Annotated in this window: 50 protein-coding genes (2 of these 50 running past the window's edge); 13 read left to right on the top strand and 37 right to left on the bottom strand. The window is 39.7% G+C overall.

What is annotated here, in order from left to right; genetic code table 11:
• The 4 genes from cysK to crr form a co-directional block, all read left to right on the top strand.
• Positions 1-498, top strand: the 3' portion of a protein-coding gene (cysK, locus tag DD649_RS19190) for a cysteine synthase A (RefSeq protein ID WP_294110663.1). 456 nt of this gene lie to the left of the window's left edge; the window shows 498 of its 954 coding nt (coding positions 457-954); its start codon lies beyond the left edge, outside the window; its stop codon occupies positions 496-498.
• A gap of 356 nt (positions 499-854) precedes the next feature.
• Positions 855-1,112 carry a phosphocarrier protein Hpr gene (gene ptsH / locus DD649_RS19185; protein WP_294110660.1) on the top strand — a complete coding sequence of 86 codons (258 nt, stop codon included), beginning with the start codon at positions 855-857 and terminating at the stop codon, positions 1,110-1,112.
• A 137-nt stretch (positions 1,113-1,249) separates the two neighbouring features.
• Positions 1,250-2,977 carry a phosphoenolpyruvate-protein phosphotransferase PtsI gene (ptsI, locus tag DD649_RS19180; protein WP_294110657.1) on the top strand — a complete coding sequence of 576 codons (1,728 nt, stop codon included), beginning with the start codon at positions 1,250-1,252 and terminating at the stop codon, positions 2,975-2,977.
• 302 nt (positions 2,978-3,279) lie between these two features.
• Complete coding sequence (gene crr, locus DD649_RS19175; RefSeq protein WP_294110655.1) at positions 3,280-3,789, top strand: PTS glucose transporter subunit IIA; 510 nt, start codon at positions 3,280-3,282, stop codon at positions 3,787-3,789.
• Between the two features lie 146 nt (positions 3,790-3,935).
• On the opposite strand, the gene cysM is transcribed toward crr, so the two are convergent.
• From cysM to DD649_RS19135, 8 genes are all read right to left on the bottom strand, one after another.
• Positions 3,936-4,820, bottom strand: coding sequence for a cysteine synthase CysM (gene cysM, locus DD649_RS19170; protein ID WP_294110653.1), 885 nt, complete (start codon positions 4,818-4,820; stop codon positions 3,936-3,938).
• A gap of 390 nt (positions 4,821-5,210) precedes the next feature.
• Positions 5,211-6,299, bottom strand: coding sequence for a sulfate/thiosulfate ABC transporter ATP-binding protein CysA (cysA, locus tag DD649_RS19165; protein ID WP_336431051.1), 1,089 nt, complete (start codon positions 6,297-6,299; stop codon positions 5,211-5,213).
• 2 nt (positions 6,300-6,301) lie between these two features.
• The gene (gene cysW, locus DD649_RS19160; RefSeq protein WP_294110649.1) at positions 6,302-7,162 is read right to left on the bottom strand and encodes a sulfate/thiosulfate ABC transporter permease CysW; all 861 of its coding nucleotides are present in this window, start codon (positions 7,160-7,162) and stop codon (positions 6,302-6,304) included.
• The gene (gene cysT / locus DD649_RS19155) at positions 7,162-7,992 is read right to left on the bottom strand and encodes a sulfate/thiosulfate ABC transporter permease CysT (RefSeq protein WP_294110646.1); all 831 of its coding nucleotides are present in this window, start codon (positions 7,990-7,992) and stop codon (positions 7,162-7,164) included. The genes cysW and cysT overlap by 1 nt, the downstream gene beginning before the upstream one ends.
• Positions 7,992-9,014: a sulfate ABC transporter substrate-binding protein gene (locus tag DD649_RS19150; RefSeq protein ID WP_294110644.1), complete on the bottom strand. Its 1,023-nt coding sequence runs from the start codon at positions 9,012-9,014 to the stop codon at positions 7,992-7,994. The genes cysT and DD649_RS19150 overlap by 1 nt, the downstream gene beginning before the upstream one ends.
• 358 nt (positions 9,015-9,372) lie before the next feature.
• Complete coding sequence (locus DD649_RS19145) at positions 9,373-10,269, bottom strand: Dyp-type peroxidase (RefSeq protein ID WP_294110642.1); 897 nt, start codon at positions 10,267-10,269, stop codon at positions 9,373-9,375.
• A gap of 215 nt (positions 10,270-10,484) precedes the next feature.
• Positions 10,485-11,123, bottom strand: coding sequence for an RpoE-regulated lipoprotein (locus DD649_RS19140; protein WP_294110640.1), 639 nt, complete (start codon positions 11,121-11,123; stop codon positions 10,485-10,487).
• A gap of 91 nt (positions 11,124-11,214) precedes the next feature.
• On the bottom strand, positions 11,215-11,646 hold the full coding sequence (locus DD649_RS19135; RefSeq protein ID WP_294110639.1) for a GNAT family acetyltransferase: 432 nt from the start codon (positions 11,644-11,646) through the stop codon (positions 11,215-11,217).
• Positions 11,647-11,782: 136 nt separating this feature from the next.
• Here DD649_RS19135 and hemF point away from each other — a divergent pair, with 136 nt between their 5' ends.
• Together hemF and DD649_RS19125 are read left to right on the top strand one after the other, a co-directional pair.
• Positions 11,783-12,700 (top strand): oxygen-dependent coproporphyrinogen oxidase, encoded by a 918-nt coding sequence (gene hemF / locus DD649_RS19130; protein WP_294110637.1) that lies wholly within the window; start codon positions 11,783-11,785, stop codon positions 12,698-12,700.
• Between the two features lie 159 nt (positions 12,701-12,859).
• Positions 12,860-13,993: a M4 family metallopeptidase gene (locus tag DD649_RS19125; RefSeq protein ID WP_294110635.1), complete on the top strand. Its 1,134-nt coding sequence runs from the start codon at positions 12,860-12,862 to the stop codon at positions 13,991-13,993.
• Positions 13,994-14,183: 190 nt separating this feature from the next.
• On the opposite strand, the gene rluF is transcribed toward DD649_RS19125, so the two are convergent.
• The 22 genes from rluF to trmJ all read right to left on the bottom strand — a co-directional run bounded on the left by rluF (position 14,184) and on the right by trmJ (position 41,568).
• Positions 14,184-15,044 (bottom strand): 23S rRNA pseudouridine(2604) synthase RluF, encoded by an 861-nt coding sequence (gene rluF / locus DD649_RS19120; protein ID WP_294110633.1) that lies wholly within the window; start codon positions 15,042-15,044, stop codon positions 14,184-14,186.
• 214 nt (positions 15,045-15,258) lie between these two features.
• Positions 15,259-16,737, bottom strand: coding sequence for a ribosome biogenesis GTPase Der (gene der, locus DD649_RS19115; protein ID WP_294110631.1), 1,479 nt, complete (start codon positions 16,735-16,737; stop codon positions 15,259-15,261).
• 140 nt (positions 16,738-16,877) lie between these two features.
• Positions 16,878-18,050, bottom strand: coding sequence for an outer membrane protein assembly factor BamB (bamB, locus tag DD649_RS19110; RefSeq protein ID WP_294110629.1), 1,173 nt, complete (start codon positions 18,048-18,050; stop codon positions 16,878-16,880).
• Positions 18,051-18,070: 20 nt separating this feature from the next.
• On the bottom strand, positions 18,071-18,694 hold the full coding sequence (locus DD649_RS19105; RefSeq protein WP_294110627.1) for a tetratricopeptide repeat protein: 624 nt from the start codon (positions 18,692-18,694) through the stop codon (positions 18,071-18,073).
• 10 nt (positions 18,695-18,704) lie between these two features.
• Entirely contained in the window at positions 18,705-19,982 is a 1,278-nt protein-coding gene (gene hisS, locus DD649_RS19100; RefSeq protein WP_294110625.1) for a histidine--tRNA ligase, read from the bottom strand.
• Between the two features lie 262 nt (positions 19,983-20,244).
• Positions 20,245-21,366 carry a flavodoxin-dependent (E)-4-hydroxy-3-methylbut-2-enyl-diphosphate synthase gene (ispG, locus tag DD649_RS19095; protein WP_294110623.1) on the bottom strand — a complete coding sequence of 374 codons (1,122 nt, stop codon included), beginning with the start codon at positions 21,364-21,366 and terminating at the stop codon, positions 20,245-20,247.
• Between the two features lie 160 nt (positions 21,367-21,526).
• Positions 21,527-22,495 carry a cytoskeleton protein RodZ gene (gene rodZ, locus DD649_RS19090; RefSeq protein ID WP_294110622.1) on the bottom strand — a complete coding sequence of 323 codons (969 nt, stop codon included), beginning with the start codon at positions 22,493-22,495 and terminating at the stop codon, positions 21,527-21,529.
• Between the two features lie 196 nt (positions 22,496-22,691).
• The gene (locus tag DD649_RS19085; protein ID WP_336431050.1) at positions 22,692-23,873 is read right to left on the bottom strand and encodes a bifunctional tRNA (adenosine(37)-C2)-methyltransferase TrmG/ribosomal RNA large subunit methyltransferase RlmN; all 1,182 of its coding nucleotides are present in this window, start codon (positions 23,871-23,873) and stop codon (positions 22,692-22,694) included.
• A 277-nt stretch (positions 23,874-24,150) separates the two neighbouring features.
• Positions 24,151-24,576, bottom strand: a complete 426-nt coding sequence (gene ndk, locus DD649_RS19080; protein WP_294110618.1) for a nucleoside-diphosphate kinase — start codon at positions 24,574-24,576, stop codon at positions 24,151-24,153.
• A 237-nt stretch (positions 24,577-24,813) separates the two neighbouring features.
• Positions 24,814-27,135 (bottom strand): peptidoglycan glycosyltransferase PbpC, encoded by a 2,322-nt coding sequence (pbpC, locus tag DD649_RS19075; RefSeq protein WP_294110616.1) that lies wholly within the window; start codon positions 27,133-27,135, stop codon positions 24,814-24,816.
• A gap of 67 nt (positions 27,136-27,202) precedes the next feature.
• Positions 27,203-32,242, bottom strand: coding sequence for an MG2 domain-containing protein (locus tag DD649_RS19070; protein WP_294110613.1), 5,040 nt, complete (start codon positions 32,240-32,242; stop codon positions 27,203-27,205).
• Positions 32,243-32,471: 229 nt separating this feature from the next.
• Positions 32,472-32,924 carry an enhanced serine sensitivity protein SseB C-terminal domain-containing protein gene (locus DD649_RS19065; RefSeq protein WP_294110611.1) on the bottom strand — a complete coding sequence of 151 codons (453 nt, stop codon included), beginning with the start codon at positions 32,922-32,924 and terminating at the stop codon, positions 32,472-32,474.
• 131 nt (positions 32,925-33,055) lie between these two features.
• On the bottom strand, positions 33,056-34,351 hold the full coding sequence (gene pepB / locus DD649_RS19060; protein WP_294110609.1) for an aminopeptidase PepB: 1,296 nt from the start codon (positions 34,349-34,351) through the stop codon (positions 33,056-33,058).
• 173 nt (positions 34,352-34,524) lie between these two features.
• Complete coding sequence (gene iscX, locus DD649_RS19055; RefSeq protein WP_336431049.1) at positions 34,525-34,725, bottom strand: Fe-S cluster assembly protein IscX; 201 nt, start codon at positions 34,723-34,725, stop codon at positions 34,525-34,527.
• A 225-nt stretch (positions 34,726-34,950) separates the two neighbouring features.
• Positions 34,951-35,286: an ISC system 2Fe-2S type ferredoxin gene (gene fdx, locus DD649_RS19050; protein WP_294110606.1), complete on the bottom strand. Its 336-nt coding sequence runs from the start codon at positions 35,284-35,286 to the stop codon at positions 34,951-34,953.
• A gap of 2 nt (positions 35,287-35,288) precedes the next feature.
• The gene (hscA, locus tag DD649_RS19045) at positions 35,289-37,139 is read right to left on the bottom strand and encodes a Fe-S protein assembly chaperone HscA (protein ID WP_294110605.1); all 1,851 of its coding nucleotides are present in this window, start codon (positions 37,137-37,139) and stop codon (positions 35,289-35,291) included.
• A gap of 12 nt (positions 37,140-37,151) precedes the next feature.
• Entirely contained in the window at positions 37,152-37,673 is a 522-nt protein-coding gene (gene hscB / locus DD649_RS19040; protein ID WP_294110604.1) for a co-chaperone HscB, read from the bottom strand.
• Positions 37,674-37,835: 162 nt separating this feature from the next.
• Positions 37,836-38,159 carry an iron-sulfur cluster assembly protein IscA gene (iscA, locus tag DD649_RS19035; RefSeq protein WP_294110603.1) on the bottom strand — a complete coding sequence of 108 codons (324 nt, stop codon included), beginning with the start codon at positions 38,157-38,159 and terminating at the stop codon, positions 37,836-37,838.
• A gap of 211 nt (positions 38,160-38,370) precedes the next feature.
• Complete coding sequence (gene iscU / locus DD649_RS19030) at positions 38,371-38,757, bottom strand: Fe-S cluster assembly scaffold IscU (protein WP_294110601.1); 387 nt, start codon at positions 38,755-38,757, stop codon at positions 38,371-38,373.
• Between the two features lie 23 nt (positions 38,758-38,780).
• The gene (locus DD649_RS19025; RefSeq protein ID WP_294110599.1) at positions 38,781-39,995 is read right to left on the bottom strand and encodes an IscS subfamily cysteine desulfurase; all 1,215 of its coding nucleotides are present in this window, start codon (positions 39,993-39,995) and stop codon (positions 38,781-38,783) included.
• A 236-nt stretch (positions 39,996-40,231) separates the two neighbouring features.
• Entirely contained in the window at positions 40,232-40,729 is a 498-nt protein-coding gene (gene iscR, locus DD649_RS19020; protein WP_294110596.1) for a Fe-S cluster assembly transcriptional regulator IscR, read from the bottom strand.
• Positions 40,730-40,836: 107 nt separating this feature from the next.
• The gene (trmJ, locus tag DD649_RS19015; RefSeq protein ID WP_336431048.1) at positions 40,837-41,568 is read right to left on the bottom strand and encodes a tRNA (cytosine(32)/uridine(32)-2'-O)-methyltransferase TrmJ; all 732 of its coding nucleotides are present in this window, start codon (positions 41,566-41,568) and stop codon (positions 40,837-40,839) included.
• 126 nt (positions 41,569-41,694) lie between these two features.
• Between trmJ and suhB the strand changes: the two genes are divergently transcribed.
• From suhB to DD649_RS18985, 6 genes are all read left to right on the top strand, one after another.
• Positions 41,695-42,498 carry an inositol-1-monophosphatase gene (gene suhB / locus DD649_RS19010; RefSeq protein ID WP_294110591.1) on the top strand — a complete coding sequence of 268 codons (804 nt, stop codon included), beginning with the start codon at positions 41,695-41,697 and terminating at the stop codon, positions 42,496-42,498.
• Positions 42,499-43,071: 573 nt separating this feature from the next.
• Positions 43,072-43,659 carry a fimbrial protein gene (locus tag DD649_RS19005; protein WP_294110589.1) on the top strand — a complete coding sequence of 196 codons (588 nt, stop codon included), beginning with the start codon at positions 43,072-43,074 and terminating at the stop codon, positions 43,657-43,659.
• A 49-nt stretch (positions 43,660-43,708) separates the two neighbouring features.
• Positions 43,709-44,401: a molecular chaperone gene (locus DD649_RS19000; RefSeq protein WP_294110588.1), complete on the top strand. Its 693-nt coding sequence runs from the start codon at positions 43,709-43,711 to the stop codon at positions 44,399-44,401.
• Positions 44,402-44,415: 14 nt separating this feature from the next.
• Positions 44,416-46,926, top strand: a complete 2,511-nt coding sequence (locus tag DD649_RS18995) for a fimbria/pilus outer membrane usher protein (RefSeq protein WP_294110586.1) — start codon at positions 44,416-44,418, stop codon at positions 46,924-46,926.
• An 11-nt stretch (positions 46,927-46,937) separates the two neighbouring features.
• Positions 46,938-48,014 carry a fimbrial protein gene (locus DD649_RS18990; RefSeq protein WP_294110584.1) on the top strand — a complete coding sequence of 359 codons (1,077 nt, stop codon included), beginning with the start codon at positions 46,938-46,940 and terminating at the stop codon, positions 48,012-48,014.
• A 12-nt stretch (positions 48,015-48,026) separates the two neighbouring features.
• The gene (locus DD649_RS18985; RefSeq protein ID WP_294110582.1) at positions 48,027-48,767 is read left to right on the top strand and encodes a molecular chaperone; all 741 of its coding nucleotides are present in this window, start codon (positions 48,027-48,029) and stop codon (positions 48,765-48,767) included.
• Positions 48,768-48,776: 9 nt separating this feature from the next.
• On the opposite strand, the gene DD649_RS18980 is transcribed toward DD649_RS18985, so the two are convergent.
• Complete coding sequence (locus DD649_RS18980; protein WP_294110581.1) at positions 48,777-49,928, bottom strand: 3-phenylpropionate MFS transporter; 1,152 nt, start codon at positions 49,926-49,928, stop codon at positions 48,777-48,779.
• A 78-nt stretch (positions 49,929-50,006) separates the two neighbouring features.
• On the bottom strand, positions 50,007-51,260 hold the full coding sequence (gene glyA / locus DD649_RS18975; protein WP_294110580.1) for a serine hydroxymethyltransferase: 1,254 nt from the start codon (positions 51,258-51,260) through the stop codon (positions 50,007-50,009).
• A 349-nt stretch (positions 51,261-51,609) separates the two neighbouring features.
• Here glyA and hmpA point away from each other — a divergent pair, with 349 nt between their 5' ends.
• The gene (gene hmpA, locus DD649_RS18970; RefSeq protein ID WP_336431047.1) at positions 51,610-52,809 is read left to right on the top strand and encodes an NO-inducible flavohemoprotein; all 1,200 of its coding nucleotides are present in this window, start codon (positions 51,610-51,612) and stop codon (positions 52,807-52,809) included.
• A 175-nt stretch (positions 52,810-52,984) separates the two neighbouring features.
• On the opposite strand, the gene glnB is transcribed toward hmpA, so the two are convergent.
• The 5 genes in view from glnB to DD649_RS18945 are tightly spaced (at most 53 nt apart) and all read right to left on the bottom strand, a layout consistent with a single transcriptional unit that may run on beyond the window.
• Positions 52,985-53,323: a nitrogen regulatory protein P-II gene (glnB, locus tag DD649_RS18965; protein WP_294110578.1), complete on the bottom strand. Its 339-nt coding sequence runs from the start codon at positions 53,321-53,323 to the stop codon at positions 52,985-52,987.
• A gap of 11 nt (positions 53,324-53,334) precedes the next feature.
• Positions 53,335-54,957 carry an NAD+ synthase gene (locus tag DD649_RS18960; protein ID WP_294110577.1) on the bottom strand — a complete coding sequence of 541 codons (1,623 nt, stop codon included), beginning with the start codon at positions 54,955-54,957 and terminating at the stop codon, positions 53,335-53,337.
• 53 nt (positions 54,958-55,010) lie between these two features.
• Positions 55,011-56,351 (bottom strand): two-component system response regulator GlrR, encoded by a 1,341-nt coding sequence (gene glrR, locus DD649_RS18955; RefSeq protein ID WP_294110576.1) that lies wholly within the window; start codon positions 56,349-56,351, stop codon positions 55,011-55,013.
• On the bottom strand, positions 56,338-57,210 hold the full coding sequence (gene qseG, locus DD649_RS18950; protein WP_294110575.1) for a two-component system QseEF-associated lipoprotein QseG: 873 nt from the start codon (positions 57,208-57,210) through the stop codon (positions 56,338-56,340). The genes glrR and qseG overlap by 14 nt, the downstream gene beginning before the upstream one ends.
• A gap of 2 nt (positions 57,211-57,212) precedes the next feature.
• On the bottom strand, positions 57,213-57,671 hold the 3' portion of the coding sequence (locus DD649_RS18945) for a HAMP domain-containing sensor histidine kinase (protein WP_294110573.1). 981 nt of this gene lie beyond the right edge of the window; only the last 459 of its 1,440 coding nucleotides appear in the window; the start codon falls outside the window, past its right edge; it ends in the stop codon at positions 57,213-57,215.

Below are 57,671 nucleotides of genomic sequence, written 5' to 3'. Positions count from 1 at the left end.
CACGAAAAAACAACGGGCCCAGAAATTTGGGAAGATACAGACGGCAATGTGGATGTGGTGATAGCGGGCGTAGGTACTGGTGGTACAGTCACGGGTATTGCTCGATATCTGAAAAAAACTAAAGGTAAGAATGTCACTATCGTTGCTGTTGAACCTGAGACCTCACCAGTCATAAGCCAAGCGCTTGCTGGAGAAGAAATTAAACCCGGCCCACATAAGATTCAAGGAATTGGAGCGGGCTTTATTCCTGGCAACTTAGACCTGACACTACTTGATAAGGTCTTTAAGATTACAGATGACGAAGCAATAGAAACCGCGCGTGAATTAATGAAAAAAGAAGGTATTTTAGCGGGGATCTCTTCGGGTGCTGCGGTTGCCGCTGCCGTTAAACTTTCCGCAGAGCCCGAGTTCAAAGACAAAAACATTGTCGTTATTTTGCCTTCATCAGGTGAGCGTTATTTATCAACTGTCTTGTTCGCAGATATTTCAGCAGAATAGTATTGAATTCGTTAATTATTCGTTAAAAAAGCACCTAATTGGTGCTTTTTTTGTGGCAGAGATCAAAGTTTAGCACGGATTGAGATGATTTATAATTCTGGGTTTAGTATTACATATACCAATTATTTTGCACCGCGAAATTAATCAATTTTTAAGCTATTGTATATCAGGTTTAAGACAGATATTTTGTTAGCCGTTACCAATTGATTTTCCGGTAAAAGATAGAAAAAAGGTCAATATCGAATAAAATAGGAAACCTTTTTGCGAGTTAATAATCTAACTTATACGCAAACCCAGCATATTTCATCTACAATAGCTGGGTAATTATAAAAAACTAAAGCTATTGAGGAAATAATATGTTCCAGCAAGAAGTCACTATTACAGCACCAAATGGTCTACATACCCGTCCAGCAGCGCAATTTGTGAAAGAAGCCAAAGCATTCACTTCTGATATTTCTTTGATTTCTAATGGCAAATCAGCTAGCGCGAAAAGTTTGTTTAAATTACAAACTCTAGGTTTGACTCAAGGCACTGTTGTGACGATTTCAGCCGAAGGCGAAGATGAAAAAGAAGCAGTAGAATTCTTAGTTAAACTGATGGGTGAATTGGAATAATCTTGCACGCAAGAGCGTCAGTTTTACAGATTTAAATCTCTTCCCTGAATGTAATCATTCGGGGATATCTGTTTAATCACTTATCATTACTGTTGTCTCTGCAACATCAGAACTTCTACCAGTAGTAAGGTAATATTATGATTTCAGGAATTTTAGTATCCCCAGGTTTTGCTTTTGGTCAGGCTTTGATCCTCAAAGAAGATCCTATTCTTGTTAGCACAAAAAAAATTGCTGATGATCAGATAGAAAAAGAAATTCAACGCTTTATTGAAGGAAGAAACAAATCAGCCGAACAACTCAGCCTCATTAAAGAGAAAGCCGAAAAAAATCTTGGTGCGGAAAAAGCTGAGATTTTTGAAGGTCATATTATGTTGTTAGAAGATGAAGAGCTTGAGCAAGAAATTGTGACTCTCATCAAAGGCGACAAAAAAACAGCTGATGCTGCTGCATACTCAGTAATAGAAGATCAAGCCCAAGCGCTCGAAGCGCTTGAAGATGAATATCTTAAAGAACGCGCAGCTGACGTGCGTGACATTGGTAAGCGTCTGCTAAAAAATATTTTAAATATGCCTATTGTTGATTTAAGTGCAATCGACAAAGAAGTTATTTTAGTCGCAGCGGATTTAACCCCTTCTGAAACAGCTCAACTAAATTTAGATAAAGTATTAGGCTTTATCACTGATTTAGGTGGTCGTACATCACATACCTCTATCATGGCTCGCTCACTTGAGCTCCCTGCAATTGTGGGTACCTCTGATGCCACAAGTAAAATCAAGAATGGCGATTACGTCATTTTAGATGGTGTAAATAATGAAATTTACCTTAATCCATCTGAAGCCGATATCGACAAACTTAAAGCTTTCAAAGAAGAATACCTGCAAGAAAAAGAAGAGTTAGTTAAATTAAAAGACTTGCCGGCAATTACGCTTGATGGTCACCAAGTTGAAGTTTGCGCCAATATCGGTACTGTCCGTGATATCGCAGGTGCTGAACGTAATGGTGCAGAAGGTGTTGGTCTATATCGCACCGAATTTTTATTTATGGATAGAGACTCTCTACCAACAGAAGAAGAACAATTCCAAGCCTACAAAGCCGTCGCTGAAGGGATGGGTAGCCAAGCAGTTATTGTTCGTACCATGGACATTGGTGGAGACAAAGATCTACCTTATATGAATTTACCAAAAGAAGAGAACCCATTTCTCGGCTGGCGTGCAATTCGTATTTGTCTTGATCGCAAAGAAATTCTACACGCCCAATTACGTGCTATTTTAAGAGCATCTAAATTTGGTAAACTGCGTATCATGTTCCCAATGGTCATTTCTGTTGAAGAAGTCCGTGAACTAAAAGCAGAGCTTGAGTTACTTAAAACTCAGCTACGTGAAGAAAATAAAGCATTTGATGAATCAATCGAGGTTGGTGTGATGGTCGAAACGCCAGCTGCTGCCGTTATTGCCCATCACTTGGCAAAAGAAGTTGATTTCTTTAGTATTGGAACAAACGATCTGACTCAATATACCTTGGCAGTTGACCGTGGTAATGAGTTAATTTCTCATCTGTACAACCCAATGTCTCCAGCCGTCCTCAACTTGATTAAACAAGTTATCGACGCTTCTCACGCTGAAGGCAAATGGACGGGTATGTGCGGTGAATTAGCCGGTGACGAACGTGCAACCTTGCTGCTACTTGGCATGGGACTTGATGAGTTTAGTATGAGTGCAATTTCAATTCCGCGTATCAAGAAATTAATTCGTAATGCAAATTTCTCTGATACTAAAGCATTAGCTGAACAAGCCCTTGCTCAGCCAACGGCAGATGAATTGATGAAACTTGTTGATACCTTTATCCAAGAAAAAACGTTATGCTAGGAGCTGTTAACTTTTAAAAGTTAATTTTGTTCGGTGTAAAGGCGTTTTAATTAAGATGAGAAGTGGGCTACTTAGGCGATTACAACTCAATTTATGCAAAACGCTTTTTAATCGAACCCGAAGGGCAATTTTTGTTAGTCATCTTGTATTAGCTATTGCGTAAATTGCAGCCAATTTTCATCTTCGCTGATTAATCAAGCGCTATACCTGATAACCGACAACAAAAAATAAGCATCATAGTTCAACAGCCCCGAGGAACAGCGCATTAGTTCGGTCCCATATAAACGATTAGGAGAAGGTCCATGGGTCTGTTTGACAAACTGAAATCACTAGTTTCGGAAGACAAAAGTAGCAGTGGCAGTATTGAGATTGTTGCACCTATTTCAGGTGAAATCGTCAATATTGAAGATGTTCCAGACGTTGTGTTCGCAGAAAAAATCGTCGGTGATGGTATTGCTATTAAACCTGCTGGCAATAAAATTGTTGCACCTGTTGATGGTACCATCGGTAAAATTTTTGAAACCAACCATGCATTTTCCATTGAATCGGATGATGGCATAGAACTCTTTGTTCACTTCGGTATTGATACCGTTGAACTCAAAGGCGAAGGCTTTAAGCGTATCGCTGAAGAAGGACAAACAGTGAAGAAAGGCGATTTGGTAATCGAGTTTGATTTAGCGCTGTTAGAAGAAAAAGCCAAATCAGTTCTTACACCAGTTGTGATTTCTAACATGGATGAAATCAAAGAATTGACTAAACTTAGCGGTTCAGTAACCGTAGGTGAAACCGTTATCATGCGCATTAAAAAATAGTGAATTATCATTCACGTTTTTTTTGATTCCGGTGTTAAAAAACCATCAGATGCAAAATATTACATCTGATGGTTTAGATTTATTCGTTTTTAAATCATAATTATATCTTCTACGCACTTATCTTTAAGCCCGCCGCGCATGATTAATTAGCTATCAAAAACGCCTGTTGATAAATAACGATCGCCTCTATCACAAATGATAGCAACAATAATTGCACCAGGATTCGCCTTAGCGACTCGTAGAGCCCCTGCAACTGCACCACCTGAGCTAACGCCACAGAAAATACCCTCTAGCCTTGCTAGCGCTCTCATCGTGTCCTCAGCATCTTGCTGATTAATATCCAATACGCTATCGACCAGTTCACTGTCAAAAATACCCGGTAGATACCCCGGTGACCAACGTCGAATTCCCGGAATTTGACTTTTTTCTGCTGGCTGTAACCCAACAATATGCACATGATCAGATTGAGATTTTAAATAGCGGCTAACACCCGTAATAGTGCCCGTTGTTCCCATACTTGAAACAAAATGAGTAAGACGACCTTTTGTTTGCTGCCAAATTTCAGGTCCTGTGGTGTTAAAATGCGCTAATGGATTATCAGGGTTATTAAATTGATCTAATACTTTCCCCTCTCCCCTTTGCTCCATTTCTTTCGCCAAATCACGTGCCCCTTCCATCCCCACCGTCGTATTTACTAACAATAGCTCTGCACCATATGCTTTCATCGATGCTTGGCGCTCTTTACTCATGTTCTCAGGCATCAACAACTTTAACTTGTACCCTTTGACTGCGGCTATCATTGCCAATGCAATACCCGTATTACCGCTTGTCGCTTCAATCAATGTATCACCTGGTTTAATTTCACCACGTTTTTCTGCTTCATTGATCATTGAAAATGCAGCTCTATCCTTCACTGAGCCAGCAGGGTTATTCCCTTCTAATTTCACCCAGATTTCAGCATCAATTCCTTGCGTCAAACGCTGAAGTTTCACTAATGGTGTATTGCCAATAAACTGTTCCAGAGTTGACACTTCATTTTCCTTATACTAATTTATTATAATTAATAACAAATACTACCCCAACATCAATAACAGAACACCTGAAATAAATTCATTTTTATTATTTAACAAATAGAGTTGATTATTGTTATTACTATTGTTGATATAGCGAATTGATATAATATATTACAATAATAATATCATATTACCAATCTTATTCTTTTGCGGAATAAAACTAATAAATCAATGAATATCAATTAATTAAATGAACCGTCAACCATAATGACTTTATAAAAATTCATTGGTTTATATACGGGTAAATGATAGGGATATAATCAGGAAGGTACTCAGGAATATAACACCAATAATGCTCAATTTATTGGTGTTATATATATTGAAACTATAGATAATAATAGTTTATATTCATGCGCTTTGAGCTAATTGGGGAAATAATAATTCTGTTTTACCTTGGTAAATTTTTGCTTGCTGGCTACCGAGGAAATACTGCTCCCCTCTAAGTGGAATAGTATTTGAGTTTTGCCAAATAACTGAAATAGGATCTTTACTCCAACCTAGCGGCTGAACCGTCAATTGCCAAAAGTGCCCTCTTGGGCCAGATTCTGTCACTCTTACCGGTAAACGATGCTGTTCATCAACTTCAGTTTTCAATGAAATATCCCAAGGCCTTAAAAAGACATCTACATCACCTTGATGCGCACTGGAATGGTTTAGTGGGAATTCATAACTATCAATATGCAATTGCGACCCAATAATACGACCATGCAACTGATTCACTTCCCCCATAAACTCTAGTACAAAACGCGTTTCAGGGTGCTGCCAAATATCATTTGGAGTGCCGACTTGTTCAATCGCACCTTGACTCATCACCACAATTCTATCTGCTACTTCCATGGCTTCTTCTTGGTCATGAGTAACAAAGACACTGGTAAATTTAAGTTCTTCATGTAATTGTCTTAACCATCGACGCAACTCAACTCTAACCTGTGCATCTAAAGCGCCAAAAGGTTCATCTAATAATAGAATTTGCGGCTCGACTGCAAGGGCTCTCGCCAGTGCAACACGCTGTTTTTGACCACCGGAAAGCTGTGCTGGATAGCGTGATGCTAAATGTGCCAATTGCACCATATCTAGTAGCTGCATCACTTTTTGTTTAATTGCTTGTGCAGATGGGCGCTCTTTTCTTGGCAGTACGGTTAAACCAAAAGCGACATTATCAAATACGGTCATATGACGAAAAAGAGCGTAATGTTGAAAAACAAAACCAACACGGCGATCTTTGGCATGAATACGGCTTACATCATGTCCATGAAAACGTAAAGTACCTTGGCTTTGTTGCTCTAATCCCGCAATAATCCTCAGTAGAGTTGTTTTCCCTGAACCTGATGGACCTAACAATGCCACCATTTCACCCGATGCAATATCCAAAGAAATATTATTTAAAACTTCGGTTTTAGCAAAAGATTTGCCAATTTTTTCAATTTCAATACTCATAATTAATGGACTCCTGACTCGGATTGCTGTCGGCTCAGATGCCATTGCAATGCGCTTTTGACTATCAAGGTAAGCATTGCCATCAATGCCAAGATTGCTGCCGCGGTGAAAGCACCAACGGTATTATAATCTTGATGCAATAATTCAACTTGTAACGGCAGAGTATAAGTTTCACCTCGAATAGAACCTGAAACTACTGAAACTGCACCAAACTCACCGATAGCTCTTGCGTTAGTGAGTACCACACCGTATAGCAATGCCCAACGAATGTTAGGTAATGTCACGCGCCAGAACATTTTCCAACCCGATGCACCAAGCAAAACTGCGGCTTCATCTTCTTGGCTTCCTTGGCTCAACATTAAAGGAACCAACTCTCTAACTACAAATGGACAAGTCACAAAAATTGTTACTAATGCCATACCCGGCCAAGAGAACATTAATTGAATATCGAATTCTTCTAACCAGCTGCCAAACCAACTGTTAGAGCCATAAAACAACAAATATAAGAGCCCAGCGACAACCGGTGATACGGCAAAAGGAATATCGACTAAGGTCAGTAATAATTGCCTACCCGGGAAATGAAAGCGCGTCACCAGCCATGCCATCATAGTACCGAAAATCAAATTTACGGGCACTGTGATTAATGCAATGAGCACGGTTAAGCCGATAGCATGTAGCATATCCGCATTGCCTAAATTCATTAAAACCGCATCTAAACCTTTTTGAAATGCAGTAATAAAAATCCAAACAATAGGGATCACTAAAAGTAAAATAGAAAAAAAGATGCCTATCGCAATTAAACTCCATTTACCCCAATTAATAGGTAATTTATCGGCTGTCGATATCGGTGTGATTTGAGCCATTATTTACCCCCTAACCTTTTACCAAAGCGACTTTGTACCATATTGACACTAAATAGAAGGAGTAATGAAACCGCTAAAATCACCGATGCAACAGCACTAGCTGCGGGGTAATCAAATTGCTGTAATTGACTAAAAATCATGAGCGAAACCACTTCGGTTTGCCATGCAATATTGCCCGCAATAAAGATAATTGCACCAAACTCGCCGAGACTTCGGGTAAATGAGAGTACCGTTCCAGCCAGTAACGCAGGAGAAACTTCGGGTAGCACAACACGCCGAAAAGTCTGCCAACGACTGGCGCCCAACGTCTGTGCGGCTTCTTCATATTCAGGCCCAAGTTCTTCTAATACAGGCTGCACTGTCCGAACAACGAAAGGGATACTGGTAAATGCCATCGCGACGGCAATACCTAACCAAGTATTCACCACTTTAATATCAAACTGATGAAGGTATTGACCATACCAACCTGACGTTGCAAATAATGTTGCCAAAGTCAGTCCTGCAACTGCGGTAGGCAAAGCAAAAGGCAAATCGACCAAACCATCGAGAAATAACCGACCAGGAAAGCGATAACGCGTTAGTATCCACGCCAGCAACATGCCAAAAACAGCATTAAATAGACTTGCAACCAGTGCCGCCAGCAAAGTAACTTTATAGGCCGCGACAACTTGCGGATAACTAATCACCGCCCAATATTGTTGCCATGTCATTTCTGATAGCTGAATAACTAAAGCACTCAGTGGCAGTAGTAAAATCAAACAGGTATAAAGTAAACTGCTGCCGAGTGTTAAGCCAAATCCAGGCAGAAAACGCTTTCCTGACTTACTCATTAACGCCGTCCTTGAGCCATTAGTTCATCGAACTCCCCGCCCGTTGAAAAATGTACGTCCATTACTTTTGGCCAACTTCCAAATTGCGACTCGACCGTAAATAACTTAGTTTCAGGAAATTTAGCTTTATTCGCAGCCATTACCGTTTTATCGTTAACTCGATAATTAAAACGGGTAATTGTTTGTTGTGCTTGTGGGCTATAAAGATAATTCAGATAAGCTTTAGCGGCATCTTCCGAACCATTTTTTTGCACATTTTTATCGACCCAAGCAACCGGGAATTCAGCCAAAATATCGACAGGTGGAACAATCACCTCATAATCAGACTCACCGTACTGAGTTCGAATATTATTCACTTCTGATTCGAAACTAATCAATACATCCCCAAGTCCTCGTTCAATAAAGGAGGTAGTTGCACCACGACCGCCAGTATCAAAGACTTCAACGTTTTTCAAAAATTGTTTAACTTGTTCGCGTGTTTTTTTGACGTCACCTGCATTCTCTTGGTTAAATGCTCCCCATGCAGCTAAATAGGTATAACGCCCATTACCGGATGTTTTTGGATTAGGGAAGATAAGTTTGACATCTTCGCGCGCAAGATCATCCCAAGTTTTAATCCCTTTTGGGTTTCCTTTACGTACTAAAAAAGCCATTGTGGAATAGTATGGTGAGCTATTATTCGGTAAACGAGCCTGCCAATCTGCCGAGATCAAATTTCCTTTATCATGCAATATTTGGACATCAGTCACTTGATTGTAAGTCACCACATCAGCTTTCAAGCCTTGTAAAATAGCTAAAGCTTGCTTTGATGAACCCGCATGAGATTGTTTAATAGTCAGCTTGTCATTGGGATGCGCTTCATTCCATTGTTTTTCGAAATCAGGATTTAGCGCGACAAATAATTCACGAGAAATATCATAAGAGCTGTTCAGCAATTCGGCTGCAATAAGTTGTGAGCTACCAAAGAGCGCAAATGTCGCTAAGCTCGCTAAGGCTGTTTTCTTGATAATCGTTTTTTTCATTAGATACCTACTCGTGACTAAACCAAAACTACAGGATGAAGAATACTGTATATGCTTTAGTTATAACTGTGTAGTTATCAATCACCATTTAATATATCAAATTAGAATATCAAAGAAATTATTGAAATAAGCAGTAACATCTCTTTTTAGTTTAATAGGTTAGCAATATGAATACTGCTCATTTGAATGAGTTATAAATAAGATCCTTTCATTTAGCTTTCTATTTTTATCGAAAATATGTTTAAGAAATTACTTCAAATAATTTGAGCTGTAACGAAGTAACAATAAATTCACCCAAGAAGCATGCTCAAATATGCGACTTGGATGAATAAAAGCTACAATTTGAAATATAACGAGTTTAGAGGGAGGTCAGCGCCTCTATCGACGGCGCATAATAATAGCTACCGGATACAGCTTTCGTCATTCTTAACAGATCATCGTATTTGCCGTCTTGTTCCCCAAACATACTGAGTAATTGTTTTTCAATATTATGTAGCGTTGCACAATAGGCAATAAAAAAGAGACCATGCTTACCACTTGCAGTACCGTATGGCAGGCTGTGGCGCATAATTGACAACTCTTCACCGTCTTCTTCAATCACCACACGAGAAACGTGAGAAGTCACATTACGCACATCTTCATCTAACTCGACGCTATCATGTTTTGTACGACCAATCATTTTTTCTTGTTCGTGCTCTGAAAAACGATCCCATTTCTTCAAGTCATGTTCATAGCGTTGTACTAATACATAGCTTCCGCCTTTATCATTGCCGTTATCAATTAATGTCACTTCAGCAATTTCTTCTCCTTGCGGATTTTCAGTGCCATCAATAAAGCCACTTAAGTCGCGGTCATCCACCCAACGGAAACCATGAATTTCTTCCACAACTTGAATTGATTTTCCGAATGCTTTTAATGCGGCTTGGGCCAATGAAAAATTAATATCATGGCGTAATGACTGAATATGGATAAATAAATCTCTTTGGGTCGCTGGTGCTAACCCTTTGCCTAGCGCTCTAAATGGTTTTAATTCAGGGGCACTTTGTGCCTGCCCAAGTTGCTTCCAAACTTCTGAGCCAAACGCAATGACGGCACCAAGGCGGTCATCTGGGTACTTTGATTGTAACTTCGTCAGTTCATCAACGAAATGCTTACAGGCTAATTTCACATCGTCCAGAGAGCCTTCAACCATTGCTTCAATAAATATACCGAAACGACTATGTTCTTTCAAAATACCACTTTGGGAATGCGACATGCTATAAACCTCATAAAATGAATATGTTATCTAACGCTATATAACCTATATTATCCTATTAATTGCTATTTTCACCTTGTTTTAGCGCAAGACTTGATAGAAATTTAACCTCTATTATAGGGCTGAATATTTAGGAAGGGAAAATGATGAGGAATATTAAAAAGATAATACCGTAAACGTTTGATTCGCTTACGGCATTTTGCAAAAGAAGATAATTACTTGGTCCAAATAATTTGTGAAACTTGCCAATCTTTAAGGTCACTATCTGAAGGCATTAAATTTTCAGGTCCATGCCACTTGCCACTAAATCGATAAACCACTTTTTTGCTTTGCTTTGCGGTACATTCAACCGTAGGTATATCATTCATTCTGGCGCCAAGTACGCAAGCTCCAAAAGCTTTATCATAGATATCGCTAAATGAAGTACCCACTTTAGTATCCCATTCAGTCACTACATCAGGGTCGCTAATAATAATGCGTGAAACATACCCATTCTCTGGCCCGATGACTTCAATTTTAATTTTTTCATCATCAATACCTTGGAAAATAGTCACCACATCGCCATTTTCCATTTGCATCCCACTTCTCATTGTATAGCGGTCATCAAGTTGCTCTTTAACAATATCCATTTTCATTGGCGTCATACTCGTCACTTGACCGACACCTGAATCTGACACGACCAATGGACTACTAAACCAAGTCAATGGTGACGTAAACCAAGTCGATGGCGAAAAAGCACTTGTACCTGCACAACCTGACAATAATACAGTGCCCACGAGTAGGGTTACCTTTAACATTTTTGCCATAATACTGACATTTTCCATTGTATTTTGGGACATTGTACTTTGAGACATAGCATCCTCTTAAATCGGTTGTGTAATCCATACTGTGACAACCTATTTAAAGAAACATTCAAGAAAATATCTCTATATAAGGTCAATACACTTAAAAATCGGTGTCATGAGATAACTTTTTAGAATAAATCAGACGCACAGGCTGCTCTTCTTCATACAACATTTTTTCAAACATACAGGTTGCCTCATCAAATTCTTCATTCAGCAATAATTCAATTTTTGCACAGCCTCGTGCGATTAATTTTTTTTCGAGACGGCTTACCAACGCGTTTGCGATCCCACGACCACGGTACTCGGGATGAACCGCTAAATAAACAGCCGTTCCGCGAATACCATCATAGCCCCCCATAATGGTACCAACCACTTCACCTGTCACTTCAGCAACCAAAAAAAGATCTGCGCCACATTGTAATTTACGCTCAATATCAAGTTCAGGATCCCCTGTAGATTCATTCAAATCACAGCGTTCCCACAACGTAATGACTTCTTCATAATCACTTTGGCGGAAAATACGTATTTCCATAATAATTATCCAATTAAACTGAGCTTTCTGTCATTATCACTGCTTTTTAAACACAATCAATATTCAATATGCCTTTTTTAGTTCAAAAGGGTATACTTTACCCATTATTTTTTGCTGATGGTTCTATTAAAAAACAATGAATTACCCTGATATTGCTCGTGTAAAATCCTTTTTGCAAAGCTTGCAAGAGACGATTTGCCAAAAACTCACTGAACTCGATGGTAAAGAAACTTTTCTAGAACAAACATGGGAACGCTCTGAAGGTGGTGGTGGACGTAGCCGTGTCTTGACGAATGGTGCAATTTTTGAGCAAGCCGGTGTAAATTTTTCGCATATCAAAGGTGAAAAACTCCCCGCCTCCGCTTCCGCTCATCGCCCTGAACTTGCAGGTCGTAGTTATCAAGCAATGGGCGTTTCTTTAGTCATTCACCCCCTAAATCCTTATATTCCAACCACTCACGCCAATGTGCGTTTTTTTATTGCCGAAAAAGAAGGTTGTGAGCCTGTATGGTGGTTTGGTGGTGGATTTGATTTAACGCCTTATTATGGTTTCAACGAAGATGTCATTCATTGGCATACCGTTGCCAGAGACCTCTGTACACCCTATGGCGCTGATATTTATTCTAAATATAAAAAATGGTGCGACGAGTATTTTTATCTAAAACATCGTAATGAGCCACGCGGTGTTGGTGGCCTATTCTTTGACGATTTAAATCAGGACGACTTTGAGACTTGTTTCAATTTCACCCGTGATGTTGGAAATGGTTTTTTACAAGCCTACGCACCTATTGTTGAAAAACGTCGAACCCATTCATGGGGTGATAGAGAACGGCAATTTCAATTATATCGCCGTGGCCGCTACGTAGAATTTAACTTAGTGTGGGATAGAGGAACTTTATTTGGTTTACAAAGTGGAGGCCGTACTGAATCTATTTTGATGTCCATGCCACCATTAGTCCGCTGGGAATATGATTATCATCCTGAAGCCGACAGCCCAGAAGCCAAGTTGTATACAGACTTTTTAGTTTTGGGAAAAGAGTGGCTAGACAAATAACTAATGGCACAAGTTTATGTAATAAAACAGTAACGAGTCGAGATTATAACTCTAATATAAATTAGCAGTAATTACTTAAAAACCTTAATTATCAACTAGTTACATTTATCTCATTAGCAGTTTATGATTCCATTTCACCCACATGAAATGGAGTCAATTATGAGTAAAATTCTTGGACGTTCACTGTTATCACCTTGTTTAGTTTCTAATTTCTATAAAGAAACTCAGTGCATACATTTAAAAAATACACTTAACCATATTAATGAAATTATGAGTCGCACTTATTCAGAAGAAGATGCGGCATACCAGAGAAGTTTATTTTCCTGCGCTAGTGGTAACACTAAAAGCTATAATCGAATCATTAGAGATGCTAAAAAACGCAGGGAAGATAGATATCACAACCATTCTGATCTACCTATTTGCAGCCGTGATAAAATGCCAACAGATCAGCACATGCCTCATCAAGATTTCTCCATTGTTATGCAAGAAGAAGATACCGTTGCACCTAGCATGGCTGCGCACCATGTTTTTCATTCCATCGGGATCATTCGTTCATTTTTTGAAGAGAAATTAAACATAGATAAAATGTTTGGATGTGATACTGATATTAATGCGGTCATTCATTATGGTTCAAATTACGCCAATGCATTTTGGAATTCTCAAGCTATTTTCTTTGGGGATGGTGATGGTAAAACTTTTGGCCCTTTCTACAATGATATTGATATAGTAGCCCACGAACTTTCCCATGGTTATATTAGTTCTCAAGCAGATTTCGATTATGTATTTCAATCTGGTGCACTGAATGAATCGGTAGCGGATGTTATTGCCATCATGGTAAAACAGTTTGTTAATAACGAAAGTGCAAACGAGTCTAATTGGCTATTAGGCGAAAATCTTTTCCTTGATAAAGTCAGAGCCCCCGCATTACGCTCATTAAAGGAACCCGGTACAGCTTACCACATAGATAATCTCAATTATGACCCGCAAGTCGGTCACATGGATGATTATATGGAACTCTCTATTTTTGTTGATAACGGTGGTGTCCATATCAATTCAGGGATACCCAATAAAGCATTCTATCTATTAGCATGCGAGCTCGGTGGAAATTCATGGGATGTAGCAGGGAAGATTTGGATTGCGGCAGTTTCTGACCCTCTAGTTACTCGAACCTCAACATTTAAACAGTTTGCTAATGCCACAATTAGAGCGGCTAAAAACCTGTTTGGTGTAGATATCGCAGTAAAAACGCGTCAAAGTTGGCTTGATGTTGGGTTACAACTAGAGAATATCTAAGTTCTAACGTATTAGTTTTAAATAATAAATAGCCTCAATTAATCATCTATTTTTCTTTGTCGGCCGTAAATTTGGCTGACTTTTAAATTAAAATAGATTTAGATATTAAAAGGCCTACATCTAAGAAATTCAATTTCTATTTCTTTTCTTCAGCCTTTCAGTAAACAACTCTTCTTAATCTATTTCCAGATTAACGCTTTTTCTTTTTACGCCCTGGTTGGGTAAATTTTTTCTGCGATGATGTATCTGGTTTAGCTTTAGGTTTAGCTGCTTGGGTATTGAGTTTAGCCTGAACTTTTGGCTTAGCTTGTTTTTTTGGCTTTACATCAGACTCTGATTTTTCAATTAAATTAAATAATTCAACCAATTCGTCATCTGTCAAATCTCGCCACTCACCCACTGGAATACCCGTCAATTTCACATTCATGATGCGAACACGTTCAAGTTTCGTCACTTCAAAACCAAAATGTTCGCACATCCGACGAATTTGACGATTAAGACCTTGAACTAAAGTGATCCGGAAAACAAACGGAGCTTCTTTTTTAACTTTACATTTCTTGGTCATCGTACCGAGGATAGGTACACCAGCGCCCATGCCAGTAATAAAATCATCAGTAACCGGTTTATTCACGGTCACAATATATTCTTTCTCGTGAGAGTTACCAGCACGTAAGATTTTATTCACTAAATCCCCATGGTTTGTTAGAAAAATCAAACCTTGGGAATCTTTATCTAATCGGCCTATTGGAAAAATACGAGTACTATGATTCACATAATCGGTAATGTTATCTTTTTCACCACTTTCGGTAGTGCTCACAATGCCCACTGGCTTATTCAGCACAATTAGCACTAAATCATCTTCATCACGCGGCTCAATCAGTTGTCCGTTAACTTTAACCACATCACCACTAAAAACTTGTGAGCCAATGGCTGCGCGTTTACCATTAATAAAAACATTACCTTGCTCAATATAACGGTCAGCATCACGTCTAGAGCAAATACCACTCTCACTAATATATTTATTAAGACGAGTAGAAGCATTAATTTCCATTGTTACCCTCAATTATTAGCACCATATATAAATTTTATCTTTATCTATTTTAAATGGGTTGGTGCTCGATTTTTGAATGACTGACTATACTTTCAGAACTGCAAGAAAAACATAACTCATTAAATATAGTAAAAAGCCGTAACAGCATGAATTTGTTACGGCTTTTTAGTAGCTTGCTGAAAGTAATTAATTACCTTCGCATTCGCTTTTAAAACTAGCGTTTTTTCATATGCTGCATCAGGCGCTTACGCTTACGTAGCTGAGTTGCCGTTAGTTTATTTTTCTTGTTTGCATATGGGTTTTCGCCTTCTTTAAATTGAATGCGAATCGGTGTACCCATCACTTTTAAAGACCGACGGAAATAATTCATCAAATAACGCTTGTAACTATCAGGTAGATCAGTGACTTGGTTACCATGAATAACGACGATTGGTGGGTTATGTCCCCCCGCATGCGCATATTTTAATTTCACACGACGACCACGAACAAGCGGCGGCTGATGTTCATCTTCTGCCATGCTCATAATGCGTGTCAACAATGCGGTTCCAACTCGACGTGTCGCTGACTCATAAGCTTCTTGCACTGATTCAAACAGATTACCCACACCACTACCATGCAATGCAGAGATAAAATGGATACGTGCAAAGTCAACAAAACCAAGACGTAACTCAAGCATATCTTTGACATGGTCACGATCTTCAGGCTTCATACCATCCCATTTATTGACCGCAATCACTAAAGAACGGCCGGCATTAAGAATGAAGCCTAATAAAGACAAATCTTGGTCTGAGATACCTTCTCGTGCATCAATAACCAGTAAAACAACGTTTGCATCTTCAATAGCTTGCAGCGTTTTAATTACTGAGAATTTTTCAACTGTTTCAGTCACTTTACCGCGTTTACGCACACCCGCAGTATCAATCAATATATATTCGCGCTCGTCGCGTTGCATCGGAATATAGATACTATCGCGAGTCGTGCCTGGCATATCAAAGACAACAACACGATCTTCGCCTAAAATACGGTTTGTGAGGGTAGATTTGCCCACATTAGGACGCCCAACAATTGCCAATTTTATCGGTAATGTTGTTGGGTCGAAATCATCTTCTTCCTCTTCTGCAAGCTCATTTTCAGCTTCCAACGCAGCCCAGTAGGCGGCATTTTCTTCTTCATCGGTGAGCTCAACATCTTCATCTTCAGTTTCGATGAAAGGTTTTAATGAGTGCTCAATCAATTGAGTCACACCGCGGCCATGGGAAGCGGCTATTGGATGAATTTCACCAAGACCCAGCGAATAAAAATCACCGATAACTGTGTTTGCATCGATACCATCAGTTTTATTTGCAACGAGATAAGTTTTTTTCTTGCGGCTACGTAAATGCTTTGCAATACCTTCATCAGCAGGCATTAACCCTGCTCTCGCATCGACCATGAATAGGACGACATCGGCTTCTTCAATCGCTTGTAACGATTGCGCGGCCATATGCGTTTCTACGCCCTCTTCTGTACCATCGATACCCCCTGTGTCGATAATAATAAATTCATGCCCTTCTACTTCGGCACGACCATATTTACGATCACGAGTCAGACCGGGAAAGTCCGCTACAAGTGCATCACGGGTACGGGTTAATCGGTTAAATAACGTGGATTTTCCTACGTTTGGACGCCCAACCAGCGCTACGACGGGTATCATTCTTAGATGCCTCACAACTTTAATTAACTAAAAGAATTCTGACGCATATGTACAAGCACACTCAGAAAACAAAAAAACGAAACGGTTCCTTGATTCAGGAACCGTTAATTTTATCGATAAATTGACAACTTGTCAGGAAATTAACGCGTTAACAGATAAACCGTTCCGTTTCTTGCCTGAACCATTAATTTATCACTAGCAACAACTGGGCGACTATGAATACCAGAGCTGTTTAGCTTGTTTTGCGCGACAAAACCGCCAGTAGCCATATCCAACCAGTGCAGGTAACCTTCTTTGTCACCCACCACTAAATAACCATTAAACATTTCAGGCGCTGATAAACCACGGTTGAGCAAATCTTCTTGTGTCCACAGAGTCACACCATCACTCTTACGTACGGATAATACGCGATCGTTCTGGTCAACAAGATAAAGATTCTCGCCCGAAAGCACCATGTTATTCACTGAGCCTAATTCGCGTTTCCACAGAATTTGACCTGAACGCATATCCAAAGCCGCTAATGTTCCGTTATATGCGATTGCATAAACTTTACCGTCATCAATAATTGGGCTCATATCAACGTCATCCAAGCGGCCAATCTCGGTAGAGCTTGTTACTTGAGAAATACGTTGTTGCCAAATCAGCTGACCTTGTGAAAGTAATACAGCACTAACTCGACCATTATCACCACCAACAATGGCGGCACCGAAGGCGACACCAGGCGCTGATTCACCGCGTAAAGACAATGAAGGCGTATCCATGTTCACTGTCCATTTAATTTCACCGCTGTTTTCATCTAACGCTTGCAGTTGTCCATTACTGGTGTGGATCATCACGAGATCATTGCTCACCACAGGTCTAGATAATGCTTCACCTGCGACTGGAACATCCCAAACAACCTGACCGTCTTCTTTATTCAAAGCAATGACGGTACCGCGTTCAGTTCCAATGAAAATTTTATCATTAGAGATAGTCAAGCCACCGGATAACAGCGCAGATAAATTCGCAGAAAGGAAACCTGTACGCTTAGAGAGGTCAACAGACCAAATTTCTTTACCACTATCAAGCTCTAGTGCTTTAACTAGACCTTTACGATCGGCGGCATAGACAGCAGTACCATCCCATACTGGTGACAGCTCTGAATAAAATTGTTCAGTACCATTACCCACTGATTTATCCCAAACGATAGATGGGGTAAATTGATTTTCAACCTGAGGTAGCGGAGCCATGATAATAGAATCAGTTTCGCTAGAACAACCGGCAAGTAAAGCTGAAGCGACTAGGCCAATCAAGAGAGTTTTGCGCAACTGCATGTTTGTCGTTTCCTTTCTTCTTATGAATTAGATACGTTGTTCAATTTCAGAGTTAAAATGCCTCTGAGAGATTGAGAACCATCACTTTCTAACCCCTGAGTGTACGCCGCTTTCGCGCCTGCTTTATCACCCTTTTGGAGCAAAACATCACCACGGACATCCTGTGCAGCAGCCTGCCATGACTTACCTTTAATATTTTCAATCGACGTCATCGCTTGGTCTAGATTACCAAGAGCCAATTGGACTCTGGCTAAACGAAAACTAATTAAATCTTGCATATCGACGGTTTTAGCTTTCGCTAAAGCATAAGTTAATGCTTTTTGTGCATTAGCCAAATCGCCTTTATCCACTGAAATCTGAGCAAGTTCAAGCCCCATCATTGCGCTATAAACATCATCTGTTTCCGCCGCAAATTTTTGTGCGGCTTCAATCCCTTGAACAGTTCCTGAATGCAACTGAGTGCTAACAGCTTCATATTTTTGAGCACTTTCTTGCAAAACGTTAGTTTTATGAGATTGCCAGTAATTCCAACCAAATACGCCACCCACACCGATGACAAGGCCAACCACTAATGCAACACCATTATTAGCAAAAAAACGCTTAATCGCATCGACTTGATCATTTTCGTTTGTATAGACTTCCACTTGTCTCTCCTTAACCTAACAGCTCAGCTAAACGCGATGCCATTAATTGCTGTAAAATGGTTTCTTGGTTGCCCGTGCGCAAATCTTTGATTGTCACTTGGCTATTTTGAATTTCGTCTTCACCCAAAATAAGTGCGATTTTAGCACCTTGCTTATCGGCTCTTGCAAGCTGTTTTTTAAAGTTGCCGCCGCCATGATTGGTCATCAAACGCAGTGTTGGCAACTCATCACGTACTTTTTCAGCCACTAACAATGCAGCTTGTTGGCTATTTTCACCAAATGAAGCCAAATAAACATCAGCCACTGACATATCTGCGATAAATTCTGGGTTAACTTCTTGAACCAGTAGAACCATACGTTCCATGCCCATAGCAAAGCCAACAGCAGGTGTTCCACGACCACCAAGTTGCTCGACCAGACCATCATAACGACCACCTGCGCAAACCGTCCCCTGAGAGCCAAGTGCAGTTGTCACCCACTCAAACACGGTACGATTATAATAATCTAGGCCACGAACCAAACGTTGATTCACCCGATATTGAATTCCAGCGCTATCTAACAGCTTACATAAGCCGTCAAAATGTTCACGTGATTCCGCATCGAGGTAGTCAAATAGCTCCGGTGCATCATTTAATAGTGTTTGCACATCACGATTTTTTGAATCCAAGACACGCAAGGGATTAGTATACATACGACGTTTACAGTCTTCATCGAGCGTTTCTTTATGCTGCTCAAGGAATGCAACTAATGCATCACGGTAGTTAGCACGTGCTTCAAGTGAACCAATTGAGTTCAGTTCAAGCGTTACGTGATCGTTAATCCCTAATGCTTTCCACCAGCGTGCAGTCATTAAAATAACTTCTGCGTCTATATCAGGACCGGCTAAACCAAAAACTTCTGCACCTAATTGGTGGAATTGGCGATAGCGGCCTTTTTGAGGGCGTTCATAACGGAACATTGGCCCCAAGTACCATAAACGCTGTTCCTGATTGTACAGCAAACCATGCTCAATACCTGCGCGTACACAACCGGCAGTATTTTCAGGCCGCAAAGTCAGACTTTCGTCATTACGATCATTGAAAGTATACATTTCCTTTTCAACGACATCCGTAACTTCACCAATCGCTCTACGAAATAGCGGGGTCTGCTCTACAATCGGGGTACGAATTTCACTAAAACCATAACCCTGTAAAATATTTTTCAATGTTGCTTCGATTTTTTGCCATACTCGGGTATCAGCTGGCAAGTAATCATTCATGCCACGAATGGCCTGGATATTTTTTCCCACTTTATTTCTCTATTTTCAGAATTACATAAGTTCGATTATAAGAGCGAAGTATCTTCAGGTTCAATCAACAAACTGTATTTAGTCCCTGCAATCGGGATTATTCTGTTGATTTACACCATTAGCACTTAAAATTTCAAAAATCGGCCAATCAAAAACGCCGTTACACTCAAAAAATAACTCAAGTTGAATGCGAATAACTACACTACAACTTGAAGCATGACGAGTATATAAAAACTGGCTCATTCGAGCCAGTTGTCCAATACTATTTTTCGAGCAAATTAACTTCTATACGATTACTTTCATCAAGCATCGCCGCTTTAGCGCGAATTTTGGCCTCAAGCTGATCGATAATATTATTGTTATCAAAACGCTCTCTTTGACGAACACCGTCTTCATAGAAACCGCTTTTCGTTTTTGCACCGGCAACACCCAGCGTTGAGACTTCAGCTTCACCTGGGCCATTCACCACACAACCAATAATAGAAACATCCATTGGCGTAATAATATCTTCTAAACGCTGCTCTAATTCATTCACCGTGCCAATTACATCGAATTCTTGACGCGAGCAAGTTGGGCAGGCAATAAAATTAATACCACGGGAGCGAATACGCAACGATTTCAGTATATCAAAGCCCACTTTAACTTCTTCAACAGGATCTGCGGCTAATGAAATACGTAAAGTATCACCGATACCTTCTGACAATAACATACCAAGACCAATAGCTGATTTTACAGAACCGGCACGTGCGCCACCTGCTTCAGTAATTCCTAGATGCAAAGGCTGATCGATTTTAGTTGCTAGCAAGCGATAAGACCCGACAGCCAAGAAAACATCAGAAGCTTTAACACTAATCTTGAATTGGTCAAAATTCAGTCTATCTAAAATATCAACATGGCGCATTGCTGATTCAACCAACGCTTCAGGGGTCGGTTCACCATATTTTTCTTGAATATCTTTTTCTAATGAGCCGCCATTTACACCAATACGGATTGGAATATTATAATGACGAGCGCAGTCAACAACCTGGCGAATACGTTCTTCGCTACCGATATTTCCGGGGTTAATGCGTAAACAATCAACACCATACTCCGCAACTTTTAAGGCAATACGATAGTCAAAATGAATATCAGCCACTAATGGTACGTTAACACGTTGCTTAATGAGTTTGAATGATTCTGCGGCATCCATCGTCGGAACAGAAACACGTACGATATCAACGCCAACACGCTCTAACGCTTGAATCTGACGAACAGTCGCATCAACATCTGTTGTGCGCGTATTCGTCATTGATTGAACGGCGATAGGTGCGCCATCGCCAATAGGCACATTGCCTACATAAATACGGGTGGATTTGCGTCTTTTTATCGGTGATTCAGTATGCATTTTTTGTTAATTCTCCAAACGTCCATGTGCTCTTTAATACTTTAGTATAATGTATGGTTTTTACTTCTTACGCATTCCACTATACACAAGAAAGCAAACTATAAACTATCACAAAAGAGGTTTTAGGATATAGTCTGCTTCTTTGCATTATTCTTACCAATTAAGCTTCTGGTAGTTTTAATCTAGCTGGACGGTTGGCTTTAATAAATCGGCTAAGATCAACGGTATTACCTTGAAACTGAATAGTCACATTCGCTGGCGCGCCAATATTTAAGCGAAAAGGCTGTGTACCATTTAACTCTAATTTATCACCGCTATTTTTAGTTCCGCTGAAAACGATTTTATTATTCGCATCACGGATCTCTAACCAGCAGGCTCCGCTGAAATTCAATGCCAATGCGCTCGTGCTAACAGGCGCAGCATCGACAGTTTCAGCAGATTGAATTCGATTAACAGCAGGCGTTGATTGCTGTGTATTTGGCAATGGGATAGTTCTAACTGGCTGCACTTCGGTATCTTGAATACTCAAAGGTTGATCTTGAGTTAATGTAGCGGCGGCGCCATCAACAGTATCATTATTAACGACCGGATTAGTAACAGGATTAGCCACTGGCGTATCTACAGATGGACTTGATAACTCAACCGGATTTGTGTCGCTACTTTGTTGAGATAAAATCAAATCACTTTGATTTGCCATTGTAACCAGCTCATCTTTTTGAGCGTTATGATCTTGCCACCACCAAAAACCAACCATTGCTATCAAAACAATAACAATCAACCAAGTCAGTTTCATTAACCAACCTTCGCGTTTTTTGCGTTTTTTACCCAAAGAGTAACTTTGCATTGGGGAAACATTTGAAACTTGGATAGGCTCATCTGTTTTTAATAAAACCTGTATTTCACTTTCGGGAATACTCACCATACGAGCATATAATCGAATATAGCCACGTAAAAAAGTAGGTTCTACACCGGTTGGATGAATATCTTGTTCTATCTCTTTTACTGTACTGATCTTCAGGCAAAGCCTCTCCGCAACAGTTTCTTGAGATAAGCCCTTACGCTCACGCGCTTGTGATAATAATTGTCCTACAGTGACATTAGTTTGTTCGCTATTATTTTCGATAGTCATTTGCTGATAGCACTATTTCCAAGTTGAAAAAATATAAAGCAAACTTTACAGCGCTTTATTCGTCTTAGTTCATCATAGCTATGAAGCAACAATTAAATTTATTGCTCCAACTATTGTAGGTGAATAAGGGTATTTTGCCTAACCATAAAATACCCCGAATCATAACCTAACTCACTGATTAGATATTATCTATAAGTCAGACTGCTTTTACCTCAATAGGTTCCCCGACTAAGCGTTTTTTCAATGTCCGCTTCGTTCTATCGATAACATCGCCAGCCAATTGTCCGCAAGCAGCATCAATATCATCACCACGAGTTTTGCGTACTATTGTTGTAAATCCATATTCCATCAATACTTTAGAAAACCGGTCGATACGACTATTCGAGCTGCGCCCGTAAGGTGCGCCAGGGAACGGGTTCCAAGGAATCAAATTAATTTTACTTGGCGTGTTTTTTAAGCACTCAGCTAACTGATGGGCTTGTTCAACGCTATCATTGACATGATCTAACATGACATACTCAATGGTTACACGGCCTGAGTTTGCATTCGATTTAGTCAGATACTGATTAACACTCGCTAACAAAGTTTCGATATTGTATTTTTTATTAATAGGCACAATATCGTCACGGATATCATCTGTAGGCGCATGTAACGATATCGCTAATGCCACATCAATCATATCACCGAGTTTATCGAGAGCAGGAACAACACCTGATGTCGATATTGTCACTCGGCGTTTAGATAAACCAAACCCAAAATCATCAAGCATAATTTCCATGGCAGGCACTACATTATTCAGATTAAGTAATGGTTCACCCATTCCCATCATTACAACGTTAGTAATTGGACGACGACCACTGGATTTTAATGAGCCAATTATTTTAGCCGCACGCCATACTTGGCCAATAATTTCAGAAACACGTAAATTACGATTGAATCCTTGCTGAGCCGTTGAGCAGAATTTGCATTCAAGAGCACAACCCACTTGTGATGATACACATAGGGTTGCTCGGTCATCCTCAGGGATATAAACCGTTTCAACTTGTTGATCGCCAACGGCGATTGCCCATTTGATGGTGCCATCAGATGAGCGTTGTTCTTCAGAAACTTCGGGCGCACGAATCTCAGCAATGGCCTGTAGCTTAGTACGAAGCACTTTGTTGATATCGGTCATTTGCTCAAAATCATCATAGCAGTAGTGATAAATCCATTTCATCACTTGATCAGCTCTAAAGGGTTTTTCACCTAATTGAACAAAAAATTCACGCATTTCTTTGCGATTTAAATCAAGTAGATTAATTTTTTGATTGTTTTTTTCTGGCGTGACAGAAATAGCAGAAGAAGTGGCACATTGTGCGCTGGTAGTCGTATTGGACATGGTGTATTGCCTCGTTATTACACTTTCGGCGACGCTAATAATAGCACAGCATATATAAATAAATAGAACGTATTTTATAACAAAAATTATAGGAGCATTTGGCAGTAATAGAGCCTTCAATTTAACGAAAAACACTAATAGCACGCTAAATAATTCGAGTTGCTATAAAAAACAAACTGCCCTATTAACCTATAAATAGATTAACAGGGCGAGCATTGTACAAACTTTATAATCATAATGCTAATGCATTACAATTATTACACGCTAAATTTATGTATTAACGTGGGCAAATTTCATCTTCAGCGAAGAAATAGGCGATTTCACGTGCTGCTGACTCTTCAGAATCAGAACCGTGTGTTGCATTTTCAGTGAAGCTATCAGCATAATCTGCACGTAAAGTGCCGGCTAAAGCGTTATCTGGGTTTGTTGCGCCCATCAGATCACGGTGACGTTGAATTGCATTTTCACCTTCTAAAACTTGCAGCATGATTGGACCTGAAGTCATGAACTCAACTAAACCGTCAAAGAAAGGACGACCTTTGTGTTCTGCGTAAAAACCTTCCGCTTGTTCACGCGTCAAATGCATCATTTTAGCAGCAATAATAGAAAAGCCAGCGCTTTCAAAACGATGATAGATTGCACCAATCACATTTTTCTTCACTGCATTTGGTTTGATAATTGAAAATGTACGTTGAACCGTCATAAATAACCTCTTAGCGTTTTATTTGACTTTAATTTTTTATTCTTTTTATATCAAGAGTATAAAAATATGAGTCTGTTTTAGTTTTAATATTATTTCTATTCCTGATCCAAGGAAGCAGAAAATAAGGCGTTGATTATAGGGGTTACAGTTACAATTTCCTACAGTCATATCAACATTTTGTTAAACTTTTCGTAGCAAAAAATACTATTTTTTTGACTAAGTCACACTTTTTGTCTACTACTTAACTCTAAAGTTTAATGCTGTCACCTGTCCGCTCAAATCTAATACTGAAATCTGATAGTTTCCGACCTTATCCAACGTCAGTAAAATACTGCCATTATGTTCAGTTTCATTGACTTGCTCGCCATTTAAAAACCACCATTTATTCCCCTGACCACCTTGAGTCACTAGGCGCAAGTCTAAACTGGTTTTGCCCGGTAATCGCTGTAACACCTCACCATCTCGAATACCCGAAATATGCAATGGCGGCATTTCAAGTTTAAGTGGAGGGCAAGCTAAATCTGGTTTTGGTAAACGGTTTTCTCGTTTCTCGCTTGCTGGAAGCCATGATTCAACAGTAATTGGCCACAGATGGACCTCTTTTTCTGTCGCATTTGGGCAATCAGCCGCAACTTGTAAACCTTTGTCGTTCAACCAAATTTTTTGTCTTAATCCCAATAATGATTCTTGGTCTTTTGCCATTAGCGTTGGCGGAATTGTATTATCTAAAATCCAACTCAAACGGCGCTGGCGACAATTATTATCATCTTGAAGTAACGCGGTTCCACCCGGCCAGCAAATAACCGCTTGGCTCACACTAGCAGGTTTAGTATCTTTCGGTAACGGCTCGTGGGACTGATATATTCTCGCCAACAACATATTATTGACTTGATTCATAATTGGAATTGCTGTGGCAAAACCAAACTGCCCTGCCACTGGCGTCGCATCAGGACGTCCAACCCAAACACCAATGGTATAGCGAGGATTAACGCCAATAGCCCAAGCATCGCGATAACCATAACTGGTACCGGTTTTCCACGCCAAATTTAATTGTCCCGATAAATTCATATCCGGTACTGGTCGCGCTTCTCCCCCCATAATGCGACGAATAATCCAAGCCGCTCCCGGTGAAATTAATGTTCTATCACGCAATGTATCTGTCGGTTTAAAACGAAGAGGAGAAACCTTACCTTGGCGAGCAAATGCACTATAGGCAGCGACCAAATCATCCATTCTCGTTGCAGTACCGCCTAAGATTAATGATAGATTGGGCTCGCTCCCCATAGGAAAACGTAACTCAGTACCAACATTACGTAACTGCGCCGTAAATCGTTTACTCCCATAAACATCCAGTAATTGCACAACAGGTAAGTTTAGCGAACGCACTAAGGCATCGCTCACACTAACGGGACCATTAAAACCACTATCAAAATTACCAGGACGATAGTCGTTAAAACGCCGAGGAACATCTTGTAATAATGATTCCGCATGAATAAGCCCATCATCCATTGCTAATGCATATAAAAATGGTTTCAATGTTGAACCGGGTGAGCGCCAAGCACTTATCATATCAACATGACCAAAACGGCTGTCATCTTGAAAATCTATCGAACCAATATACGCTTTCACGCTCATATCAGTATGATCAACAACTAATATGCCGAGGGAGGTTTGTTTAGGTAGCTGATTTTTCCAATTTAACGCCATCTCTTCCAATTGGCTTTGTAAACTCGTATCAATGGTTGTTTCAATGACAGGCTCCTGAGTATCTTTTACAACTCGACGAGCCAACAAAGGCGCTGAATGTGGATTTTTGCGTGGAGCTAGCCAAATTTGCTCTTGTTTGATGTCTGCAACTTTTTCAGCACTCCAAACTTGATACTCGACAAGCCTATCTAAGACTTTATCACGTGCAATTTGAGCCCGTTGAGGGTAACGATCTGGCCTTAAACGACTAGGGGCTTGAGGTAAAACAGCAAATAATGCCGCTTCACTGGAGGTCAATTTAGCGGGAGATTTATTCAAATAAACCCAACTTGCTGCGCCAATTCCTTCAATCGTTCCACCATAAGGCGCCCGATTGAGATACATTTCAAGAATTTCATCTTTTGAATAATGGTATTCAAGTTGCGCAGTACGCCACAACTGTTTCAATTTGCCCAAAAGCGTGCGGTCATGCGGGTCAATTAACCGAGCCACTTGCATAGAGATAGTACTACCGCCAGAGACAATTCGTCCTGAACTGATAAACTGCCCAGTTGCTCTCACCAGTGAAAAGGGATTCACACCCGGATGACGATAAAAATGACGATCTTCATAAGTCAGTAGCGCTTCAATAAATTCAGGTGATACTTCATCCAGTTTAACCGGAAAGCGCCAAATACCGTCTTTATCGGCAAAGCGCCAAAGAGGCGTCCCATCAGCCGCGACAACGGTTCGTGCCATTTCAACTTGTTTAATTGGCAATGGCCAAATTTTATCTGCTGCCAAAAATAATAAAGGCAACAAAATCACCAGAAACACGAGAGTCAATCCAGTGCGACGTAACCATTTTTTCATTGATGAATGTACCGCTAGTTAAGAAGAAAGCCCTTATATCATACAATATAAGGGCTTAAGGTGAAGATTAACGCACTATTTCTAATTTACCATCTGAATAGCCTGTTGCACGCCATTCAGGTACATACATGGATTCCACTTGCGGTACTGGAATGCTATATACACCCGGCGTTACCGCACGCGCCAAATAAACCAAGGTCGTTGGTTTATACTGTTGAACTTCAACAGCGGCCACAAAGCGGTCATCACGATATTCCATATGACGAATTTGCGATTGTTGCATATCATCAATCATCTCTTGTAAGTTTGGTGCTGACTCACTGAGATTCGCACTGCTATTCGCTAAGTTTTGGTTTTCTAACTCTAAACCAGCAGGCAACAAATCAACAACTAGTGCATCGGGTACGGTTTGAGATGCAGTAACATCCAATTTAACCACCACCATTTCACCACTTCTTAGTCTATCAAGTGAAACGCGATTACCTTTCATATCATAGTAACTACGTTGAACACCAAGTACATTTGAACTCGGTTTTGGTGAGCTCTGTGGATAACCAACCACATTCAAGCGAGTATAAAGTGTATTAGTGCCGCTATTTTCAATACTGTAACCATTTTGTATCTGCTCTTTGGTCAAGAACTCACTCACGGGTTTATCAGAAACCATCGGAGGTTCTTGTCCATTGATCAGCGCTTTCCATGGTGTTTCAGTTTCATTGACATAGTAACGACCCGCTAAGTACAGCGCATTATTTTCTTGAGTTGAGAAATAACGCTGTGAGGTCAAATTATTCGCCAACGATTGTAATTTTTGGTCACGCGATTTAGGCATCAGGTTGTATTCATTTAGTAATGCAATGACCAATGCATCATCACGAACCACAGAACCATAATCGCCCACATAACTATAACCACTACGTTGTTTTTTCAGACCATCAATAATCGCACTTTCACCGCGCGCTTTATCGCCCATCAAATTCAACGCCACACCTAATTGAACTAATGGTAATCCACTGGTGGCATTACTATTTTGTCCATAAATCTGACGAAGTGCACCAAGCGGTGCTTTTTGTTGAGTTGCTAGCACTAAACCTGCATAGGCTTGAGTTGCAAAACGGGCACCAGCTTGGTTATCGGTATAAGGGTAATTAATTTGATTTGCATCTTGCAAATAGCTCAACAAACGCGTATTCGCATTATTCAACGCATCCTGTGGTACGGTGAAACCACGTTGATTGGCTTTATTTAAAAAGTCAGCAGCATAAGCGGTTAACCAATATTCCTCTGAACCATTTCTGTCCCATAAGGAAAAACCGCCATCCCCACGTTGCATACTTAACAAATGAGGAATACCAATTTCAATCGCTTTATGACGATCTGCATCAGTTTGAGAATTAATACCTAATTTCTTCAGTTCTGCTTGTGTAGAGAATAAAGACGGATATAACCCACTAATGGTTTGCTCAAGGCAACCATACGGATAAGCAAATAATTCTCTGATATAACGAGAGATTTGTATCGGAGGACGACTACTTAGTAGCACTTGCCCTTCAAGCGTATCCGGTTGCAAACCTAAGATTTCGTTGGCTGGCAACGACCATGCAGTACCGGGTTCAATCGTCGTAGCAAAAGAGATGGTTTCCGCAGGTTGAGCAGGACGAACCCCAACTTTCCAGCTATTACTGTAGTCTTTGCTCGCTTCACCTTTAATCTTCACACCATTAACGGTCATGGTCACTTCACCTTCACCAAAGCCATAATCAGCTTTTACTGGCAATGTTAACGTGGTGCGTTTACCTTTTTGCAATTCAACTTCACGGCTAGTCACACCATCAAGTTTCACCATTCCTGTTGCTTTAAAGGTCACTGATACATTCTGAGTGTTCTCAGTCATATTAGTGAGATCAAGAGAGAAATAGGACTTATCACCACCCGCCATAAAGCGTGGCATTGACATTTGTGTCACTAGTGGCGCTGCTACTGTTACTTTGCTATCGGCATGACCAAAATCTTTTCCATTCCATGCTTGGGCCATTAAACGCAATTCACCATTAAAATCAGGAATAGCGAGAGTAATTTCACCTTCGCCATTTTTATCTAATGTGACAGGCTGCGCTTGCTCTGCAATGATTTGTACTTCAGTCAGCGGCTTCATTCCCCCACGTTCCATTGCGGCATCTTCACCATCACCACCAAAACGTAAGTTAGCCACTTTACCTTGGCCTTCAATCAGATGACCATAAACATCATATTGGTCAACGCTATAACGCTTACGACCAAAGAAAGCATCGTACGGATCTGGCGTTTTAAAATCAGTAATATTCAAGACGCCAGTATCCACCGCAGAAAGTATCACATTCACTTTCTCAGGCAGTGGTTTTCCATCTTGCGCAGTCGCTTTAATTTTTACCGTGAGATCTTGATTCGGACGCATTTTATTTGGCGAGGTTAATGCCAAGGCAATTTTACGATTTTCATCGGCTATCGGAAGATGTAATACGCCAACCGCACGTTTTACGGTCGCTTCTTTTGAATCATCCCCTGGACGCACAACAACGGTAGAAATATAGAGATCATGACGCGCCCACTCTTTATTCACAGGCACTTCAATATCTAAGCCATTTTCAGGCACGTCGATTTCTTGCCACCACAGCGGACCATCGCTAGATTCGAGTAAAATATAACCTTTACCCGCTTTTGGTGATTCAATGCGAACTTTCGCTTTTTCGCCCGGTAAATAGGCCGGTTTATTCAAGCTTAATTTGACCTGATCAGGACGAACAGAACCACTACCGCCAGTGTTATCTTGCCATGAATAACCCGCCCAGAACTGAATGCTACTGACTAATTGATTTTCAGGATTCAACACTTCTAAACGAAATGTGCCCCAATCCACAGGGAAAGCAATCTTGGCGGTACCATCTTTAGCAATCGTAATATTTTCATTTGCCATCACTAAATCTTTTTGATCATAATTTGATGACCAACCACCACTTTCAGACCAACTCCAGTAATAATCACGGCGCTCGTACACTAAACGTGCTGTTAAATTTTCAGCCGCGAGTTTATTACCCGCTGCATCGGCCATGACTAATTCAAACTCTGCTAATGAATTCTCATCAACATTATGACGTTTTACATAACGGTCAGTACGGTAATCATAAATTTCTTTTTTAGCGAATAATGGACGAATACCGACTAGCTTATCCGCAGGCCAAATCGCTTGTTCAGCGCGACGGGTCACTGGTCGCCCACCCGCTTCTAATAAGCTTGCTTGTAAGATTGCAGAAATAGGTGAACGCGTAGATTCCCAATTACTTTTTGGCAGTGAGATAACGGTTTCACCGCTATCATTTAACGTTAGGTCAAACTCATCCAGTTTACGGGGTAAACCTTCTTCATTCATGGCACCAAATTCAAAGCCGGGTAATTTAGCAACGGCTTCACGGTTTGCTTTGAGCAAAACTTGCCCTTGCAGCTCGTTATTTGCCGCAGGTGCACCATAGAGATAACGACCTTGAATATCAAAATCAACTGATTCAGTATTCAAAATTGGGGTATCACTCGTCGTAATATCAAGTGCCATACGCTCTGGCATAAAATCTTCAACATTAAATTTGTAATAACGCAAAGGAGAGCCATCACCTAAATCAAAGCGGAGTGACCAACCCCCCGTCTCTGCATTTTTAGGGATTTCAAATTGATATTGATACAAGCCATCTTGTTTCTCTTGCGGCTGCCAAACAAAACTGCGAACAACTTGCCCATCCGTTTTTAATACATCAACTTTAACGGGTTGTGATTTAACAGGATTACCATCGCCATCACGCAGCAAGCCATTGACTAATAATAACTCCCCCGGACGATAAAGATCACGCGGTCCAAAGGTGAAAAATTGCTTTGCAAAACCAGCAGGGCCTGAAATATCAAACTCAGATAAATCAAGTGCAGGCTGTGTTAAGTCAATCATACTGGTTTGCCCTTCATGGGTTGCCAGTAATAACTTTCCACCTGCTAATTTTTCTAATTGTGCATGACCATCACCATCAGTCGTGCCTTTCGTTACTAACTGTCCTTTATCATCAAGAATGCGTAGCTCAACACCTTTAATGGCGGAACCTTTTGCAAGGGATTGCGTGAAGACATCAACACGGTCTTGATAACTATGTAATGAAACGCCGATATCACTGAGAGTAAAAACAGTCGCAGGGAACTGATAACTATAGCTACCCGCTTTTTGCATGATGGCTAGATACACGCCATCTTGCTGTAATTCTTTGATATCTTTAAGCGGTAATAAAACAGTTTGGCGGGTATTTTTATCTGGATTAAGGTCAAAACGTCCAGTATAGGCAAGCTCAACTTTATCGAGAAATTCATCTGAATACCAATATTCGTAATTACTGCGATATTGCCAAGTTGCTAAAAATTGTGGCAATTGTTTTTCATCAACACGGAAAAAGTTAACGTCGACTTTATCAACATTAAGTGCAATGACAGGCAATCCTTGTGCAACTTTACTTGGTAATAAAGAACCTTTACTTGCAAAACCAACCGTTGGAATAATTTGTGCAGTTTGGAATTTTTTATCAAAGTTTGCTGTAATCGTGCGTTCGTTAACCGCTTTAATGCCAGGAATAACGGATAGGTTCAGCTCTTTAGATGGTGGTAAGTGGCGGAAACGTAACTCTAATTGGTTATCCGAAAGTTCCCATGCACCATCTAATTTTCCAGCTTTAACATCAACAAGATTTAAAAATTGGCCGAAATCTTGGTTAGGCTCAATAGGTACTGAGAAAGTGACAACCATAGCACTAGCGCCATCAAGCTGTAGCTCAGAGGCATCAAGAATTTCCAGATCTTTTCCTGCGTATTTTTTCACCATCTCTTCAGTAGAGAGCTTTGGTGCGGATTTCTTTTGTTCCGCAACTGGTGCTGTTTTGACTTGATTTTCGCTTGCTGTTGAAGAAACATTGGTGTCTTTTTTAGTGGTCTCTTCCGTATTATCACAACCCGCTAATGCCACAACAGATGCTAATGCAAGTGCAATATAACGCTTTTTGGTTTTTAGACCCGTCAATGAAGCCCAACTTGATTGTTGTTTCATTACCGTCCCATCCTTTAACGAGTTAAAATTATTATGTTTATTGAGCTCAAACTGATTGTTTGAACATTTAAGAGATTTAGATTTAACTTAATATTATCAATATACCAAGACCGTCGATATTGTTTCAATTATCGACGTAATTTAACAGAATGTTATAAAAACACCTATCAGACAAAACGGAAAAATAAAGACCAGTAAAAACTAGTCTTTATTTTAAGAAGGGAATTAATTACGTATTTTTAATTGGAATGGTATCACGCAAAAAGCTACCTAAACGGCGCTGATAGAAAGGTTGAACATGCTGAGTAATAAAGTGACTGAGACCTTTTTCTTCTTCATTAACTAAGCAAAAATCAATTGATTCTTCATCTGCTAAATATTCACAAGCCAGTGTTCCTGCATCATGAATAATGGCATCAATATTTTCAGCACCCGCGACAAACTCTAATGCAACCATTAAAATCGTCATTTCTTCGCCATCTTCATTTTCGAGCGCCGAAACAATAAAGGCTCGTCTGATGACTTTATGTTGTTTAAAGAATTCACTTAACGCAGTTGTTAACGCTTCAGGCTCTTGTTCAAGCACACTTAATTTAAGAGCCGAGCCTTCTGGTACGGTTAATTCCGTATATTCAATCTCACTTTCTAAGTTAGATGCTTTATCATTTGATTGCTGCGACATTGCCAATCCTCTGCAATTTAGAAATAATTTTACGTATTATACTCGCAATTTCATTCACGTAAAAAATAGGCATGAAAAGTTGCCTTCCCATGCCCTATAACTCATACCTATAACGGCTAGATACCACTGACTTATTTAGCTTTACTCACTAATAAATTAGCGATAGTGCGCACACCAATACCGGTTGCACCTTCCGCCCACAAGCTAACAGGTGATTTACGGTAAGTTGCTGAACAATCAATATGCACCCAGTTTTGGCGATAATTTTCAACAAAATGCGATAAAAATGCTGCCGCAGTACTTGCGCCAGCACTATGAGAAGGAGCCGCAATATTGTTTAAATCGGCAAAACCTGACGGTAGTTGTTGGCGATGGAATTCAGCTAATGGCAAGCGCCAGAATAGTTCAAATTCTTCATCAGAAGCATTCATTAATTCAGAAACTAACTTATCATCAAAGCTTAAAACTGCGTGATAATCACCACCAACGGCTGTTTTTGCTGCACCAGTCAATGTTGCTGCATCAATAATCAGTGTTGGCTTTTCTTTGCTTGCATCAATCAAACCATCAGCCAGTACTAAACGACCTTCCGCATCCGTATTCATGATTTCAACAGATTTACCATTACGGTAACGAATAATATCGCCTAATTTGAATGCATTACCACTGACCATGTTATCAGCAATACACAGGAACATTTTTACACGTTTTTGTAAACCACGGCTGATTGCTAAGGCTAATGAACCTGCAAGTGTCGCCGCGCCACCCATATCGGCTTTCATTGAATTCATCGATGAAGACGGCTTAAGACTGTAACCGCCCGAGTCAAATGTAATTCCTTTGCCGACCAAGCAAGCAAATACGGGTGCGTTAGGATTAGCACCCGGATTGTAATCTAAAGCAAGAAAGACAGGTGCACGACTGGAACCACGACCGACGGTATGAATACCTGCGTAACCTTGCTGAGCTAAATCATCACCTTTAACAATACGATAGCTAATATCTTGTGCGCCAACGGTACATAGCAAGTCAATGGCTCTTTTCGCTAATTGCTCTGGACCTAATTCTTCTGCTGGGGCATTAATCACATCACGTACCCAGTCAATCGTACGGATACGGTTTTCTAGCTCTTTGCGTTCCGCTTCTGGTAATACTGGCCATTCAATCGTTCTCGCACCTTTGGGTGCACGAAAACCTTGCCAAAATGCCCAACTTTTTTCTAAATCCCACTCTTCGCCTACTAGCGAAACATTACGAATACCTTGACCATCAAGTTTACGGCCCGCACTTTGCACTGCACATAATTTACCTGGATGTTTTAGATGAATAGTCATCCCATTGTTGCCAGAACTGAGTAGTGCACCCTCGCCCCAACAAGGCGCTGCGGGTTCACAAGAAATCATTACTGGCATAATTTGTTTAGTCATTATTTCTCTCTCTTTATCCATTTTTGCAGGCAGCCGAAAAGCCTATAATTCTATCGGCGATGTGATTACATTAACTGATAAATAGCGTTAGGGATATCAAGATAGTGCTGATATTAAATAAAAAACCGAACTCTGTTTTAACAGTAGTTCGGCTTTTGCTCTCATTTGCGATATCACTCAAATTCATCCAACCAAACCAATAAAATGGCCTCAAGGATTTTTTCGTTAGACTTCTGTGGATCATCATCAAACTCGTCTAACTCACAAATCCATTGGTGCATATCAGTAAAGCGCACGGTCTTCGGATCGATATCGGGAAATGCATCATAGAGTGCTTCGCCAATTTCGCGACTATTAGACCATTTTAAGCTCATGTTTTCCCCTAAATCATTCGTTAGTAACAGTTTGATAGTCGTCTTAGCATCATTGCAATGATATATGCAGCAAGATTATTTTAAGAATATATCAATAATTAATGCTCTAAATAGTTCGGGTTGTAGCTAGGCGTAATTGAGCTAAGACTTAGGAGCATACATAAGTATGTGACTAAGATTAGCGAAAGCAGCCAACAACGCTACAGCACGAAATATGACGAGCATTTAGTGCTCACGAGCATGATTAACAGTATATTTAGGCAACTCCACGACTAAATCCTCATCCGTCACAACCGCTTGGCAGCTTAATCGACTTTCAGGCTCAAGACCCCATGCTTTATCTAACATGTCATCTTCTAGCTCACTGCTTTCTTCTAATGAATCAAAGCCTTCACGAACGATACAATGGCACGTTGTACAGGCACATGATTTTTCACAGGCATGTTCAATTTCAATTCCATTGCGTAGCGCAACATTTAAGATTGACTCGCCCTGCTGTGCTTCAACAACTGCACCGTTTGGACATAAATCACTATGAGGTAAAAAAACTATTTTAGGCATAATTATATCTCATCCACAGAATGGCCTGACAGCGCTTGGCGAATAGATGAATCCATTCGACGGGCCGCAAACTCCTGCGATTGCTTATCCAGTTGTTTAATGGCATTTTCAATTGCGATTGGGTCAACACCTTCAATCGCTTTAATTAACTCATCGACTGCATTATCAATTTCTGACTCTTCTGTAGGCGTCAGTAAATGTGAGTCTTGCTCTAATGCACTCGTTAAACTTTCAAGCACTCTTGCCGCTTCAACTTTTTGTTCCGCTAGGCGACGCGCATTAAGGTCATCTTGCGCGTTACTCATTGAATCTTTAATCATGTTTGAAATTTCATTGTCAGTTAATCCATAAGATGGCTTAACTTGAATAGATGCTTCGACGCCTGTCGACTTTTCCATTGCGCTCACACTAAGCAGCCCATCGGCATCCACTTGGAAAGTGACTCTAATATGGGCGCCACCTGCGGCCATCGCAGGAATATCACGCAAAGCAAAACGTGCAAGAGAGCGACAATCTGCGACCATTTCACGCTCACCTTGTACCACATGAACGCTCATTGCCGTTTGACCATCTTTGAAAGTAGTAAATTCTTGCGCTCGAGCAACAGGGATCGTGGTATTGCGTGGAATAACTTTCTCAACTAATCCCCCCATGGTTTCAAGACCAAGGGACAGCGGAATGACATCCAACAAAAGCATATCGCTATCCGGTTTATTACCCACTAAAATATCTGCCTGAATGGCAGCACCGATAGCCACTACTTTATCGGGATCAATTGAGGTCAATGGCTGTTTACCAAAAAACTCACCGACTTTATTTCTCACTAAAGGAACCCGAGTTGAGCCACCGACCATGACGACATTCAGTATTTCATCAATTTCAACTTGTGCATCTTTTAACGCTCTACGACAAGCCATCAGCGTGCGTTTAATATAAGTTTCAATCAGCGCATCAAATTGCTCACGACGAATTTCACCTTGCCAATTAGCCAAGTTAATAACTACTTTGTCTGCATCACTTAAAGCCACTTTAGTTTCAGTCGCAATATTTAATAACTGACGATTAAATTGATGATCGTCTTGTATCGATAAGCCTGCTTGTTCTGCAATCCACTGGGCTAATACTTGGTCGAAATCATCGCCACCGAGTGCCGTATCGCCACCGGTCGCGAGCACTTCAAATACGCCACGGCTTAAACGTAAAATGGAGACATCAAAAGTACCACCACCTAAATCATAGATAGCAATAACACCTTCTTGCCCTGAATCAAGTCCATAAGCAATTGCGGCGGCGGTAGGTTCATTTAATAAACGCAGAACATGAAGACCCGCTAAACGAGCCGCATCTTTGGTACCCTGACGTTGTGCATCATCGAAATAAGCAGGCACAGTCACTACCACGCCATCCATCTCACCACCCAGTGTTTCTTCTGCTCTTTTCGCTAATGTTTTCAAAATATCAGAAGAAACTTGAATAGGATCAACTTGACCTGCGACGGTCTGAATAAAAGGTAAACCTTTTTCACTTGATGTTAGCTGATAAGGAAGTTCAGGGTAGCGTTGCTGGATATCAGCCAAGGAGCGCCCCATCATTCTTTTCACTGAAATAATGGTATTGACGGGATCTTGTTCAGCTAATTGTTTTGCTTCCCAACCAACTTGTTTGCTATCGATTTGATAATTTACAACAGAAGGTAACAAATAGCGGCCTTGATTATCAGGTAAAACCGCTGCTTGCCCACTACGAACTGTCGCTATCAATGAGTGAGTCGTACCAAGGTCAATACCCGCAGCAAGCTTGCGTTGGTGAGGTGCGGCTGTCATTCCAGGTTCACTGATTTGTAATAAAGACATGATCGTTTTCTCTTAAAAATCGTCGAGTAACCGTTCTTCGAGCTGCTCAGCTTGTTGCTGTAACTTATCGAGAAAACGTAATTTGCGTACGGTATCGGCAGCCTGCTCCCAATCCATGGCGTTGAGTTGAGTCACCATTAAGGCACTACGTGTTTGCTGCATCTGTTTGACGTTTTTTATAAATATAGTCAATAACTCAAGCACTTTTGAGCTATTCTCAATATCATCAAGTTCTTCTCGCAGCGCCAATTGCTCCATCAAAAATGCCGTATCATGCATTGTATGTTGTTCATTATTGATATCGATGCCTTGAAGTAAAAGCATGTATTCTGCGCGTTTAAGTGGGTGACGAAGAGTTTGATACGCCGCATTAATAGTTGCAGCTTGTTGAAGAGATTGCATTTTCTCCTGCTCAGAGCAGGTCGCAAAACGATCGGGATGATACTGACGCTGTAAATCTTGAAAGCGACGCGTTAGCTGTTCGTTATCAAGAGTATAGTTAGGGCTTAGTCCAAAAAGAGTAAAGTAATCCATAAGTGCTCAATATCTCGAACCATTGACCAATACAGCTAATCTAATGATAAAATCAGTCTGTTTATCATGCTAATTAAAGATTCACTCATTGTGTATCACTGAGCAATAATTTATTTAGCTACCTTAGATATATTGGTCGAAAATTATGCTAATTAGAAGGGATTATACGTGAAAACTTTCACCGCATCCGCATTCGCTGCCTACGTTAGGATTATTAAATTTAAATCCTTCGTTTAAGCCTTCTTTAACAAAATCCAGCTCGGTACCGTCAAGGTAAACAATACTTTTACCATCAACAATAACTTTCACACCTTTGTCTTCAAAAACGGTATCTTCTTCATTGATTATATCAGCAAACTCAAGTACATAAGCCATACCTGAACAACCAGAAGTTCTTACACCTAAACGTAATCCTTCACCTTTACCACGGTTTTGCAAGAAAGATTGAATACGTTGCGCTGCACTTTCTGTAAGAGAAATAGACATTGCGAACCTCACATTTAAAACAAATAAGGCAGATGCCCGCTATTATGCAGCATCCGCCTTTAAATTATTATCACTCTTTATACTTCAAATTACACCGCTATAAGCGCAGACATGAAACTTGAATTGTTTTGAGTATAGTTACCAGTTACTGAGCTGCATGTTTTTATTTTTTATCGCATTTATGCTAGCAACCCATATAAGCTAATATACGTTATTTACTTTGGCGTTTGCTTTTGTAATCTGCAATAGCAGCTTTAATCGCATCTTCAGCTAAAATTGAGCAGTGAATTTTCACTGGTGGTAATTCTAACTCTTCTGCAATCGCTGTATTTTTGATTGACTCTGCTTCATCCAAACTTTTACCTTTCATCCACTCTGTCACTAGTGAACTTGATGCAATAGCTGAACCGCAACCATAGGTTTTAAAACGTGCATCTTCGATGATACCGGCATCATTTACTTTAATCTGTAATTTCATGACGTCACCACAAGCAGGTGCACCTACCATTCCACTGCCAACGCTTGGATCACTATTGTCGAATGAACCAACGTTACGTGGGTTTTCATAATGATCGATAACTTTTTCACTGTAAGCCATTTTAAACTCCTGAAATCATCTGATTAATGGTGAGACCATTCGATACTACTGATATCTACGCCTTCTTTGAACATATCCCATAAAGGAGAAAGCGCGCGTAAATGGTCAATTGCGCCATGAATCAATGTGATTGCATAGTCAATTTCTTCTTCTGTCGTAAAGCGACCTAAGGAGAAGCGAATTGAACTGTGAGCGAGTTCGTCATTCATCCCTAAAGCACGAAGTACATAAGAAGGTTCGAGGCTTGCGGAAGTACAAGCGGAGCCTGATGATACGGCTAAATCTTTTAATGACATCATCAACGATTCGCCTTCAACATAGTTGAAGCTTACATTTAGAATATGAGGGGCACCATTTTCTAAATCACCATTGAGATAAACTTCTTCAATATCTTTAATACCGTTCCATAAACGTAAACGCAATCCACGCAAACGTATGGACTCTTCAGCCATTTCTTCTTTTGCAATACGATATGCTTCACCCATACCGACAATTTGGTGAACCGGTAAAGTACCTGAACGCATACCACGTTCATGACCGCCACCGTGTTGCTGCGCTTCAAGACGAATACGTGGTTTACGACGCACATATAATGCACCAATCCCCATAGGTCCGTACAATTTGTGCGCAGAGAATGACATCAAATCAACTTTTAATGTTGCAAGGTCAATCGGTAATTTACCAACACTTTGCGTAGCATCCACATGGAAAATAATACCGCGACTACGGCATAATTCACCAATAGCGCTAATATCCTGAACAATACCAATTTCGTTATTAACATGCATAATCGAAATTAAAATGGTTTCGTCACGAATAGCAGCTTCTAAATCTTTCAGGTTAATCAAACCATTACTTTGAGGTGCCAAATAAGTCACTTCAAAACCTTCTCGTTCTAATTGACGACAAGTATCCAAAACGGCTTTATGCTCAGTTTTGCAGGTAATAATATGATTGCCTTTCTTTTTATAGAAATTAGCAGCACCTTTAATCGCCAGGTTATCAGATTCAGTTGCACCTGATGTAAAAACGATTTCGCGGGGGTCAGCATTGACTAATTCCGCAACTTGGTTACGTGCAATATCAACGGCTTCTTCTGCTTGCCAACCAAAACGGTGGGAACGAGACGCCGGATTACCGAAAATCCCATCCATTGTTAGACATTGCATCATTTTTTCAGCAACGCGAGGATCAACTGGCGTCGTTGCTGAATAATCGAGATAAATTGGTAATTTCATTGCTCACATACTCCAAAGGTCAAGATGACTTGCCTTTAATTTTCTAAAGATACTGGGTGAAATCAGCTATTTATGCAAATTCCTACCACTTTTTGTATCGACTGCAATTTGTTATATTTTGTATATCAATTAATTTAAATCTGTTCCCAATAATTCAAACTACAACTTATGTTAGATAGCCATAACTCGCGAATAAAGCAGCAATGTTATAGCTTAAACAATAAAAAACAGATTAATTAAGCACGTACATTAATAATAGAATCAAGCGTAATACCGTTAGGCATTGTTTTACGCTTTTCATTATCTTGTCTATCAGCAACGACCATCACTTCTTGATTTTTTACTAGCTCATCAAGACTGATGCTGCTGAGGAAACTGGTAATTCGATCGCTCAAGTCACGCCATAAAGCATGCGTTAAACAACGGTCGCCATTTTGGCAGCCTTCTTTATTACCTTGACAACGAGTTGCATCGACAGACTCATCAACGGCAGCAATAACTTGTGCAACAAAAATTTGATCGGGCTCTCTACCAAGGAGATAACCGCCACCGGGTCCACGGACACTAGAAACGAGTTCGTTTTTACGTAATCGAGAGAAAAGTTGCTCAAGATAAGAGAGGGAGATTCCCTGACGCTCAGAAATATCAGCTAAAGGTACTGGGCCAGTCTGAGAATGTAACGCGACATCTAGCATCGCAGTTACTGCGTAACGCCCTTTGGAAGTGAGTCTCATAGCATAATGCTCCGTGGTAAAATATGAAACAATTGTGTCATTCCTGACTAATTTAGTCAACTATTTACCTGACTAATTTACTCAAGTATTATTTCACGGTTTTAGCCTCACTTTTTCGCCCATTTTTCCATCGAAGTCAGAATACCCCGAAGAATATGTAGCTCTTGTGTTTCAATATGTGCACGGGTAAAGAGACGTCGCAATTTACTCATAATTAAACCTGGGTGAGCTTTACGAATAAAGCCAGATTCATTTAATACACTTTCAAGATGAACATAAAAACGTTCAACATCTTCTGATGGCGGATATTCTACCTCATCATCTTCTGATTTTACCGTATTTTTTTCATCCAATGCCAAATAAGCCATACGAATTTCATAACTGGCTAATTGCACTGCCATCGCTAAATTTAACGAACCATATTCAGGATTCGTTGGTATATAAAGGTGATATTGACACTTTTGCAGCTCTTCATTGGTTAGCCCAACACGCTCACGGCCAAAAACAATGGCGACAGGAGATTCTTTAGCCTGATTGACCGCTTTTACTCCACACTCACGAGGCTCAACCATCGGCCAAGAAAGTGTACGAGAACGCGCACTTGTCCCTATAACTAATTTACAACCTTCTAAGGCTTCATCGAGAGAATTTACGATTGTCGCATTACCGATAACATCACTCGCCCCTGCTGAAAGCGCTATTGAGTGTGAATCTGGTTGAACAAGTGGATTGACCAAATACAGATTAGAAAGCCCCATGGTTTTCATTGCACGGGCTGTAGAGCCCATATTGCCAGTGTGTGAGGTTTCAACAAGAACGATACGAATATTATCTAACATGGTTTACACATTTTTTATGAAAAATTTATCGGCATAGTTTAACACAAAATTGCTTATTGTGACGAACATCTATATAATCCGCGCACTCAAGTTTTTCGTTCTTTAACATTCCAGTGGAAAAAGCCCATGCATCCAATGCTTAATATTGCCATACGTGCTGCACGTAAGGCCGGTAATCACATAGCAAAAAACTATGAAATGCCAAGCAACATTAAAGTGACTCAAAAAGGCGTCAATGACTTCGTGACTAACGTTGACCAAGAATCTGAGTTACTTATTATTGATATCATTCGCAAATCTTACCCAGATCACACTATCATCACAGAAGAAAGTGGTGAATTATTAGGTAAAGATGATGATACTCAATGGGTAATAGATCCACTGGATGGCACTACTAACTTCACAAAACGTCTACCTCACTTTGCAGTTTCTATCGCCGTACGCGTCAAAGGCCGTACAGAGGTTGCTGTTGTTTATGACCCTATGCGTAACGAATTATTCAGCGCAGTACGTGGCCAGGGTGCTCAACTTAACGGCTACCGCTTACGTGTTGAAGCAACTCGCGATCTTGACGGTACAATCATTGCCACTGGTTTCCCATTCAAACATAAACAACATACCGCGCCATTTATGAATATCATGAATAAGATGTTCGAAAAATGTGCAGATTTCCGTCGTACAGGTTCTGCAGCACTTGATTTATGCTATGTTGCAGCTGGCCGTGTCGATGCTTACTATGAAATTGGGTTGAAGCCTTGGGATTTCTTAGGTGGAGAACTTATTTTGCGTGAAGCTGGCGGTATTATGACAGACTTCGTTGGTAACCATAATTATTTGGCTTCTGGTAATATCATTGCAGGTAACCCACGTATTGTTCGTGACATTTTGAATGTCATGAAAGACGAATTATCTGAAGCGCTAAAACGCTAATCAAATCAAAAGAGGTGCTGAAAAGATATCAGCATCTCTTTAATTCTCCCTTAATAACCTTTTTTATAACCTATTCACGAAAAATCATTTAATTGATATTGCAATTCAGTATAAACAACTCAACCAATCTAATTTTAGCTGATCTTAACATGGTTAAATATCACCCAACAATTAATCAATAATTTTATTTATTAAAATTCAGTTAATAATTAAATTTAATTTAAAATTAAAAAAAATTAACCAAACTAATTTCAAAAAAAACAATAACGACACTGATAAAAACAATAATTACACTCACATAAATAAACAAATAAAGTTTCATATCGTTATCAATTAAAATAAATAACAAATAGAACGAGTAAATCAAAAATATAAACATTTTTTTAAAAAAATAAAAATAATAATTTTCATAAAGATAAAAAAGACTCAAATCTCATTAATTATTTTTTAAATTTATATTTGAAATAATTTAAAACTATATCTAACATCAAATAAGACTGACTATTCACTCAGTCTATTGACTTAAAAACATATGAACTTATATTCTACTCCCTAACATTAATGGGGTTAACTATGTCTAGATATATATTGCGTCTTTCATTACTTTCTTTAACTGTTATATCAGGCTCAGCACTTGCAATAACAAATAGTGCTGGTGGCGTCATTTCACTTTCTGGAGCAATTAGTGACACAACCTGTACCATCAATGGTGGTAATAGCGCTGACTTTACCGTTGTATTAGATCCAATAACTATTACAGATGCGGGAACTACGGCCAATTCAGTAATTACGAAAAATCAAAAACAATTTTCATTAACATTTTCTGATTGCGCTCCAGCAGGACTTCCAGCAAGCAATCTGAAAGTTCATTTTTATTCCTCCAGCAATATCTCATCGTCCGGATTATATTTAGTAAATACCTCAGTGAATGAAAATGATACAACTGTAGCTAAGAACGTAGGCTTTAGTTTATCCAAAACGGCAACCCCAACTGTCGCTATTCCACTAAATACAGTATTTGATACTGGCCTTGTTGGTAATCTAGCCGCACCTAATAGTGAAACTTTAAACTTGATTGCGAGTTATTACAAAACGAATACCGCTGCTGCAAAAGTAGGTCTTTTACAGTCGAATGTTATTTATACTGTATCTTATCTCTAACTTTAAAAGTCAGGCTCATATGAGTCTGACTTTTTTGTGGATATTAATTATGAAAAACTTTTTGTTATTCCTAATAGGGATTTTATTTTCCCAATATGTGCTCGCTAATGTAGTCATTACAGGCACTCGAATAATTTATCCTGAAGATATTGATAGCGTGACTATACAGTTAGCAAATAACAGTAAGACATCTTCCTTGGTTCAATCGTGGATAGACAACGGAGACATAGATTCTACCCCTGAAACATCTGATTCTCCCTTTTATCTTTATCCGCCCATCGTAAAAATTGAAGGATCACAAGGGCAACAATTAAAGATTAAAAAGATGGAAAACCAGCTACCTGATAATGTTGAAAGTGTATTTTATCTTAATGTACTAGATATACCGAAAACTGCTGATGCAGCAAAAGGAAAAAATGCCATACAGTTAGCAACGCGTTCAAGAATTAAACTATTTTATCGTCCAAAAGGATTAACTGAATTACCTAGTGAGTCTATTGAAAAAGTAATTTTTCAATTAATTAATAATACTGTCTTAGTAAAAAATAACTCTCAATATCACTTTACTTTAGCGTCAATAACAACAAATGAAAATAAAGATATTTCGCTCGTTGATTCAGCAATGATTGCGCCATTATCAAGCCAAGAAATTCCATTAAAAAATAAATTAAAAAATAATAATATTACTATTAGTTACGTTGATGATTATGGTGTTTTCAAATACAAAGATATCAAACTTTAAAAGAAGAAATCATCGTGAAAAAAGAAAACTATCTCTATATTCTAATCCTAATAGGGTTACAGAGTAATATAAAAAATTCTATAGCGGATGAATTTGAAACTTCCTTATTGGTTGGAAAATCTGCACAAGGAGATATTTCACGATTCACCATGGATAGCAATATTCCATCAGGTAAACAACTTGTCGATGTTTATGTTAATCAATCATGGAAAGGTCAATTTCTTGTTGACGTAGAGGATAATGGAAAAAAAATTAGTCTTATTGCTAATGATATTCAAAAGCTAGGTTTAAATTTAGCAGCTACGGTTTTGGAGCAATCAAAGGAAACACAGTGGGTTCCTATTGATGATTTAGTTTCAAATGTTCATTACAAACTTAACGTGAATGATCTACAGCTCAATATTTCAGTTCCTCAAATTGCAGTGAAACAATCTGACGCAAGCTATGTGGACCCTAGCCTTTGGAATTATGGACTTCCCGCTATTATTTTTGCTTATAATGCTAATTACTATAGTTATAAAGAAAAGAAAAACCAAAAAATTAATAATGATAACTTTTATGCCACTCTAAATTCAGGTGTTAATTTAGGTGCTTGGCAATTTAGAGATGAATCTAATTATAGCGATAGTAGCCATGGCGAAAAAAAATGGAAAAATAATACGCGTTATGCCTACAGACCGATTAGCACAATTAATTCTGGGTTAAAAATCGGTGACTTCTATACACCGGCGGCCCTTTTTAATAGCATTCGTATCCGAGGTATCGCTCTGGCAACCGAAATGGGAATGTTACCAAATTCAAGCCAAAATTTTGTACCAGTGATTAGAGGAGTTGCTCAAACAAACGCACTAGTCAGTGTCTATCAAAATGGAAATTTAGTTTTTCAAGAAAATGTACCGCCGGGTGAGTTTTTATTCGATGATATTCAACCAAGTGCAGGTAGCGGCGATTTATCGGTCAATATTCAAGAAGCTGATGGGCGCACTGAATCATTTACCATTCCTTATTCCACTGTCCCCGACATGCTTAAAGAAGGTATTTATAATTACAATGTATTAGCGGGGCAAACTAAAATTGATAATACGCACTATCAGCCGAAATTTGTCCAAGGTGAAATTCATTACGGTTTAAATAATTTAGTCACTCTGTACACTGGTGCACTCATGAGTGAAAATTATCATTCAGCGGTGATTGGAAGTGGATGGAATTTCAGTTTTGGTGCAATTTCAGCTGATGTAACCCATGCTAATACCCAACTTGATTCAGGTGACAAAAGTGGACAAAGCTACCGCTTAGCCTATAGCAAATACATTAATGCCACTTCAACAAATTTATCGATTGCGACTTACCGCTATTCGACTAGCGGTTACTATAGTTTTATTGATTCAATATATTCCCATGATAATTACCAAGCTTGGAAAAATTATCAAGAAGCGCTTTCTAATCAACCTAATAATAACAACAGTACTGATTTGTCATTAACAAACCTTGATGCATTGCGGGGCTCACGCGCTAAAAACACCTTTACTATCAATCTAAACCAACGATTAAGTGATGAATTAGGTTCTATTTTTGTTTCAGGCACTCATCGTGATTACTGGAATACAGACGGTAATAGCCGAGAGTATCAAATAGGTTATTCCAATAATTTTAATGATATTTCATACAGTTTGTCAGCTTCTCGCATTCGTAATAATGATAACAATGAAGAAACTCGCTATTACGTGAATATCAACGTCCCTATAGATCTATTTGAGAAGCGTGCCAACATCAGTATGGGGACTTATTTTACTGATGCACACTATCAGCAAACTGCAATGAGTCTGAGTGGAATTACCGGTAGAAATGACCAAATAAATTATACCGTTACGGCAACAAACCAAACAGGCGGAAATAATTTAATTGGGACTAATATCAGTTATAAGCACCCATACAGTACAGTGTCAGGATCTTATACTGAAGCTAATAACTACCGACAAGCAGGGTTAGGGGCGAGAGGAACTGTTATCGCCATCCCTGAACATATTGTTTTTTCAGGGGAAACAGGGCAAACCTACACCATTATTGATGCTCCAATGGCGAACCATATGATGGTCAATTCCGATAAAACTGCACTGACTAACCAGCAAGGCGTCGTTCTGCTTGCAAATTCAACACCTTATCGAACCAATACTTATACGCTTTCCGATACAGATACCACCTCAGGTGCTGATGTTATAGGAAATATGGGAAATGTCAGTCCCTATCAAGGTGCCGTTAACTATATCAAACTAGAAACCGATACCCGCCAAACTTATTTATTAAGAGCATCTCTTGCTAATGGGGACAGTTTGCCCTTTGGTACAGAAGTCACTGATAACCAAAAACAAAATATTGGCTATGTTGGGCAATCAGGTGTGCTTTATCTAAAAGGCGAGCAGTTACCTTCAAGCTTACATATCAAACTTGATCCTAGTGGTAAAAATGAATGTGTCATCAATAACCCAATTAATACGATGACTAAAAATCGTAACTTCTGTCGATAAAGGAAAAAGCAATGAAAAAGATAACACTTGCGCTTCTAATATCTGCTCTGTTAGCGACGAGCCAATATGCATCAGCAAGCTGTAGGCCAGCTTCTACGGTGACAGCTCCGGCACTCTCATTCGATTTATCCACAGAACTCACTAGCACATCAACCACAGTAACAAAAAATAGCAGAACCATTTACCCAGGTACATTTACCTGTACGGCGAGAGGATTATTTCCAAATGCTGTTGGTATTGCATCCCCATTTGAAGGCAGAATAGCAACTATCGGCTTTAATGGCGGAAAACAATTTGTTTCGATTACGGTGACTGCCTTAGAAAAAAACCAAGTGACAGATATCGCCACAGGTAGCCACCCCGCATCTGATCTTGATTCTAATTTCACAATCAAATTTACCTTAGTAGATAGCAAGCCAAGCACTAATTATAAAGAAGTGACCGGTAGTTTTATCACTATCACACCTGTTGTACTTGCATCAGATGCATCGTCATTAACTATCGTTCAATGGTTACTCAATATTGTCAGCAAACTAATTACTTTTTTATTAACACTACAATGGCCGTCTGATCCTGATGATATTTTTTTACAGCCTATATCAATAACCTACAATCCAATTTTAACAACTTGTAACTTTGCCAATCAAGGACTGGTAGTTACACTTCCTCCGGTTAGCATAACCGCAGCAAAAAATACCCCCCGAGCAGGTTATACCCCTTTTACGCTCAATTTTACTTGCCAAGATTTTCTTAGCGGAGGCAATGCTTCTCGCGATGTTTCGATGTTTTTATCTAGCGCTAATTTGCTATCTACAGATAAAACGGTACTAAATAACTCTGCCAGTCAAGGCGCTACTGGGGTGGGTTTTAGACTCGTTAAAGCAGATAACATCAACACGCCTCTTGTACTATCAGACAGTGTCACGGCACAAAATAGTGCAACTAATATTTTTAATGTGACAAAAGGTAGTCCAATATCCCCTTCATTTGCCATTAATATGGGGGCTTATTATTATCCATACAATGCAAATAGTGTCACTCAAGGACGTGTATCCAGCACTGCAACTGTCGTTATGTCATATAATTAAAAGTGAGGGGATATGCTTGCTATCAATAAAGTCATCGCAATACTGGCGCTACAATTTTTCAGCCTACATGTTGATGCTAGCATTGTGCTTCAGGGCACTCGATTGATCTTTCCAAGCGATAGAAAAACAATAAGCATTCAAGCGGTTAACCATAGTGAGCAATCTGCATTGGCACAAAGCTGGGTTGATGAAGGAAATGTTGACTCAACACCAGAAACAACGAATGCCCCGTTTATTGTCACTCCACCTATGACTAAAATTTCAGCCCATGAAGGTTCACAAATACGAATTCAATATATCGGTGATGAACTGCCAAAGGATCGTGAATCTGTATTTTATTTAAACGTATTAGATATTTCTCCCAAACCCAGGGATAAAGCCAATCTAAACGTCTTACAACTCGCGCTACAAACACGCATTAAATTATTCTATCGCCCAATAGAGTTAACTGAAAAACCTGAAAACATAATAAATAAGGTTAAATTCTATTCAGAGAATCAATCTCTAAATATAAATAACCCTAGCCCATATTTTTTAAATATTTCTGAACTGTATATGGAAAATAATCAATCGACCCCCATAGCAAAAAGCTTGATGGTGGCGCCGTTTTCCATTCACAAAATTAATTATAAAAACCTATCCAATACAAATATCGTGATTATCTATATTGATGATAGAGGTGACTTTATTACCTATAAAACTATGATTAACAACAAACAGGGGTCGCCGGTTAAGCTGCCCATTTGTTGTTAACAACATGATTTAAACCTGTGCAGTCACTCTTGGTCGGATAAATAAAGCTGGCACTGCCAATAACGCCATTAAATAAAATACAACACCATGATGAGTTGGCACTCGTTCATAAATGAATCCAACAACAATAGTCAATATGGCTAATCCACCGCCCATGGCTAATGCAGAATAAACGGCCTGTAATGGAATGATTTCGCTTTCTTTGCGCGCACTGATAAAACGCATTGCAGCTAAATGGCAGACGGTAAAAGTACCACTGTGTAGAATTTGGACAATAATCAGAACAGGTAAAGCCGTAAATGCCCCCATCAATCCCCAACGTACAATCCCACAAAATGCAGAAAGTAGTAGCAAATTACGGGCGCTCCAGCGCCGAAATAGGCGATGACTTAATGTAAAAACAATCACTTCCGCAACAACACCCAGAGACCATAAGTTACCAATCACTAAATCTGAGTAACCCGCTTCTTTCCAAAATAGCGAAGCAAAACCATAATACGCCGCGTGAGCCCCTTGCAGTAGGGATACGCAGATTAAAAACCTAACTACATTTTTATCAGCAATTAATTGCTTAACAGAGACTTTAGCTTGCCCTTCTACCTTCGTGGCACCAGAAGGCATAATTGCGGGTCTTAACAAGGTGCTGACCAGTAAGGCGGCACAACTGATGACTAACGCCACCATGATGGATTTATGCCCCCAAACTCCAGCTAAATACCCCATTAATGAAGAACCAATAATAAAAGCTATCGATCCCCAAACGCGTATTTTGCCGTAATCAAAAGTAAATTGCTTTTGCCATGCGCCGGCCAATGAATCACCAAGCGGCACCATAGGTGCAAAAAATAAGTTAAAACCTATCATAACAAACAGAAGCCATGCCCAATGAGAACCCAGAGCAAAACCAACAGAAAAAATAAAAGAGAGTACCGCCAATATTCTTAGTGCAATAATTAGTTTTGAAGGTTCTTTCACTAACGGGGTAATAAACATCGCCCCCAGAAAACGAGCCCCTAACCCTATTCCAAGTAAAACACCAATCATCTCTGCATCAATACCCTCTCCTTTTAGCCAAATAGACCAAAAAGGCAGAAAAATACTATAAGCAAAAAAGTAGGTAAAATAATCAATAGCTAGCCAGCGTGTTGATGGAATTACCATCATTCCTCCCTTATTTTAAATACAAAAAACCCGCTCGTACAAAATGTAGAAGCGGGTTTCGGTAACGATTAATGTCTATTATGCGTAGACTGGGTGTTTTTTGCAGATGGTTAATACTTTCTGTTTAACACGCTCAATGGTCGCTTCATCATTGAGGTTATCTAGAATATCACACATCCAGCCGGCTAGCTCAGCGGCTTCTGCTTCATTAAAGCCACGGCGAGTAATTGCAGGAGAACCAATACGTACCCCAGAGGTCACAAATGGGCTCTTAGGATCGTTTGGTACGCTGTTTTTGTTAACTGTAATATTCGCGCGACCAAGTGCAGCATCTGCATCTTTACCGGTAATATCTTTATCAACTAAATCAACTAAGAATAAGTGGTTCTCAGTACCATTAGAGACAATTTTATAACCGCGTTTTTGGAAAACAGCAACCATAGCTTTTGCATTTTTAGCAACATTTTGCTGATAAACTTTAAACTCTGGCTCCATCGCTTCTTTCAGTGCAACCGCTTTACCTGCAATCACATGCATTAAAGGGCCGCCCTGTGAACCTGGGAATACCGCTGAATTAATTCTTTTGTATAACTCTTCATCGCCACCTTTAGCCAGGATTAAGCCACCACGTGGGCCTGCTAAAGTTTTATGTGTCGTCGTTGTCACCACATGTGCATGTGGAACTGGGTTTGGATATACACCTGCGGCAATTAAGCCTGCAACGTGCGCCATATCAACAAACAAATATGCACCGATACTATCTGCGATTTCACGCATTTTAGCCCAGTCAACCAGACCTGAGTATGCAGAAAAACCACCAATAATCATTTTTGGTTTATGTTTTTCAGCTTGCTCTTTGATATCGTCGTAATCGATTTTGCCGCTTTCATCAATACCGTAAGGCACGATATTATACAATTTACCGGAGAAGTTAACTGGCGAACCATGAGTTAAGTGACCACCCTGCGCTAAGTTCATACCTAAAACGGTATCACCCGGTTGTAATAGCGCCATGTAAACCGCTGCATTGGCTTGTGAGCCAGAATGTGGTTGTACGTTTGCGTAATCTGCACCAAATAATTCTTTTGCACGGTCAATCGCTAATTGCTCTACGACATCAACGTATTCACAACCGCCATAATAACGCTTGCCCGGATAGCCTTCTGCATATTTATTGGTTAGCTGAGAACCTTGAGCCTGCATAACTCGTGGACTGGTATAGTTTTCAGAAGCAATTAATTCAATGTGCTCTTCTTGACGGACAACTTCTTGTTCCATCGCTTTCCATAATTGTGGATCATAGTCTGCAATATTCATTTCACGCTTTAACATTCGCTTCTCCTGCCTCAGCAATTCAATATGTTGACAATAAATTCATAGCAATAGCGCTTAGTGTAAACTCTTTTTCGCTGTTGAGATAGCCCTAAAGAAAAAATCACGCAAACGTTTGCATTAATTTTTTAACCCAAAGTTACCTTAAAGCACTTCCCTATAAAATAGCTTATATTTAAATTTTGAACGCATTATTCTCTGCTTTTGTTAACCACCTCTCAATATGTGGCTATTCCCCAAAGATTTTCGATAGCAAGCTATTTACATATTTCACTAAATATTATAAGTTGTATTTAAAATGCATGTTTATAATTTCATCATATAATGAAAAAAATTCAGGAGCACCTGTATGCTTAATAGCCAAACTATCGCCATTGTTAAATCAACTATTCCTGCCATTGTCGCCACAGGACCAAAACTTACCGCTCACTTTTATGACAGAATGTTTAAGCAACACCCTGAACTAAAAGATATCTTTAATATGACCAACCAAAAAAATGGTGACCAACGAGAAGCATTGTTTAATGCAATCTGCGCCTATGCTGTCAATATTGAAACACCAGAAGCACTGATGTCTGCGGTAGAAAAAATTGCCCAAAAACACGTTAGCCTAAATATCAAACCTGAACATTATCCAATTGTGGGAGAAAACTTACTCGCAGCAATTGATGAGTTATTGAACCCCGGACAAGATGCTTTAGATGCATGGGGTGAAGCTTACGGTGTACTTGCGAATATTTTTATTAATCGAGAAAAAGATATCTACCAACAAAATGAAGAAAAAACAGGTGGATGGGAAGGATTGCGTGAATTTCGCCTTCATTCAAAACAGTTACAAAGTGATGTTATCACTAGCTTTGAGTTTGTGCCTGTCGATGGCAAGCCTGTTGCGGATTATCGCCCTGGTCAGTATCTCACCATTTATATCAATCATGAGAGTTTAGATAATCAAGAAATACGTCAATATTCACTCACAACAGCACCTAACGGAAAAAGCTATCGAATTGCCGTAAAACGAGAAGATCAAGGTGCAGTATCGAGTTTACTACATCAGCAACTTAATCAAGGAGATACTGTTCACTTAGCGCCTCCTTGTGGTGATTTCTTTATCGATATCGATGCACAAACACCTGTGACATTAATCTCCGCAGGTGTAGGTCTCACCCCTATGCTAAGCATGCTTAATTATTTAACTGAACAAGCACATCAAGCGACCGTTAATTGGCTTCATGCCGCTGAAAATGGTGCTGTTCATGCATTTAGCCATGAAGTCAGTAAGCTAATGACCGCTCAACAAAATGGTCATAGTGCTATTTGGTTTAATCAACCTCGTGAAAATGATAAAGCGGGCTTCGATTATCAATATAGTGGACTGATGGATTTAATGCAGGTTAAAGAGTGGGTAATGCAGCCCAATATGCAATTTTATTTCTGTGGGCCTGTTGGCTTTATGCAGTATATTGGAAAACAGCTTATAGAGATGGGAGTAGCGGCCGATAATATTCATTATGAGTGTTTTGGGCCTCATAAAGTATTACCACTTCACTGATATTAAGCTATCAACAGTAAAAATCGATACTTTATTTCGTGGTAACGGGTTCGCATACTAAATACATTTATCGTTAATATTTCGAGTTACAGGTAACTCTGTAATTCGAAATTAAATTAACGGTACAAAATCCCATTCCTGTGTATTTATACCGTTACCACTTTTTCTTTAATAATTAAATTGCTTCTTCGTCTTGCTCACCGGTACGAATACGAATAACACGCGTTACATCGTAGACAAAAATCTTACCATCACCAATTTTACCGGTTTGTGCTGTTTGCATTATCGTCTCAACACAGTTTTCGACGATATCATCAGGCACCACAATTTCGATTTTAACTTTCGGTAAAAAATCAACCATGTACTCTGCACCACGATATAACTCAGTGTGGCCTTTTTGACGACCGAAACCTTTCACTTCAGTCACGGTCATACCCGTAATTCCAACCTCTGCCAATGCTTCACGAACATCATCAAGTTTAAATGGCTTTATAATTGCATCAATTTTTTTCATAAATATTCCTGCTATGACCAGTTTTTACGGCCAAAACCTGAGGTGATCGGATAACGACGATCTTTACCAAAGTTACGCATGGTGATCCGTGGTCCTACAGGCGCCTGACGACGTTTGTATTCATTAATATCAACAAGACGCACAACACGACGCACGGTGGCTTCATCAAAACCTAATTTAATCAGCTGATCCACAGATAAATCTTTTTCAACATAACCTTCTAATAACGCATCTAGAATATCGTATGGTGGCAAGCTATCTTGGTCGAGTTGTCCCGGCGCTAGCTCTGCTGATGGTGGCCTATCGATCACACGCTGTGGAATAGCTGGCGATAGTGTATTACGATAATTAGCTAGTTCAAAGACAAGTGTTTTTGGCACATCTTTTAGCACATCAAAACCACCAGCCATATCACCATATAATGTTGAATATCCGACTGCTGATTCACTTTTGTTGCTAGTCGTCAATACAATACGGCGGCGCTTATTAGACATTGCCATTAAAATGACGGCACGACAGCGAGCTTGTAAATTTTCTTCGGTAGTATCGACTTGGGTTCCTTCAAACAAAGGTTCGAGTTGTGCCATAAAGGCATCAAACATAGGTTCAATAGAAACGATATCAAACTCAACACCTAATAACTCTGCTTGCTCTTTTGCATCATGAATACTCATTTCTGCCGTATAACGAAATGGCATCATCACGGCTTGTACATGCTCTTTACCAATCGCATCAACTGCAATCGCAACGGTTAAGCCTGAATCTATACCACCTGATAATCCTAAAATTGCGCCGTTAAAACCATTTTTATTAATATAGTCACGCGTGGACATAACTAAAGCTTGATAGACTTGCGCAATAGAAGACATTTCAGGAGCACTATTGTCTTGCGTGACCAATTTTAGCTCTTCAAATTGAACAGTTGCAATTTGTTCTTCAAATTCAGCTAACTGATAGACTTGCTTACCTTTATTTGCCAACACTTTTGAGCCGCCATCAAAAACCAACTCATCTTGTCCACCCACTTGATTAAGATAAACAATAGGCAAACCCGTACGTCGGCAATGATCAACAAGTAAGTCACTGCGAATATGTTCTTTATTAAGATCAAAAGGAGACGCATTAATGGTGAGTAATAATTCAGCGCCTGCACCTTTTACTGCATCAACTGGCTCGTCATACCAAATATCTTCACAAATCAACAAACCTAGACGATAGCCCTTGAAATCAATCACACAAGTATCTTCGGCAGCGGTAAAATAGCGCGGCTCATCAAAAACACCATAATTTGGTAGCTCTTGTTTAAAATAACGCGCAACTAGCTTGTCTTGATAGAAAAATGACAATGCATTATAAATTTGGTCATCTTCATACCACGGATGACCGACAATAATTGCGGTTTGCATACTGGCACGCTGCAAACGATCTAATTGCATTAAGCAACGTAGCTCAAATTCACCACGAAAAATTAAATCTTCAGGCGGATAGCCGGTAAGAGCCAGCTCTGAAAACATGACAATATCGGTGTTTTTTTCTTGTTCTTTAACAACTTGCAACATACGGTCGCAGTTGCCTTCAATATCACCAACTAACCAATTCAATTGAGCAAGTGAAATATTAAGCTTACGGCTCATAAGGTATTTCTTCTCCCGAAGTATTTTTAGGGGTGTCGTTAATTCTAAAAATATTATTCTTTAAAATCATTTGCTTCTAAATCGTGTCGCCCAAGTAATTTATAAAACTCGGTCCGGTTTCGTCCGGCCATTCGAGCCGCTTGTGTGACGTTGCCTTTAGTCATTTGTAATAATTTACGCAAATAATTTAATTCAAATTGATTACGCGCTTCAACAAAAGTCGGTAGTGCCGTATTTTCACCTTGTAATGCTTGGCTAACTAATGCTTCGCTAATCACAGGGGAAGTCGTCAATGCGACACATTGCTCAATGACGTTAACTAACTGTCGCACATTTCCTGGCCAAGTTGCCGTCATCAAACATTTCATCGCATCACTGGAGAAACTGCGAACAAAAGGCTTGTGACGTATCGCTGACTCACGTAGTAAATGATTAGCTAATAATGGGATATCTTCAGCTCTTTCATTCAACGCCGGAATGCGTAAATTAACAACATTCAGTCGGTAATAAAGATCTTCACGAAATTCATTTTTTTCCATCGCTTTAGGCAAATTACGATGTGTTGCCGAAAGAATACGTACATCAATATCCAAATCGCGATTACTGCCTAATGGGCGCACCTTGCGCTCCTGCAAAACACGTAAAAGTTTTACTTGCAATGCCATCGGCATATCACCGATTTCATCTAAAAATAGGGTTCCACCACTCGCCGCAAAAAATAGCCCTTCACGATTACTGACAGCTCCGGTAAAAGCCCCTTTAGCGTGGCCAAATAATTCGGATTCAAGTAATTGTTCTGGCAAAGCGCCACAGTTTATTGCAATAAAGGGTTTTCTTGCTCGCGGGCTCGCCTTGTGAATAGCTTGCGCTAAAACTTCTTTACCTGTTCCACTTTGCCCATTAATTAAAACACTAACATCTGATTGCGCCACCATGTGGGCTTGCTCTAATAAGCGGATCATCAATGGGCTACGAGTCACTATGCCCATGCTCCATTCTTCGTCACCTATTGGCGTTGAAGATAATGCTAATGCTTCATCAATTGCTTTATAAAGTGCATCTTTATCAACTGGCTTAGTTAAAAAACTAAATACACCTCGTTGAGTTGCAGCAACAGCGTCAGGAATTGAACCATGTGCAGTCAAGATAATAACAGGCATATTGGGATGGGCTTTTTGAATTTCATCAAATAGCGCCATGCCATCCATTTCATCCATCCGTAAATCACTAATCACTAAATCAATTTTTTCTTTTTGTAAAATCTTTAGTGCTTCAGGACCACTTTCTGCGGTAACAATTCTAAATCCTTCACTGCTTAGACGCATACCTAGCAACTTCAGCAGGCTAGGATCATCATCAACCAATAGTAAATTCGCTGACTTACGGCTTGTCATTGCGTTTATTCTCCGATTGATTTTTTTCTTTCACTTCGTTAATGACTTCTTTCGACTCACTAATAACTTCTTTTGGTTTTTCCGCTTCAAGCGCAACTGAATTCGCATTATCCACTGAGTTCTCAACTTCTTTCTCAGTTTCATTACTACTTTGTTTGCGTGAAGAGAGCTGGCGTTCAATATCCGTCAAATTTTCTAACTTACGAGAAATAGTATTCAGCTCAAAAGTTAATTTTGCATTTTCTTCTCTTAAACGATCCATCTTCGCATCAGTATCTTGCTGTAATCGTTTATAGCGAGCATTGGCCTCAGCCAAATTAATAATTTGCACTTGCTGCTCACGCCATAATTGCAATAGCGGGCGTATCGCCGTTGGAAAATTCAAACTATAGGCATTAATGTTATCAAGCATTTTACGGCGTTCAGCAATGGAAGGATCCGCAGAATTTAATAAAATATTTTGCTCAAAGACATTTGACCAATTATTAGCCTCAATTTTATTCGCATCACTACGTGCTTGTTGGGTTTCCGTTCTATCGGCACAGTCCATCATACGTAACCAAAATAGCGCATTCTCTAAAGCATTTGGCTGTTCATTATTCCAAATCGAATCACATGATGCATAACGATAGTCAGTCACTTTTATTTCAGGTACAACCACTTGAGCTAAGGTTTCAAGTGGTGATTGCCCATTTTTAGCAACACATCCCGTTAAAATAAAAGCAAATAGAAATACTGAAAAATGTACCGCTTTACGCGTTGAATTTAACGAAATAGCGTGACTTATTAATGTGTTATTTCTCTTCGACGATGCTTTATAGCGCAGCATTGCCAGAAAATCTATAGACCTATTTAACATTGTTATTCATTCTCAACAGTTAAAGGCAATTCAATTCTAAAACAGACATCAGCGAGTTTATTCGGCACCAGCGATAGCTCGCCACCCATTTGCTTAATGCAATCATGTGCGATGCTAAGCCCTAAACCACTTCCTTTAACCGCGCCCTTTCGTTGTAAAGAGCCTTGATAAAACGGTTCAAAAATCATGTTTTGTTCAGATTCAGGTATTGGTGTGCCCGTATTTGCCACTTCTATAAGCAGTTTATTGTCCGTTCTACGACTAGAGATCCAAATATTACCTGATTCGCCGCCATAGTGCACCGCATTGGAGTAGATATTATCAATAACACGCCCAAGCAAGGTGGGTTCAGCAAAGCAATGTTCAACTTTTAAACGAATATCTGTTTTAATATTTTTAGCTCTTGCGGGTAAATTATGTGCGTTAACAATATCTTCGATTAATTTTTTCAAATCGATATG

Source organism: Providencia sp., from assembly GCF_003533305.1.
Taxonomy (GTDB): Bacteria; Pseudomonadota; Gammaproteobacteria; order Enterobacterales; family Enterobacteriaceae; genus Providencia.
The sequence above is the reverse complement of the archived record's forward strand: the minus strand, read 5'-3'. Positions and strand labels throughout refer to the sequence as shown.

Bases quoted from the DNA above. Each gene is read 5' to 3' on its own strand.
- ndk (WP_294110618.1), bottom strand. From the start codon at position 24,576: ATGACGGTTCAACGTACATTTTCAATTATCAAACCAAATGCAGTGAAG.
- DD649_RS18985 (WP_294110582.1), top strand. From the start codon at position 48,027: ATGCTTGCTATCAATAAAGTCATCGCAATACTGGCGCTACAATTTTTC.
- trmJ (WP_336431048.1), bottom strand. From the start codon at position 41,568: ATGTTAGATAATATTCGTATCGTTCTTGTTGAAACCTCACACACTGGC.
- qseG (WP_294110575.1), bottom strand. From the start codon at position 57,210: ATGTTAAATAGGTCTATAGATTTTCTGGCAATGCTGCGCTATAAAGCA.
- DD649_RS19135 (WP_294110639.1), bottom strand. From the start codon at position 11,646: ATGGAAATACGTATTTTCCGCCAAAGTGATTATGAAGAAGTCATTACG.
- hmpA (WP_336431047.1), top strand. From the start codon at position 51,610: ATGCTTAATAGCCAAACTATCGCCATTGTTAAATCAACTATTCCTGCC.
- DD649_RS18960 (WP_294110577.1), bottom strand. From the start codon at position 54,957: ATGAGCCGTAAGCTTAATATTTCACTTGCTCAATTGAATTGGTTAGTT.
- DD649_RS19025 (WP_294110599.1), bottom strand. From the start codon at position 39,995: ATGAAATTACCAATTTATCTCGATTATTCAGCAACGACGCCAGTTGAT.
- pepB (WP_294110609.1), bottom strand. From the start codon at position 34,351: ATGACTAAACAAATTATGCCAGTAATGATTTCTTGTGAACCCGCAGCG.
- DD649_RS19145 (WP_294110642.1), bottom strand. From the start codon at position 10,269: ATGTCGCATTCCCAAAGTGGTATTTTGAAAGAACATAGTCGTTTCGGT.
- hemF (WP_294110637.1), top strand. From the start codon at position 11,783: ATGAATTACCCTGATATTGCTCGTGTAAAATCCTTTTTGCAAAGCTTG.
- hscA (WP_294110605.1), bottom strand. From the start codon at position 37,139: ATGTCTTTATTACAAATCAGTGAACCTGGAATGACAGCCGCACCTCAC.
- crr (WP_294110655.1), top strand. From the start codon at position 3,280: ATGGGTCTGTTTGACAAACTGAAATCACTAGTTTCGGAAGACAAAAGT.
- DD649_RS19005 (WP_294110589.1), top strand. From the start codon at position 43,072: ATGTCTAGATATATATTGCGTCTTTCATTACTTTCTTTAACTGTTATA.
- bamB (WP_294110629.1), bottom strand. From the start codon at position 18,050: ATGCAGTTGCGCAAAACTCTCTTGATTGGCCTAGTCGCTTCAGCTTTA.
- suhB (WP_294110591.1), top strand. From the start codon at position 41,695: ATGCATCCAATGCTTAATATTGCCATACGTGCTGCACGTAAGGCCGGT.
- DD649_RS19125 (WP_294110635.1), top strand. From the start codon at position 12,860: ATGAGTAAAATTCTTGGACGTTCACTGTTATCACCTTGTTTAGTTTCT.
- glrR (WP_294110576.1), bottom strand. From the start codon at position 56,351: ATGACAAGCCGTAAGTCAGCGAATTTACTATTGGTTGATGATGATCCT.
- ptsH (WP_294110660.1), top strand. From the start codon at position 855: ATGTTCCAGCAAGAAGTCACTATTACAGCACCAAATGGTCTACATACC.
- DD649_RS19140 (WP_294110640.1), bottom strand. From the start codon at position 11,123: ATGTCTCAAAGTACAATGTCCCAAAATACAATGGAAAATGTCAGTATT.
- cysW (WP_294110649.1), bottom strand. From the start codon at position 7,162: ATGGCTCAAATCACACCGATATCGACAGCCGATAAATTACCTATTAAT.
- DD649_RS19065 (WP_294110611.1), bottom strand. From the start codon at position 32,924: ATGTCGCAGCAATCAAATGATAAAGCATCTAACTTAGAAAGTGAGATT.
- iscR (WP_294110596.1), bottom strand. From the start codon at position 40,729: ATGAGACTCACTTCCAAAGGGCGTTACGCAGTAACTGCGATGCTAGAT.
- DD649_RS19150 (WP_294110644.1), bottom strand. From the start codon at position 9,014: ATGAAAAAAACGATTATCAAGAAAACAGCCTTAGCGAGCTTAGCGACA.
- ptsI (WP_294110657.1), top strand. From the start codon at position 1,250: ATGATTTCAGGAATTTTAGTATCCCCAGGTTTTGCTTTTGGTCAGGCT.
- DD649_RS19070 (WP_294110613.1), bottom strand. From the start codon at position 32,242: ATGAAACAACAATCAAGTTGGGCTTCATTGACGGGTCTAAAAACCAAA.
- cysA (WP_336431051.1), bottom strand. From the start codon at position 6,299: ATGAGTATTGAAATTGAAAAAATTGGCAAATCTTTTGCTAAAACCGAA.
- pbpC (WP_294110616.1), bottom strand. From the start codon at position 27,135: ATGAAAAAATGGTTACGTCGCACTGGATTGACTCTCGTGTTTCTGGTG.
- iscU (WP_294110601.1), bottom strand. From the start codon at position 38,757: ATGGCTTACAGTGAAAAAGTTATCGATCATTATGAAAACCCACGTAAC.
- cysT (WP_294110646.1), bottom strand. From the start codon at position 7,992: ATGAGTAAGTCAGGAAAGCGTTTTCTGCCTGGATTTGGCTTAACACTC.
- DD649_RS19000 (WP_294110588.1), top strand. From the start codon at position 43,709: ATGAAAAACTTTTTGTTATTCCTAATAGGGATTTTATTTTCCCAATAT.
- hscB (WP_294110604.1), bottom strand. From the start codon at position 37,673: ATGGATTACTTTACTCTTTTTGGACTAAGCCCTAACTATACTCTTGAT.
- iscX (WP_336431049.1), bottom strand. From the start codon at position 34,725: ATGAGCTTAAAATGGTCTAATAGTCGCGAAATTGGCGAAGCACTCTAT.
- DD649_RS19085 (WP_336431050.1), bottom strand. From the start codon at position 23,873: ATGTCCAATACGACTACCAGCGCACAATGTGCCACTTCTTCTGCTATT.
- iscA (WP_294110603.1), bottom strand. From the start codon at position 38,159: ATGTCTATTTCTCTTACAGAAAGTGCAGCGCAACGTATTCAATCTTTC.
- fdx (WP_294110606.1), bottom strand. From the start codon at position 35,286: ATGCCTAAAATAGTTTTTTTACCTCATAGTGATTTATGTCCAAACGGT.
- rluF (WP_294110633.1), bottom strand. From the start codon at position 15,044: ATGGAAATTAATGCTTCTACTCGTCTTAATAAATATATTAGTGAGAGT.
- DD649_RS18990 (WP_294110584.1), top strand. From the start codon at position 46,938: ATGAAAAAGATAACACTTGCGCTTCTAATATCTGCTCTGTTAGCGACG.
- rodZ (WP_294110622.1), bottom strand. From the start codon at position 22,495: ATGACTATCGAAAATAATAGCGAACAAACTAATGTCACTGTAGGACAA.
- ispG (WP_294110623.1), bottom strand. From the start codon at position 21,366: ATGCATACTGAATCACCGATAAAAAGACGCAAATCCACCCGTATTTAT.
- der (WP_294110631.1), bottom strand. From the start codon at position 16,737: ATGATACCCGTCGTAGCGCTGGTTGGGCGTCCAAACGTAGGAAAATCC.
- glnB (WP_294110578.1), bottom strand. From the start codon at position 53,323: ATGAAAAAAATTGATGCAATTATAAAGCCATTTAAACTTGATGATGTT.
- DD649_RS18980 (WP_294110581.1), bottom strand. From the start codon at position 49,928: ATGGTAATTCCATCAACACGCTGGCTAGCTATTGATTATTTTACCTAC.
- glyA (WP_294110580.1), bottom strand. From the start codon at position 51,260: ATGTTAAAGCGTGAAATGAATATTGCAGACTATGATCCACAATTATGG.